At 60.8% G+C, this 56,708-nt stretch carries 53 protein-coding genes and 1 pseudogene (1 of these 54 cut by a window edge); 37 read left to right on the top strand and 17 right to left on the bottom strand.

All coding sequences use genetic code 11. From position 1 onward, the window contains the following. From KJS47_RS18695 to KJS47_RS18650, 10 genes are all read left to right on the top strand, one after another. On the top strand, nucleotides 1–245 hold the 3' end of the coding sequence (locus tag KJS47_RS18695) for an AraC family transcriptional regulator (protein ID WP_213526586.1). Its footprint begins 637 nt before the window's first position; only the last 245 of its 882 coding nucleotides appear in the window; the start codon falls outside the window, past its left edge; its stop codon occupies nucleotides 243–245. Between the two features lie 297 nt (nucleotides 246–542). Continuing rightward, nucleotides 543–2,252: a right-handed parallel beta-helix repeat-containing protein gene (locus tag KJS47_RS18690; RefSeq protein WP_213526585.1), complete on the top strand. Its 1,710-nt coding sequence runs from the start codon at nucleotides 543–545 to the stop codon at nucleotides 2,250–2,252. A 239-nt stretch (nucleotides 2,253–2,491) separates the two neighbouring features. Then, nucleotides 2,492–3,151, top strand: coding sequence for a YdeI/OmpD-associated family protein (locus tag KJS47_RS18685; RefSeq protein ID WP_213526584.1), 660 nt, complete (start codon nucleotides 2,492–2,494; stop codon nucleotides 3,149–3,151). 158 nt (nucleotides 3,152–3,309) lie between these two features. Beyond that, nucleotides 3,310–4,785, top strand: coding sequence for a protein adenylyltransferase SelO (locus tag KJS47_RS18680; RefSeq protein WP_213526583.1), 1,476 nt, complete (start codon nucleotides 3,310–3,312; stop codon nucleotides 4,783–4,785). A gap of 182 nt (nucleotides 4,786–4,967) precedes the next feature. Beyond that, entirely contained in the window at nucleotides 4,968–5,468 is a 501-nt protein-coding gene (locus tag KJS47_RS18675; protein ID WP_213526582.1) for a pyridoxamine 5'-phosphate oxidase family protein, read from the top strand. Nucleotides 5,469–5,735: 267 nt separating this feature from the next. Continuing rightward, the gene (locus tag KJS47_RS18670; RefSeq protein WP_213526581.1) at nucleotides 5,736–6,494 is read left to right on the top strand and encodes a phosphodiester glycosidase family protein; all 759 of its coding nucleotides are present in this window, start codon (nucleotides 5,736–5,738) and stop codon (nucleotides 6,492–6,494) included. Between the two features lie 108 nt (nucleotides 6,495–6,602). Further along, nucleotides 6,603–7,967 (top strand): hypothetical protein, encoded by a 1,365-nt coding sequence (locus tag KJS47_RS18665; RefSeq protein WP_213526580.1) that lies wholly within the window; start codon nucleotides 6,603–6,605, stop codon nucleotides 7,965–7,967. A 182-nt stretch (nucleotides 7,968–8,149) separates the two neighbouring features. After that, nucleotides 8,150–8,779, top strand: a complete 630-nt coding sequence (locus tag KJS47_RS18660) for a sigma-70 RNA polymerase sigma factor region 4 domain-containing protein (protein ID WP_213526579.1) — start codon at nucleotides 8,150–8,152, stop codon at nucleotides 8,777–8,779. Between the two features lies 1 nt (nucleotide 8,780). Further along, the gene (locus KJS47_RS18655) at nucleotides 8,781–8,987 is read left to right on the top strand and encodes a YvrJ family protein (RefSeq protein ID WP_213526578.1); all 207 of its coding nucleotides are present in this window, start codon (nucleotides 8,781–8,783) and stop codon (nucleotides 8,985–8,987) included. Then, nucleotides 8,988–9,245, top strand: coding sequence for a helix-turn-helix domain-containing protein (locus KJS47_RS18650; protein WP_213526577.1), 258 nt, complete (start codon nucleotides 8,988–8,990; stop codon nucleotides 9,243–9,245). Between the two features lie 42 nt (nucleotides 9,246–9,287). On the opposite strand, the gene tlp is transcribed toward KJS47_RS18650, so the two are convergent. Beyond that, nucleotides 9,288–9,512, bottom strand: coding sequence for a small acid-soluble spore protein Tlp (gene tlp, locus KJS47_RS18645; RefSeq protein WP_213526576.1), 225 nt, complete (start codon nucleotides 9,510–9,512; stop codon nucleotides 9,288–9,290). Nucleotides 9,513–9,637: 125 nt separating this feature from the next. Next, nucleotides 9,638–10,045: a VOC family protein gene (locus KJS47_RS18640; RefSeq protein WP_213526575.1), complete on the bottom strand. Its 408-nt coding sequence runs from the start codon at nucleotides 10,043–10,045 to the stop codon at nucleotides 9,638–9,640. A 176-nt stretch (nucleotides 10,046–10,221) separates the two neighbouring features. Between KJS47_RS18640 and KJS47_RS18635 the strand changes: the two genes are divergently transcribed. The 4 genes from KJS47_RS18635 (at nucleotide 10,222) to KJS47_RS18620 (ending at nucleotide 14,424) form a co-directional block, all read left to right on the top strand. After that, a complete protein-coding gene (locus KJS47_RS18635; RefSeq protein WP_213526574.1) occupies nucleotides 10,222–11,184 on the top strand; it encodes a carbohydrate ABC transporter permease in 963 nt (320 codons plus the stop codon). Beyond that, nucleotides 11,181–12,005, top strand: coding sequence for a carbohydrate ABC transporter permease (locus KJS47_RS18630; protein WP_213526573.1), 825 nt, complete (start codon nucleotides 11,181–11,183; stop codon nucleotides 12,003–12,005). The genes KJS47_RS18635 and KJS47_RS18630 overlap by 4 nt, the downstream gene beginning before the upstream one ends. Nucleotides 12,006–12,209: 204 nt before the next feature. Next, nucleotides 12,210–13,577, top strand: a complete 1,368-nt coding sequence (locus KJS47_RS18625; protein WP_213526572.1) for an ABC transporter substrate-binding protein — start codon at nucleotides 12,210–12,212, stop codon at nucleotides 13,575–13,577. 256 nt (nucleotides 13,578–13,833) lie between these two features. Next, a complete protein-coding gene (locus KJS47_RS18620; protein ID WP_213526571.1) occupies nucleotides 13,834–14,424 on the top strand; it encodes a uracil-DNA glycosylase in 591 nt (196 codons plus the stop codon). A 118-nt stretch (nucleotides 14,425–14,542) separates the two neighbouring features. On the opposite strand, the gene KJS47_RS18615 is transcribed toward KJS47_RS18620, so the two are convergent. Further along, nucleotides 14,543–16,201 carry a DUF4179 domain-containing protein gene (locus tag KJS47_RS18615; RefSeq protein ID WP_213526570.1) on the bottom strand — a complete coding sequence of 553 codons (1,659 nt, stop codon included), beginning with the start codon at nucleotides 16,199–16,201 and terminating at the stop codon, nucleotides 14,543–14,545. Beyond that, the gene (locus tag KJS47_RS18610) at nucleotides 16,194–16,718 is read right to left on the bottom strand and encodes an RNA polymerase sigma factor (RefSeq protein ID WP_213526569.1); all 525 of its coding nucleotides are present in this window, start codon (nucleotides 16,716–16,718) and stop codon (nucleotides 16,194–16,196) included. The genes KJS47_RS18615 and KJS47_RS18610 overlap by 8 nt, the downstream gene beginning before the upstream one ends. 291 nt (nucleotides 16,719–17,009) lie before the next feature. Between KJS47_RS18610 and KJS47_RS18605 the strand changes: the two genes are divergently transcribed. Beyond that, the gene (locus KJS47_RS18605; RefSeq protein WP_213526568.1) at nucleotides 17,010–18,212 is read left to right on the top strand and encodes an acyltransferase family protein; all 1,203 of its coding nucleotides are present in this window, start codon (nucleotides 17,010–17,012) and stop codon (nucleotides 18,210–18,212) included. A 507-nt stretch (nucleotides 18,213–18,719) separates the two neighbouring features. After that, nucleotides 18,720–20,432, top strand: a complete 1,713-nt coding sequence (locus KJS47_RS18600) for a methyl-accepting chemotaxis protein (protein ID WP_213526567.1) — start codon at nucleotides 18,720–18,722, stop codon at nucleotides 20,430–20,432. 191 nt (nucleotides 20,433–20,623) lie between these two features. Here the strand turns inward: KJS47_RS18600 and KJS47_RS18595 are convergent, their stop codons facing one another. Continuing rightward, nucleotides 20,624–20,932, bottom strand: a complete 309-nt coding sequence (locus tag KJS47_RS18595; protein WP_213526566.1) for a hypothetical protein — start codon at nucleotides 20,930–20,932, stop codon at nucleotides 20,624–20,626. A gap of 209 nt (nucleotides 20,933–21,141) precedes the next feature. Here KJS47_RS18595 and KJS47_RS18590 point away from each other — a divergent pair, with 209 nt between their 5' ends. The 6 genes and pseudogenes from KJS47_RS18590 to KJS47_RS18565 form a co-directional block, all read left to right on the top strand. Continuing rightward, nucleotides 21,142–21,600, top strand: a complete 459-nt coding sequence (locus KJS47_RS18590) for a hypothetical protein (protein WP_213526565.1) — start codon at nucleotides 21,142–21,144, stop codon at nucleotides 21,598–21,600. Next, complete coding sequence (locus KJS47_RS18585; protein WP_213526564.1) at nucleotides 21,597–22,685, top strand: FAD:protein FMN transferase; 1,089 nt, start codon at nucleotides 21,597–21,599, stop codon at nucleotides 22,683–22,685. Before KJS47_RS18590 ends, KJS47_RS18585 begins: the two co-directional genes overlap by 4 nt. Further along, nucleotides 22,682–23,320, top strand: a complete 639-nt coding sequence (locus tag KJS47_RS18580) for a ferric reductase-like transmembrane domain-containing protein (RefSeq protein WP_213526563.1) — start codon at nucleotides 22,682–22,684, stop codon at nucleotides 23,318–23,320. Before KJS47_RS18585 ends, KJS47_RS18580 begins: the two co-directional genes overlap by 4 nt. Nucleotides 23,321–23,587: 267 nt before the next feature. Then, nucleotides 23,588–24,421: a methyl-accepting chemotaxis protein gene (locus KJS47_RS24285; protein WP_213526562.1), complete on the top strand. Its 834-nt coding sequence runs from the start codon at nucleotides 23,588–23,590 to the stop codon at nucleotides 24,419–24,421. A 267-nt stretch (nucleotides 24,422–24,688) separates the two neighbouring features. Next, on the top strand, nucleotides 24,689–25,741 hold the full coding sequence (locus tag KJS47_RS18570; protein ID WP_213526561.1) for an LLM class flavin-dependent oxidoreductase: 1,053 nt from the start codon (nucleotides 24,689–24,691) through the stop codon (nucleotides 25,739–25,741). Nucleotides 25,742–25,753: 12 nt separating this feature from the next. Continuing rightward, nucleotides 25,754–25,980: pseudogene (locus KJS47_RS18565) on the top strand (SDR family oxidoreductase); the annotation flags it as partial. Nucleotides 25,981–26,086: 106 nt separating this feature from the next. Here KJS47_RS18565 and KJS47_RS18560 read toward each other — a convergent pair. Further along, nucleotides 26,087–28,327: a helix-turn-helix domain-containing protein gene (locus KJS47_RS18560; RefSeq protein ID WP_213526560.1), complete on the bottom strand. Its 2,241-nt coding sequence runs from the start codon at nucleotides 28,325–28,327 to the stop codon at nucleotides 26,087–26,089. A 264-nt stretch (nucleotides 28,328–28,591) separates the two neighbouring features. Between KJS47_RS18560 and KJS47_RS18555 the strand changes: the two genes are divergently transcribed. Continuing rightward, nucleotides 28,592–30,211, top strand: coding sequence for an extracellular solute-binding protein (locus tag KJS47_RS18555; protein WP_213526559.1), 1,620 nt, complete (start codon nucleotides 28,592–28,594; stop codon nucleotides 30,209–30,211). Nucleotides 30,212–30,236: 25 nt separating this feature from the next. Next, nucleotides 30,237–31,100 carry an endonuclease/exonuclease/phosphatase family protein gene (locus tag KJS47_RS18550; RefSeq protein ID WP_213526558.1) on the top strand — a complete coding sequence of 288 codons (864 nt, stop codon included), beginning with the start codon at nucleotides 30,237–30,239 and terminating at the stop codon, nucleotides 31,098–31,100. Nucleotides 31,101–31,173: 73 nt separating this feature from the next. Here KJS47_RS18550 and KJS47_RS18545 read toward each other — a convergent pair whose 3' ends face one another. After that, a complete protein-coding gene (locus tag KJS47_RS18545; RefSeq protein ID WP_213526557.1) occupies nucleotides 31,174–32,667 on the bottom strand; it encodes a peptide MFS transporter in 1,494 nt (497 codons plus the stop codon). A gap of 354 nt (nucleotides 32,668–33,021) precedes the next feature. Here KJS47_RS18545 and KJS47_RS18540 point away from each other — a divergent pair, with 354 nt between their 5' ends. Continuing rightward, nucleotides 33,022–34,953: a heavy metal translocating P-type ATPase gene (locus KJS47_RS18540; protein WP_213526556.1), complete on the top strand. Its 1,932-nt coding sequence runs from the start codon at nucleotides 33,022–33,024 to the stop codon at nucleotides 34,951–34,953. Nucleotides 34,954–35,156: 203 nt separating this feature from the next. Continuing rightward, nucleotides 35,157–36,245 (top strand): dual-specificity RNA methyltransferase RlmN, encoded by a 1,089-nt coding sequence (rlmN, locus tag KJS47_RS18535; RefSeq protein WP_213526729.1) that lies wholly within the window; start codon nucleotides 35,157–35,159, stop codon nucleotides 36,243–36,245. A gap of 115 nt (nucleotides 36,246–36,360) precedes the next feature. Here the strand turns inward: rlmN and rluF are convergent, their stop codons facing one another. Continuing rightward, nucleotides 36,361–37,068: a 23S rRNA pseudouridine(2604) synthase RluF gene (rluF, locus tag KJS47_RS18530; RefSeq protein WP_213526555.1), complete on the bottom strand. Its 708-nt coding sequence runs from the start codon at nucleotides 37,066–37,068 to the stop codon at nucleotides 36,361–36,363. A 422-nt stretch (nucleotides 37,069–37,490) separates the two neighbouring features. On the opposite strand from rluF, the gene greA reads away from it, so the two are divergent. The 5 genes from greA to KJS47_RS18505 all read left to right on the top strand — a co-directional run bounded on the left by greA (nucleotide 37,491) and on the right by KJS47_RS18505 (nucleotide 41,850). Further along, a complete protein-coding gene (gene greA / locus KJS47_RS18525; protein ID WP_213526554.1) occupies nucleotides 37,491–37,967 on the top strand; it encodes a transcription elongation factor GreA in 477 nt (158 codons plus the stop codon). Between the two features lie 266 nt (nucleotides 37,968–38,233). After that, on the top strand, nucleotides 38,234–39,403 hold the full coding sequence (locus tag KJS47_RS18520) for a CdaR family transcriptional regulator (RefSeq protein ID WP_213526553.1): 1,170 nt from the start codon (nucleotides 38,234–38,236) through the stop codon (nucleotides 39,401–39,403). Between the two features lie 236 nt (nucleotides 39,404–39,639). Continuing rightward, nucleotides 39,640–40,773 carry a glycerate kinase gene (locus KJS47_RS18515; protein ID WP_213526552.1) on the top strand — a complete coding sequence of 378 codons (1,134 nt, stop codon included), beginning with the start codon at nucleotides 39,640–39,642 and terminating at the stop codon, nucleotides 40,771–40,773. Between the two features lie 291 nt (nucleotides 40,774–41,064). Continuing rightward, nucleotides 41,065–41,430, top strand: a complete 366-nt coding sequence (locus KJS47_RS18510) for a MazG nucleotide pyrophosphohydrolase domain-containing protein (protein ID WP_213526551.1) — start codon at nucleotides 41,065–41,067, stop codon at nucleotides 41,428–41,430. A gap of 93 nt (nucleotides 41,431–41,523) precedes the next feature. Continuing rightward, nucleotides 41,524–41,850, top strand: coding sequence for an MGMT family protein (locus KJS47_RS18505; RefSeq protein WP_213526550.1), 327 nt, complete (start codon nucleotides 41,524–41,526; stop codon nucleotides 41,848–41,850). Between the two features lie 329 nt (nucleotides 41,851–42,179). Here the strand turns inward: KJS47_RS18505 and KJS47_RS18500 are convergent, their stop codons facing one another. From KJS47_RS18500 to KJS47_RS18465, 8 genes are all read right to left on the bottom strand, one after another. Beyond that, complete coding sequence (locus tag KJS47_RS18500; protein WP_213526549.1) at nucleotides 42,180–43,637, bottom strand: sensor histidine kinase; 1,458 nt, start codon at nucleotides 43,635–43,637, stop codon at nucleotides 42,180–42,182. Continuing rightward, nucleotides 43,616–44,311, bottom strand: coding sequence for a response regulator transcription factor (locus tag KJS47_RS18495; protein WP_213526548.1), 696 nt, complete (start codon nucleotides 44,309–44,311; stop codon nucleotides 43,616–43,618). The genes KJS47_RS18500 and KJS47_RS18495 overlap by 22 nt, the downstream gene beginning before the upstream one ends. 47 nt (nucleotides 44,312–44,358) lie before the next feature. Then, nucleotides 44,359–45,129: an ABC transporter permease subunit gene (locus KJS47_RS18490; RefSeq protein WP_213526547.1), complete on the bottom strand. Its 771-nt coding sequence runs from the start codon at nucleotides 45,127–45,129 to the stop codon at nucleotides 44,359–44,361. A gap of 19 nt (nucleotides 45,130–45,148) precedes the next feature. Next, nucleotides 45,149–45,994, bottom strand: a complete 846-nt coding sequence (locus KJS47_RS18485; RefSeq protein WP_213526546.1) for a hypothetical protein — start codon at nucleotides 45,992–45,994, stop codon at nucleotides 45,149–45,151. Beyond that, nucleotides 45,991–46,731 carry an ABC transporter ATP-binding protein gene (locus tag KJS47_RS18480; RefSeq protein ID WP_213526545.1) on the bottom strand — a complete coding sequence of 247 codons (741 nt, stop codon included), beginning with the start codon at nucleotides 46,729–46,731 and terminating at the stop codon, nucleotides 45,991–45,993. The genes KJS47_RS18485 and KJS47_RS18480 overlap by 4 nt, the downstream gene beginning before the upstream one ends. Before the next feature lie 148 nt (nucleotides 46,732–46,879). Beyond that, complete coding sequence (locus KJS47_RS18475; RefSeq protein ID WP_213526544.1) at nucleotides 46,880–47,332, bottom strand: DoxX family protein; 453 nt, start codon at nucleotides 47,330–47,332, stop codon at nucleotides 46,880–46,882. A gap of 104 nt (nucleotides 47,333–47,436) precedes the next feature. Then, complete coding sequence (locus KJS47_RS18470) at nucleotides 47,437–48,327, bottom strand: Vgb family protein (RefSeq protein ID WP_213526543.1); 891 nt, start codon at nucleotides 48,325–48,327, stop codon at nucleotides 47,437–47,439. 96 nt (nucleotides 48,328–48,423) lie between these two features. After that, complete coding sequence (locus KJS47_RS18465; protein WP_213526542.1) at nucleotides 48,424–48,918, bottom strand: DUF6022 family protein; 495 nt, start codon at nucleotides 48,916–48,918, stop codon at nucleotides 48,424–48,426. 122 nt (nucleotides 48,919–49,040) lie between these two features. On the opposite strand from KJS47_RS18465, the gene KJS47_RS18460 reads away from it, so the two are divergent. Both KJS47_RS18460 and KJS47_RS18455 read left to right on the top strand, forming a co-directional pair. Next, nucleotides 49,041–49,787 (top strand): MerR family DNA-binding transcriptional regulator, encoded by a 747-nt coding sequence (locus KJS47_RS18460; protein ID WP_283772095.1) that lies wholly within the window; start codon nucleotides 49,041–49,043, stop codon nucleotides 49,785–49,787. Nucleotides 49,788–49,961: 174 nt separating this feature from the next. Beyond that, nucleotides 49,962–50,615: a pyridoxine/pyridoxamine 5'-phosphate oxidase gene (locus tag KJS47_RS18455; protein WP_213526541.1), complete on the top strand. Its 654-nt coding sequence runs from the start codon at nucleotides 49,962–49,964 to the stop codon at nucleotides 50,613–50,615. A 110-nt stretch (nucleotides 50,616–50,725) separates the two neighbouring features. Here KJS47_RS18455 and KJS47_RS18450 read toward each other — a convergent pair whose 3' ends face one another. After that, nucleotides 50,726–51,634 (bottom strand): amidoligase family protein, encoded by a 909-nt coding sequence (locus KJS47_RS18450; protein ID WP_213526540.1) that lies wholly within the window; start codon nucleotides 51,632–51,634, stop codon nucleotides 50,726–50,728. A 419-nt stretch (nucleotides 51,635–52,053) separates the two neighbouring features. Between KJS47_RS18450 and KJS47_RS18445 the strand changes: the two genes are divergently transcribed. From KJS47_RS18445 to KJS47_RS18430, 4 genes are all read left to right on the top strand, one after another. Further along, nucleotides 52,054–52,791 (top strand): hypothetical protein, encoded by a 738-nt coding sequence (locus KJS47_RS18445; RefSeq protein ID WP_213526539.1) that lies wholly within the window; start codon nucleotides 52,054–52,056, stop codon nucleotides 52,789–52,791. A 210-nt stretch (nucleotides 52,792–53,001) separates the two neighbouring features. After that, nucleotides 53,002–53,478 (top strand): DinB family protein, encoded by a 477-nt coding sequence (locus tag KJS47_RS18440; protein ID WP_213526538.1) that lies wholly within the window; start codon nucleotides 53,002–53,004, stop codon nucleotides 53,476–53,478. Nucleotides 53,479–53,849: 371 nt separating this feature from the next. Next, nucleotides 53,850–55,979 (top strand): catalase, encoded by a 2,130-nt coding sequence (locus tag KJS47_RS18435; protein ID WP_213526537.1) that lies wholly within the window; start codon nucleotides 53,850–53,852, stop codon nucleotides 55,977–55,979. Between the two features lie 301 nt (nucleotides 55,980–56,280). After that, nucleotides 56,281–56,703, top strand: a complete 423-nt coding sequence (locus KJS47_RS18430) for a VOC family protein (RefSeq protein WP_213526536.1) — start codon at nucleotides 56,281–56,283, stop codon at nucleotides 56,701–56,703. The last annotated feature ends 5 nt before the right edge of the window (nucleotides 56,704–56,708 follow it).

Below are 56,708 nucleotides of genomic sequence, written 5' to 3'. Positions count from 1 at the left end.
AGGCTCCCGCCGGGCTGGCGCAGCTGGAAGTTGCTGCTTCCCAATGGGCGGTCTTCACGGCTGTCGGACCGTTTCCAAGCGCACTACAGGAGGTGTGGGGACGGATCTATTCCGAATGGTTCCCATCCTCGGAGTACGAGCTGAGCCCAGGGCCGGAGCTGCTGTGGAACGAGCATCCGGATGTCACGTCGCCGCAGTATCGAAGCGAGCTGTGGATTCCCGTCACGAAGAGACAACGAAGCTAGCGCGCAGCGGCACGCGGGAACCGAAGCCCATTCCCAGGAGGGAATGGGCTTTTGGGATTGGCTGGCTATCGATACGGATATCCAGATGGAAAAGCGTCGGAATAGGCATTCCGCCATCTTCCCAAGGCCACTGGGTTTATATTATTCTGAGTAGGACAACACGTTGGAGGCTCGCCCAGAAGGGTCCCTTACGTCAACTTAATATATCCGTTAGATTAACTCGTGCCGCAGTATGCTTCAAGCCATATGGCTTTGCTGCATAGATTCACTTATTCCGAAACCATGGAGGGAATGGGCATGAAGGAATGGCTCGAAGCAAGCAAGAACGCTGAGGACAAATCGGGATCCGGGATCGGCCGAAGGCAGCTGCTGAAGACGGTTGGCCTCGCGAGTGTCGCGCTGGCGGCCGGCAGTCTGCTTGAGGGAGGGAAAGCGTCGGCTAGCGTAACCGGTGTGTACCTCGACGTGAAGGATTTTGGGGCGGCCGGCAACGGGGTGGCAGACGATTGGGCCGCGTTCCAGGCGGCGTTCGACGTCGCCAAAAATCCGAACGATGTGCAGAACAGCAACAAGTCGGTCACGATTGTGGTACCGGAGGGCACCTATGTCGTCCGGCAGGAATTGCGCCTGTACCGCAACACGACGCTGCTGATGGCGCCGAAGGCCCGTATCGTTCGGATGCACAACGGCTATATTCTCAAGAACGGCTTCAAAAATTCCTCGGATCCGCAGGGCGCACCGGAAACGTACGGGGGCTACGACGGGCATGGGAACATCAAGATTGTAGGCGGCACGTTCGACATCAATGCGGACGAGTACCCGAGCAAAGCTTCCGGCTTCCATTTCGGCCATGGTGACGGCTTCTTCATCGACGGCATCACGATGCTCGACGCGGCGAACTCGCATGGGATAGAATTCAACGCCTGCCAGAATGTCGTGGTGACCCGCTCCAAGTTCCACGGCTATATCGGAGAGGGCTCTATCAACGAGGCGATCCAACTGGATCTGGCATACCGGGGACTGACGACGATCGGACGGGATGACGGAACGGCGTGCCGCAATGTTCATATTACGCAATGCGAGTTCAAAGGAAGCTCGACGCCGGGAGCCGTGTCTTGGTACCGGGCCGTAGGCTCGCACACCGCTATGGCGGGGAAGTGGCATGAGGATATCTGGGTGACGAACAATACGATCGAGAACAGCGGATCGTTCGCCATTCGCGCCTATTCGTGGAGACGCTTTCATATCGATAACAACCATTTGATCAATTGCGCCGCCGGGATCAACGTCCGGACGAGCATCGTCGGGACGCATACGATAGACGTCAACGGCAACCAGACCAATACGTCCCAGCCGTCCGAGAGCGGAACCGTGAGCGGCAACCTGATCGTCGGCGGGCTGACGAACGGGAGAGCGATCGAGGTGTACGGCGGCGACAACGGAAGGCCGACCGGGATCATGGTGATCGGCAACGATATTACCGCGAACAGCGCCACCAGCATCAACGACGGCATCAACATTCACTATGGCGACAACTGCATCGTCTCGAACAACCGGATCAGCGGCGTCGGCGGCAGCGGCATTGCGGTCAATGCCGACAGCCTGGACACGGTGGTGGACGGCAACTCGATCGAGGATGCCAAGAGGCATGGGATTCTGGTCGACGGCGGGTGCCATTACACCAAGGTTACCGGCAACAACATCAAGCTCGTCGATCAGATCGGCATCTATGTGAACGGGTCGATGGAGAGCATCACGGTCACCGGTAACACGATCGCCGGCGTCAACCGGTCCGGCGCGGACAACGAATTCATCAAGTTCAACGGCAGCGTCAAGCGTGTCGTCCTGTCGGCCAACAGCGTCCGCAACTTCAGCACCAACGCCGTGACGACCAAAGGGCTGACGGTTTCGTCCTCCTCCGATATCTTCGTGAGCGTCGGCAACAATTTCCTCGGATTCACGGTTTCGAACGCCGCCACGAATCAAAAGGTGTTCGATTTGGTCTAGTCCGTCTTAACGGAAGGACAAGCCCGAATGGGTTCTACCTAATACCGATCCAACAAACGCGTGGTCTTGGACCATGCGTTTGTTTGCATTTGCTTCGGTGGAAAACCACTTTGGGGCGGATAGCTCCTGTCCAGCGGCATGTTTGGCGTGCCTGTGCGCTGTGATATACTGGGGGCAACGAAAACGGGGAATGCCGCATGCTCCGGAGCAACAAGACAGCTGAAACGGAGGCCGAAGAGATGCCCAAGACGATTGTCGAAAAATTGAATTTGCAAAAGTATAAAAAGATCCTCGTCCTGAACAAACCGGAGGGAGAAGAGCTGCTGGAAGAGCTGACCGGTTACGATACGGAGTTCAAAGAGAGCCGCTACGATCTCATCTTTGCTTTCGTCCTCGATCTGGCATCGCTGCAAGCACTCGTCGCCCGCGTCATAGAGAACGAGTATTTACACGACGGCGGCTATCTGTACGCTGCGTATCCCAAGAAGGGGAACAAGGTGTACCCCACCTATATTCACCGGGACAGCTTATTGGAAGGGTTAGGCGCCGGCGAAGACGGCTATATTGGGACAAGCACGCTCAAATTCGCGCGGATGGTCGGGCTTAACGAAGTGTTTACTGTAGTCGGCTTCAAGGAAGAGGCCAAGAAGAAGACTTCCTCCAAACCGAGCCAATCTGTGGACGATTACGTCAACTTCATTCCGGAAGTGGAGAAGGACCTTCAGGATTCGCCGGAGGTGCTGGCTTTTTACCAGTCGCTCACCCCGGGCTATCGCAAGGATTGGGCTCGGTATGTGTATAGTGCGGTGCAAGAGGAAACAAGATCCAAACGAAGAGCCGAAATGAAGGATATTCTGGGCGCAGGGTATAAAAGCATCGACATCTACCGCAGAAGATAAGCGGGCGTTCGTTGCCGAGCCATCAGAAGCAGAGCCGGGTTCAGACCCGAATAACCAATCGGCCGGCAGCAGCCAAGTCGCTCCTTTGCGAACCATGGCTATGCATGATGGGTAAAGAGGAAGAGGAAACTAATCCAAAACCATTAAAAGGAGACCCCATGACTGAGAACCTAACGGGAACCAAACCAGGGTGGAACTTCGATAACAGCTATGCCCGGCTTCCGGAAGCTTTCTATTCGCTTGTCGACCCAAGCCCGGTCCGCGCCCCGAAGCTGGCGGTGTTCAATGAGCCGCTGGCCGCCTCGCTGGGACTGGACGCTACGGTGCTGCAGAGCGAGGAAGGCACCGCCGAGCTTGCGGGCAACCGGGTGCCGGAGGGCGCGGAGCCGCTGGCGCAGGCGTATGCCGGGCACCAGTTCGGCTATTTTACGATGCTGGGCGACGGCCGGGCCATTCTGCTCGGCGAGCAGCTGACGCCGCAGGGCGAGCGAATGGACATCCAGCTGAAAGGGGCGGGTATTACTCCGTATTCCCGCCGGGGCGACGGCCGGGCTGCGCTCGGACCGATGCTGCGCGAATACATCATCAGCGAGGCGATGCATGGACTCGGGATCCCGACCACCCGCAGCCTGGCGGTCGTCGATTCCGGCCAGACGATCATCCGCGAGGAGATGCAGCCTGGCGCCGTGCTGACCCGCGTGGCGGCGAGCCATCTGCGTGTGGGGACGTTCCAGTACGCCGCGGCCAGAGGTGAGCAGGACGATCTGCGCGCTCTGGCGGATTACGCGCTGCAGCGGCATTATCCGGAGGCAACGAATACGGAGAACCGTTACCTCGCCCTGCTCCAGGAGGTGATCGGCCGCCAGGCGGCGCTGATCGCCCAGTGGATGCTCGTCGGGTTCATACACGGCGTGATGAACACCGACAATATGGCGCTCAGCGGAGAGACGATCGACTACGGCCCGTGCGCCTTCATGGACAGGTATGACCCGGCGACAGTGTTCAGCTCGATAGATACCGGCGGCCGGTACGCCTACGGCAACCAGCCGTCGATCGCAGCCTGGAACCTCGCCCGGTTCGCGGAGAGCCTGCTGCCGCTGCTGCACGAAGACGAGGAGGAAGCCGTGCGAGTGGCCGAGGAGGCGTTGGCCGGCTTCTCCGAGGCATACGAGCGGCATTGGATCGCCGGCATGCGGGCCAAGCTGGGGCTTTTCGGGGAGGAGGCCGAGGACCCGGCGCTCATCGGCGACCTGCTGAAGCTCATGCATCAGCATCGGGCGGACTATACCAACACATTCCGAGCGCTGACGTTCGAGACTCTGGAGGGCGAGCCGCTGTTCGGCACCCCGGCATTCGCCGAATGGCAGAAACGGTGGCAGGCGAGACGAGGTAGGCAAGCGGAGTCGCCGGATGCCTCGCGCGAGCGGATGAAACGAAGCAACCCGGCTGTTATTCCGCGCAACCATCGGGTGGAGGAAGCGCTCGAGGCGGCGGTACGCGAGGGGGATTACAGCGTCATGCACCGGCTGCTGGCCGTCCTCGCCTGCCCCTACGCGCACACCACCGAGCAGGCGGACTATGCCGCCCTGCCTCCGGAGTCGCCGCGTCCGTACCGTACCTACTGCGGGACATAAGGGTGGGGACAAGGAGCGCGGAAGCAGGCGTCCGGCTGTAAGAAGACAGGCATCCCCGGGTCGCGGATGCCTGTTTGGCGTACCCGCCGAACCCGGACGCTGCCGGGATTGGCCCTCCTGCATGGCGGGTCTTAGAGTAGGGAAACCTGTCCGTACTCATAAACAAACGAGGTGAAACGTCCATGTCGAACACTCATGCTGCCAACCAGGAAGCGGTCGAAACGGTTCGGGATCTCATTAAAGGCATCGACACGGCCATGCTGACTACCATGTCGGACCAAGGACTGGTCTCGCGCCCGATGCAAACCCAGGAAGTCGAATTCGACGGGGACCTGTGGTTCCTGACCAAAAAAGACACGAACAAGTACCGGGAGCTCCAGCGGAATCCCCAGGTAAACGTGGCTTACGCCGACAAATCCTATGTCTCGATACGAGGGGAAGCGGAGCTCGTGGAGGACCGGGCCAAGATCAAGGAATTCTGGAACCCGCTTTACGCGAAGCTGCTGGACACCTCCAGCGACGATCCGAATCTCGTTCTGATCAAGATCCAGGCGGAGACCGCCGAGTATTGGGAAACCGGCAGCAAGACCAAGATGGTCAAGAAGCTTTTCTCGAGACTGACGGGGAAAGGCTCTGGGGAAGACGATCTGAACCAGACCGTCGAATTGGAAGGGGACCGTTAATCGGACGGTCGCCCGCTCGGCGGAAGCCGCTGCTTCCGGTAGAGCATAAGGCCGAGACCTGGGGCCTCCTGAAGACCTCTGCACGCGGCAGAGGTCTTTTTTTGGCATCCTCCGGGACGGTCGGATGAAGAAACCGGGCTGACGCAAATTATCGGCGGAGGATGGTTGTGAAACGGCCGGGTTCTCTCACTTAGGTAGCATAGCCGTTAGCAAACGGATGGGGAAGTTTGATAACGGCGCCCCAAACCTACCTAAGGAGGAACTAATATGACAGCGACTTACGATTACGGCGCGTATACGGTTAACGGAAAGAATCTGCATCTGAAATGGCTTGAGGCGGATATCAATGAGGTCACCATCCGCAACGTTGGCGCTACGACGGTGGGCAACTCCGGTTATTACGGAGTGAACGGAACATTTTTCGACAACTCTTCGTCCAGCAGCACCTACGGATATTTGACCGGCATCGCCATCCAGAACGGCAGTATCGTCCGGCAGGCGGGCGGGACACAGGATTACACGACGTTCAGCAGCGGCGGACGGGGAGCCCTCGTCAAGCTGTCCAACAACTTGGCCGACGGCACTTTTCTCTTCGAGAAGCGATTCTATGAGTTCCCCGTCACGCACAACGGATATACGATCCAGCAATCGAACGTCCAATGGGCGATCGGCGGGATCAGTCTGTATCTCGGCGAAACGCTGACGGAGTCCGCGTTCAACTCCCGGATGGTCAGCGAGAAGGCTCCCTCGTACAGCAGCAATGTGGCCCGTACGGCAATCGGCTACAAGGGCGCCAACAAAGTGATCCTGTGCACGTTCTTCGATGGGAACGATCTATGGAACGGAGGGAAGGGCTGCACGATCTGGGATGTCCGCACGGTCATGAAAGACAAGTTCGGCTGCACGATGGGCGTTAATCTCGACGGAGGCGGCTCTACGCAGATCCGCTTCAAGCAAGGAACGTCCAGCAACTATCATGAGACGGAGGCCCGAAAAATCTTCAGCATGGTGACCGTTCCTATGTAAGCCGAGAAAAATCTCCACAGTGTGTGGAGATTTTTCTCGTTCGCCCTGGAACTCTTGAGGTGCTTACTCGGTCTATAGGAGTGGGGACCAAGAAAGGGGAGAGAATGGATGACAGGAATAGGTAGAGGAATAGCCGGATTCTTGCTGCTGACACTATTGTCCGGCTGCCTGCAGGCGCCGGAGCCGCAGAGGAGCACGCCGTACATCCCGGGCCCAGCGTCGCCGTCTCCTTCCATATCGTCGCCAAGCCCGATCCGCACGAATGGATCTTTGAAGCCGGACGTGGACGAGAAGAGGATCCCCGTCTCCGATAAGGACCCGCTGGTCTATCGCTATCTCTCCGATGTGGAGTTGGATCGCGCGTCTGTCGAGCAAGCGATCCGGGAACAGACATCGAGCAATCTAGCGGAGAGGAACCCGGTTCCCTATCAGCTGAATTGGCAGTCCGACAAGGAATTCACGTTGATATTCACGAATTTGGCGCCACGGGAAACGATCCATGTCAGCGCCCGGCAAGCCAAGACGAAAGCGCCCGGCATGCTGAATGAAGACGCCCCTCATCTCTTTGAGCTGGTGTTTCAGCATAGAGCGGCAAGTGCGTCTCCCTCTGTCGTACTAACCGACTACAATCTCTACCAGCACGTTTATACCGAAACGACTACGGCAGGTCCAATCGAGCTTCTCCGCCAAGCGGGGACCGGGAAGGCGCTGCTCTATTCCCAGGACGAGCGGCAGATCCGGCTTCAGGACTTGCAGTCGGGCTTCGCCCTTACGGTGCCCATCCCCGAACACAAAGAAAGCCGTCTGGAACAGGTTCACGGCTTTAAACACGTTCAAGTGTCGAGCACCGTCCAGGGGGAGTTGCTGGATGTCGTCCTATCTCATGCCCAGGTATTCCGGCTGAATATGCGGACCAAACGAAAGGATTTGGTGTATACGTCTCAGCTGCCTATTCTCGGAGTTTCCACCTCCCCGGACGGGAAGTCGATCGGACTGATGGTGGCCCGGGACGAGTCCTTACGGACAGAAGCGGATCTAGTCGTCATCAGCGACAAAGGCACGGTCAAGCTAACCGTTCCCCGGGCAGCCTTTCTGTCCCACAGTGACGGCTACTTGACCTCCTATCCGCTCGAATGGGGAGATGACCATACGGTAAGAGTCCGAACTGAATTGCCTGGCGAGAGTGGGCTGGGGCATCACGTTATCGATGTCGCGACCAAAACCGGAGAAAAGGTACCCGACGCAGACGTGGAGCTCGTTCGGACAATCCGGCGGGAGGAGAAGGAGATGGTCCCTTACTTGTCACCGGATAAGAGCAAGCTCGTTTATTTGACCCGCTCCAACGCCGACTTTTTCAAGGAGCTGTGGATGACGGACATCAGTGGCGGGCCGCCTCGTTTCGTGGGAATGGGACGTTTTCTTGGTTGGACGTCCCCGGATACGTTCGCATGGGTGGAATACGGCAAGGAATGACAGAGAAGAAAGGGGGGACCCCCCTTTTTTTTATTTGGGAGGGACCAGTAGGAAAAAACAGCTATAAAAAAATGGAAAAAACATGCTACAATGGGAACATTAGTTCCTATTTTTTCGTATTTAGGTTGTTTTTCATTTCGGTTTCCGCACTATAAGACTCAGAAAACCTAGGAGGGAATCGAATGAACGTCCATTTTTTATCTGATGAGCAGAAGGAGTTATTCACCCAATACCAGCAGACGCATTCTCCGTTATTTATAAATTGGATCATTCGGCACTTTTTCGAAACGCCAGAGCATGTTTTGCTCCTCTGTCTGTTCCTGCAGACCAACGATCAGGAGAGCAAGGACTGTCTTGAGGAAGCCTTTCGCCGGTTTTTCTTCGCGATCCGCTTCTCCAAATATGTGCGGAGTACGATCCGATACCAAGCGGTTGTCCAAGACCGCAGAAGGCAGCGGTACCAGGACAAGCATCACATGATTCTGGATAAGGCCATCGGAGAGGACGGAGAGAGTACGCTCGGAGACCATGTTCTTGCGGAAACAAGGGAGGCATACAGCTGGACGGGCAGTCCGGAGCGATTTCGTTCTGCAGTCGATAATGAACTCCTTTTCGAAGCACTAGGGGAATTAACACAGAAGCAGCTGCTGGTCACCACACTTGCTTACAGCCAGCTATATAAGGATACCGAAATAGCGGAAACCCTGCGGATCTCCCAGCAGGCCGTGTACAAAACAAGAAGCGCCGCCCTAAATAAGCTAAGCAAGTTCATGTACAAGCGATCAACGCCAAACGTGAAGGAGGCGACCTGACATGGAGCAGCAGATCATTACCTTATTGACCACGGCAATCGGCAATTTCGGATTTCCTATCGTGATCACATCCTACCTGCTCCTCCGTTTCGAGAAAAAAATCGAGGGGGCCACGCTCATGCAGGTGAGGCTGGAAGAAAAGATCGAAAAGCTGAACAGCACCATCCAAGACCTAGTGCACGTCATGAAGGAAGGAGCGCGGAAGTAAATGGGGGAAGAGGACCTCTACGAACTTGTCATGAAGGCACAAAGGGGGGATAAAAAAGCACTTCGCCAGCTCATTGGCCGCTTCCATCCCTTGATTAAAAAAGTAAGCAAAGAGCGCAAAAGCCAGGAGCGTGAGGATGTGGAGCAGGAAACGGTAGAGCTGGTTATCAAGACGATCCTCGCCTACGATCTATCCCGGACGCCTGACTATTCGAAGTTCTGCAGCCTCGTCTACGCAAGACTCGATGACAAGAGTTGAGGACAGAAAAAACCAGCCCCTCTCGGGGCTGGCACGGATAGTCTACTCCTCGGCGTCGGCCGCTTCGTCCTTGACTTCCTCGCGGAATCCGGCAATGCTCTCTTCGCGGCGCTCATTCTTCGCCTCGATCCGGCTGCGTTCCTCGCTGCTGATCTCCGAGGAGAACTCGTTCAGGTAATCTTCTGCTTCGTGCATGTTCTCCTGCGTGTTCTGAATATTCTCCTGCAGGCGCTCGACGTTATCGGCGCGGTTATCCGGTTTGGCCATCGTGAATCCCTCCTGGTAAGTAAATCGCTCACGGGAGCGCTAACCAGTAGAGTGGACGTTTGCGGCCAAACTTATACATAATTGGACGGTATTGTGTCCTTCCTCGCTTCCCCGCCTCTTATGCCCTAGCCTTGGTGGGTAGGGGCCTCCGTGCTGATCTGCCATTTGACGCCGAACTTGTCCTCGACCCGGCCGAAAAGAGATCCCCAGAACTGCTTCTCCAAGTCCATGAGCACCCGGCCGCCCTCCGCCAGTCCTGCAAAGGCCCGACGGGCTTCATCCTCCGCCCGGAATTCCAGATTCAGATCGTAGCTGTTCTGTCCGGGTGCCTCATGCATGGAGTCCGCGATGAAGAAGGTCACGTCGGCCGCTGTGAACCTCATATGGATGATCTTGTCCTTCATCCCTTCCTCTGTACCGGGCGCCTCGCCATACGTTTTCTGCTCCAGGATCTCGCCTCCCATTGCCTCGATATAGAACTGAGCCTGCGCCCGTGCATCCTCCGAGTAAAAATAAGGGGTCAGCTTGGCCATCCTTCATCCCGTCCTTTCTCGTTATAAGGTCGTTCTGTCTTCACAGGGTAACCATACCTCAATTCCTTTAGCCTCTTCAACCCCCTCACTTCCCTTAACATATCCGTTACATCGCTTTGATAATGCCCGAACAGTAAAGGACTATCATAGCGGTAGACAAAAGAGGAGGGGGTCAAATGGACGCAATGGAAGAGGCGCTGCCTATGCCCAAACGGAGCGCCCCGACAGAGAAAGCAATGCCACACAACCACATAGCGGTCCGCGCGAAGCGGCTGCGGGAAACCGGCCTGGGTCTCCTGTTTCTCGCTCCGTCGCTCGCCGTGTTCGCGGTCTTTTGCTTCTATCCGCTGCTGCGGTCCGTGTACCTCAGCATGCAGGTGACGAACCCGCGCGGGAAGGTGGTGGACTATGTAGGCCTCGCCAACTTCCAGGAGCTGTTCGCCTCGGAGACGTTCTACCGGAATCTCGCCGTGACCGGCCAATTCACGCTCTACACGGTGCCGACCGCGATCGTGCTGGCGCTCATTCTGGCCGCTCTGACAGCGGGTCCGCAGAGAGGCATGAAGCTGTTCCAGGGCGTCTTCTCGATGCCGGTCGCCATCTCGGTCGGAACGGGGGCGGTCATCTGGACGATGCTGTTTCATCCGACCACCGGCATGTTCAACTACTTCCTGACGCTGATGGGGCTGAATCCGGTCGCGTGGCTGTCCGATCCGGCCTGGGCACTTGTCTCGGTTTCGGTCATGACCGTCTGGATGAACCTCGGGTTCGCCTACATCGTGCTGCTGAGCGGCATTCAGGCGATCTCGGCCGATCTGCAGGAGAGCGCCCGCATCGACGGCGCTGGCAGGTTTACCGTGTTCTGCCGGATTACGCTGCCGCTGCTGTCGCCGACACTGTTTTTCCTGCTGATCGTCTCGGTCATCCAGTCGCTGCAGGCGTTCGGCCAATTCCACATCATGACCAAGGGCGGGCCGATGCACGCGACCGACGTGTTCGTGTACGGCGTCTTCCGGGAAGCGTTCGTGAACTACCGCTTCGGGACGGCCAGTGCGGAAGCGCTCGTCTTGTTCGCCATCATTCTCGTCCTGACGCTCGTTCAGTTCGCCGTGCTGGAGAGGAAGGTGCATTACCAATGAAGGCAAGCCGCATGCTCTCCCTGCTGCAGTACGCCGTGCTCGCCGCGCTGGCCGTAACCGTGCTGTATCCGGTCGTATATGCCTTCCTGACAGCGTTCATGACGCAGCAGGAAGCGATGAGCTACCCGCCGGCGCTCGTGCCGAAGGAATGGAGCCTGGGCAACTTCCTGGCCGTGCTGCAGGCGGTGCCGATCGCCCGGTTCATGGGGAACAGTCTGCTCATCTCGGCTGCCATTACGCTCGGCCAGCTGCTGCTCGGCAGCCTATCCGCCTATGCGTTCGCGAATATCCGGATGGCGGGCAAAGCGTTCTGGTTCGCCTTGTTTCTCTCGACCATGATGATCCCGTGGGAAGTCACCATGATTCCGAACTACTTGACCATCCGGTCCTGGGGCTGGCTGGATACGTACCCGGGCATGATCGTGCCGTTCCTCGCCTCGGCGTTCGGCACGTTCCTGCTGCGCCAGTTCTTCCTCCAGCTCCCCGGGGAGCTGTTCGAGGCGGCGCGCATCGACGGCTGCGGCCACTGGCGCTGCTACTTGCTCATCGTCCTGCCTCTCGCCCGGCCCGCGTTAGCGACGCTGGCGGTGTACTCGTTCCTTCATGCCTGGAACCAGTACATGTGGCCGCTGCTCGTCACGAACAGTCCCGAGATGCGCACCGTCCAGATCGGCGTCAGCATGCTGCAGTCGGAGGAATTCACCTCCTGGAACACGGTGCTCGCAGGCGTCGCCCTCATCCTGCTGCCGTCGCTGCTGCTCCTCGTGCTGGGGCTCAAGCAGCTAGTCCGGGGCATGACCGCCGGCGCCGTCAAAGGCTGACCCGGACGCGCCCAGGTTTTTCTGGCTCAGGGCTTCCCATATCGTTTTTGGACGAGGCAAGCCCGCTCGCCGCGCAAGAAGCCGCCGGCTTCCGCGACTGCCACAGCTTCCCGTCCAAGAGAACCGGCACAAGGGCCTGCTTAGCCAAGTACGGCAGTCCTCCCATTCATCCATTCCCCATCGTATAAAGGAGCGAACGAATCTATGAACATGCGCAAATCCGTCCTTCCGGTCACCATGACCGCCATCCTGCTGCTCACGAGTGCGTGCGGCAGCAAACCAAGCAGCGAAGCGGGGGCTTCCTCCGCTCAGGCATCGGGCCAGGCGGCTGCGGCCGGCGACACGCAAAAGGTCATCTGGTGGCACTCGCTTGGAGGCGACAATGGCAAAGCTGTCGACAAGCTCGTCGCCAGCTTCAACGCGTCGCGCAAAGACATTCAGGTCGAAGCCGTCTTCCAGGGGTCCTATGACGAGAGCCTGACCAAGATGAAGGCGTCGATGGATTCCAAGTCTGGGCCGTCTCTCATCCAGGTTTACGAGATCGGCAGCCGCTACATGATCGACTCAAAGGCGATCACGCCGATGCAGACGTTCATCGACAAGGAGAAGTACGACATGTCCCAGCTGGAGCCGTCCATCGCCGGGTACTATACGTTCGACAACAAGCTGTATTCCATGCCGTTCAATACGTCCAACCCGATCCTCTATTACAACAAGGATCTGTTCAAGGCAGCGGGGCTCGATCCGGAGAAGCCGCCGAAGACGTACGAGGAGGTAGCGGAAGCGGCCAAGAAGCTGTCCAAGGACGGCGTATCCGGCGCCTCGTTCGCCATCTACGGGTGGTTCATGGAGCAGTTCTTCGCGAACCAGGGCGCCGAGCTGCTGGACAACGGCAACGGCCGGAGCGCTCTCGCGACCGCATCACTCGTGAACGCCGACGCCGGCGTCAAGACGCTCACCTGGTGGAAGAGCCTCGTGGACAGCAAGGCCGCGATCAACCTCGGCCGCAAAACCGATGATACCAAGAAGGCATTCGCGGCCGGCCAGGTGGCCATGATCCTCGACTCGACCGCGTCGCTGCGCGGCATCGTCAACTCCGTTGGCGGTAAGTTCGAGGTCGGGACGGGCTTCCTGCCGAAGCCGGCTGACGCCAAGGACGGCGGCGTCGTGGTGGGCGGCGCCAGCAACTGGATTCTGAACAACAAGAGCGAGGCGGAGCAAAAGGCGGCCTGGGAATTCATCAAGTACCTGTCCGCTCCCGAGCAGCAGGCGGACTTTCACGTCAATACGGGCTACTTCCCGATCACGAAGAAGGCGTACGAGCAGCAGGTCGTCAAGGATAACCTTGCGAAGTATCCTCAGTTCCAGACGGCGGTCGACCAGCTCCACGCGACCAAGCTGAACAAGGCGACGCAGGGTGCCGTGATGGGCGTCTATCCGGAGGCGCGCCAGATTACCGAGACGGCCATCGAGGAGGCACTCGCGGGCAAAAAGTCGCCCAAGGACGCGCTCGACGCGGCGGCCAAGGAGATCAGCGGCCGGATCGTCGACTACAACAAAACGGTTAAGTAAATGCCCGCGCATACCAAAAGGGATGCCCCATGAAACATGCATGACAAAGGTCGCTTCCAGCCTCGCATAACTAGCGGGTTTGGAAGCGTCTTTGCCTATCATTTGGGGCTTCCAAGCCTCCTACTCGGAGCGTTCTCCCGCCGGAGCTGATAAGAACCGGCAAGCCTGCAGAGGCTAGGGGGAGCCGGGAGCAAAGGCAGGAAGCAAGGAGACTTCCGGCACCAAGTCGAGACAGCGGAAAGAAGGTTCGTGACGGATGCCCCGTTTAACGGAAGATCCATTCGTTATTCTGCCCGAGGAGGAAGTGCCGCTGTGTGCCCAGGACTGCGCCCGATGCGAGCTGGCCCGGCAGCGCGCGAGGATGATCTGGGGAGAAGGCAACCCGCATGCCCGCATCCTTCTCCTCCTGGACAATCCCGGGGCCCGGGAGGACCGGGAGGGGCAGGCGTTTCTATGCGGCACGCGGGAGACGCTTCAGAGAGGCTTACGGGAGGCCGGACTCGCACTGGAAGCCGTCTATGTGACGTATCTGCTCAAATGCCGGCCGATCCGTGCCTACGATAAGCCGGCGGCAAGAGCGGCATGCGCGCCGCATCTGCAGCTGCAGATCGGCGAGAAGGGGCCGCAGCTCTTGTTCGGATTCGGCAATGTCGTGGCGGAATCGCTGTTCCCGGAACGGGAGGACGCGACGGTCAAGGCGCTGAGAGGCCGCTGGCTGGAAGCCCAGGGGATTCCGACGGGTCTCACCTACCATCCGCTCGCGGTCCGGAGAAGGCCGAATTTAATGAGCCCGTTCGTCGAGGATCTCACGATGCTGGCGGATCGCTGGAGAGAGCTGGATAGCTGACCGCGGGCAGCCGATGCCTTCTTCAGGCAGAGTCCAAGCAAAGAAGCCGCTCCCGGCGTCAGGAGGCTGACGCGGAAGCGGCTTTCTTTTGCAGCTATCCCCAAGGGACGAGGGACGGTTAGCGGAGGTTGAGCTCTACCTTGGCGTCGGGATCGAACCAGACGAACAGGAACGGATTCAGCTTCAAATCGCCCGAGGGAACGTTGATGTAGCGCTCGGTTTTGCGATTGGTTCCGTTGCCTCCCGGAGGCGTCGGATTAAGCTCGGCATACATTCGTTCGCCGCCGATATTGAGGTAGCTCTGGGTAATCCCGCCGAACGAAGGATCGCTCGAGGAGGATTCGACCAGAAGATCGCTGCCTTCCTTGTAGTAAGTGAATGTGACCGGGAAGCCGTGGAGTTCCGTCGTAACCGTCTGCTTGTCGGCGGAAGGCCGGGCAAGGGTCAGGAGGTGGTCCTCGGGGGCGCGCTCCTGCACTTTTTTGCCGGAGAGAATAGCCTTCATGGGGAGCTGGCCCCAGTCCTTCTGCTCATACCACTCCGGCAGCTCGAACCGGCGGTAACGGCCGCCGTCTTCGGTCATCCAAAACCCAGAGCCGCTGTCCAGCTCCCGGCCGTCCACGAGAAGCTTAACCGATGTGTAGTCCACCAGAGCAGTGCCTTCCTTCGGGAACGAATTCCGAACTTCGTCGTACATGAGCCGGATCTCGAGCGGGGTCACCACCAGGTTGGTGAACGCCATGATGGAATCGTTGGCGACGGCGGCCGGATCAAGCTTCCCGACATACATGGCCTGCGCCGCCTTCTTCCCGTCCGCATCAAAGGCGAAGTGCCAGGCGCCTTCTTTTCTCCCCGTCTCCACTAGTGCGGAGAGCTCAAAGCGGGCTTGCTGCAGCTCAGCGTCCGAGAGCTCGAAGTTGCTCTGTCGCAGGATGACGTTCGGGTCCTCGGACGGCAGTACGGCCGCATACGTCTCCCGGATCGTCTGCCCGCCGGAGACGAGCGTGAGATGCGGATTCGCCTTCCAGGCATCGTCGTCCTTCACGTGGAGCTTGTAGCGGACGCTGTAGACGTTCCCCTCCCGGACGGCCGACGTGACCTCAATCGAAGCCGCCGGTCCTCCGGCGAGCGCCGTCCGTTTGCCCAGGGCTTTCAGTGGACTTAGGTCTACCGGAGTGCCGCGGTACTGGTAGAAGACCAGATTTTCCAGATCCAACCGGAAGCTTTGCTTTGCCTTGCCGAGCTTGTTCTGCACGGATGCCAGCCCAAACATCCGCCCCTGGGCCGGATCGTTCCTCAGCTGCATCTGAACCGTCTCCGCTTTGTTCTTGGCGTCGGTCAGCACCCGCTTCTCGAACTCGATCGCGTCGTAAGCGGGGAGCGTCCCGGCGTCGACGGTGAGGAGTAGGTTCATCTGCCGATCGTCGGTCGCGACACCGTTCAAGGTGATCGGGATCTGGCCGCTCGTAACGGTCTGATTGAGACGCTCGCCGAACCCTTGCTCGATCGCGTGAACCGAGCTTCGGCCGTTCCACAGCGTCTCCCAGCCTCCGTTCACGGCCGCGAGCACCGGGATTGCCGCCAGGAGGGAGACGGAAGCCGCGAGCACCAGTGCTTTTTTCCGGTGCCGGGCGAAGCGCCGCACGGGTGCCTTCTGCGTCTCCTGCGCTTTCGCGCGCCGCTCCTCGATCCGGCTCCACATCGCTTCATAATCCGGCTCCCCGTCCAGAGGAGCGTGTTCGAGCTGTTCCAATTTCCAATTCAGGGAATCACTCATAGCATTTTTCTCCCTTCCGTGTATAGCTGGGCTGGGCTTCCATTTGGATTCTGAGCTGCGCCAGCCCTTTGTGGATGCGCGATTTGACAGTGCCGAGCGGAATCTCGAGAACCGCCGCCACCTCCTCCAGCCGGAGGCCGTTCCCGTACCGAAGCGTAATGGCGGCGCGAAGCTTCTCCGGCAGCTTTTCGAGGCGCCGGGCGAATTCGTCGGACAACTCCCGCCTCTCGACCCGGTCCTCCGGCCGTTCCGGCGGCGCAGGCCTCATGAGGAGAAAGGAGCGGATTTCTTTTTGGATGCCGTTCTTCTTCCGCCTGTAATGATTGCGGCATAGATTGGCCGCGATGCGCAGCAGCCACGCCTTCTCCTCTACAACCCGGCTCCGGTCCTGGCCTAGCGCTTTGACGAACGCCTCCTGGCACAGGTCCTCGGCGTCGGCCCGGTTGCTCGTCATATACCAGCAGAGCTTGTAGACGTCCTGCTTATACGCCTCGAACAGCTCCCTGTCTGTCTTCATCCGTGAACCACCTCCCTTATGTTCCTGTCTTCCCGCGGGATAACGGCTGAAGCACAGGCTGGCCGTCTGCATATACGAACAATTACCGGATGCAAAAGGTTCGTTATTTTCTCAAGCTTGTCCGGACGGCCCCCAATTCCCTCTGTCTCCGGCGGCTGGTTCAGGTTATAATGGACGCCGTGTTCCGGAAGGAGCGGGGATACGCCCAGACGGGACGTGCCACAGCCTTACCCTCCGGCGGCGATGATCACCATGTATCTCTATAGAATAGAAAGGCGGTAAAGATATCCTTTGCAAGCCCAACGCACGGGCCATAGGCTCGCTTATCTCGATCATTTGAAAGTGGCGCTCACCTGTCTAGTGGTAGCGCATCATGCGGGCCAGCCGTACGGCGGCTCGAACGGCTTCTGGTATGTCCACAGTGGACAGGAGGCGATTCCTCTCGGGGCGTTTTTCTCGGTCAACGCCGGATTCTTCATGAGCCTGTTTTTCTTCATCTCGGCGTACTTCCTCCCGGCTTCGTTCGACCGCAAGGGGCCCGAATCCTTCCTGAAGGATCGGTTCAAGCGGCTCGGCCTTCCGCTTCTCTTCGGGTTTTTCGTGCTCGTACCTGCTCTTATGTATGCTTATTACTTGAATTTCCGGGGATACGGCCCGCTCGGGCTTGCCGAGTATTACCTGCAGGTTTACCTGGGGTTGGGCGGGCGACCCGACGGGTGGACGGGCCCGTCGTGGCCCGATCTGCAGTTCGCCCATCTCTGGTTCCTGGAGCATCTGCTCGTGTATGCGGTGCTCTATACGGTTCTGCGCCTGGTGTGGAAAAGGAGTTCGGACGGGACGGCGCCGGCCGGCAGTCCCGGCACGGGAGCCATCGTCCTGTTCGGGACCGCTGTGGCGCTAACGACGTTCCTCGTGAGAACCCGGTACCCGATCGACCATTGGGTCGGCTTCCTCGGAATCGTCCAGACCGAATTCGCGCATGTTCCGCAATACGCCGCGTGGTTCGCCGCGGGCGCGATCGCGTACCGTAGGCAGTGGCTGCAGACGCTTCGCCCGGCGGCGGGGCGGGCCTGGCTGGCGGTCGGGCTCGGCCTCGCGCTCGTCCGGTATACGGGCTGGCTGCCGCTGTACTCGCAGGGCGGGTGGAACGGGGCCTCGATCGGGTACTCCTTCTACGAGACCTTCCTCTGCCTCGGCCTGTCCATTGGACTGCTCTACCTGTTCCGGGGGTTGGGGAACCGAGGCGGCCGGTTGATGCAGCGGCTCGCCGCCCTAGCGTTCACCGTATACGTGGTGCATGTTCCGTTCGTCGTGTGCCTCCAGTATCTGCTGGAAGGAAGAGGGCTTGCGACCTGGACTGTGTTCGCGGCCACCACGGCCGGCGGCATTCTCCTGAGCTTCGCGGTCAGCTTCCTCTGGAATGCGCTGCTGGCACGTATTCGCGCTAGGAAGACAGGGTCGGGCCTCCCGGTGCAGCCGGCTCCGTCGCGCTAGGTGCTATTCATACCATAACAAGAAAAGGAAGACGGCTCTGTGCCCGTCTTCCTTTTTTGTTGCCCAGGAAGCCGTGCGTGAAGCCGGTTACTCATGGACCGTGCCGAAGAAGGAGGCGAACAGCTCCGTCCGCTCGTGGGGCCCGGAGCGTCGGCGGGCCGCAGGCCGCAGGCGTAGGCAAGCGTCACCGTGCGGCCGAACGGGACCTTACGGGAGCTGATGGCCCCGCAGCCCGCACAGCGGTCCCGCACCCGTCGCTGACGGCCCCGCAGCCCGCACAGCGGTCCCGCACCCGTCGCTGACGGTTCGCCACTTGCCCGCGAACGAGGCTTGGACTCCCAAACGAATCCGTCTGTGAATGGAAAAGCCGGTTTTTCGTAAGGTTAACGCTTTGTCAAAACGCAAACTTTACAATGCGCTAACAGAAGGAAGGCGCTGCGCAAATAGTGCTCGGATAAACTTACCACTAGTAAAACGCGTCATCTTACTAGAGTCGGAGGGATGGGCATGTGGCCTACACAATGGAGTATTCGCGTCAAATGGACTGCCGGCCTGGCGGCGGTCGTCCTGCTTTTTCTGGGGGCGGCGGTGCTGAACCGGCTTCTGCTGGCCGCCGTCGTCAACCAGTTGGAGGAGCAAAACCGCAAGGCGGAGCTAGAGAGGACTGCCATGGCAAGCAAGCAGGCGGTGCTTGAACTGAAGGATTTGGCGTTTGGGCTCATGATTTCGAAGGACACCGGATACATAACGACCTATACGCAAACGAAACATCAATTCGACCGGCTGATCGGCACGCTCGCCGATTCGGCGCAAAGCGACGAAGAGTTCCAGCGGCGCAGCCGGCTCCTCGTCCAGAAGAGCGCCTATACGGAACTGTTCGACCGGGCCATCTCCCTGCTGCAGAGCGGAGACTGGAAGCCCGCCGACGTCGAGCGGAACACTCTTCAGTTATATAAGGAAGCCGAGGAGTACAAAGCTTCTCTGTTCGAGCTGGTCGAGGAGTTCTACCGGACATACCGCCAGGACGCCGAGGCTGCGGTTGCCGCCTCCCGCCAGCAATTGACGTTCAGCATGACGGCCATGAGCGCCGCGGCCGTCTTCGTCCTAATCGTAACGGCAGTCCTGGCTTACGTGCTGATCCGCCGGCTTACGCTTTCGTTCCGTACGATGCAGGAGGCGGTTGGCCGCATCGCCCAAGGCGACCTACGCGCATCCGTACCGGCCGAAGCCGCGGACGAATTCGCGAAGCTCGGCAGAAGCTTCAATGGAATGATCGACCAGGTCAAACGGATTCTGACCGATACTCGGCTGATTGCCGGCTCCCTAAGCGGACATGCGGAAGAGGCACGGACTGCGGCGGGGGCAACGGCGGAAGCGAACCGGGGCATCGTGCTTTCGATGCAGACGATCGCGGAAGGAGCGGCCGGGCAGGCGGCACACGCGGAGGAAAGCTCGCGGGTGATCGGTGCGATCCACGGAGAGCTTGGCGAGCTTACGCGTCTGGCCGACCGGATGCTCGAGACGGGTCAGGACGCCGAGCGCCACCGTGAAGCGGGGACGAGCGCCATCAAGCCGATGCTGGAAGGGGCGCAGCTGATCGGGGAATCCGTAAGGAGCAGCCGGCTCGCCCTGGAAGCGTTCCGTGCCGATTCTGAACGCATCGCCGCTACGCTGGGGCTCATTCGCCAAGTGTCGACGGAAACGGAGGTGCTTGCACTTAACGCTTCGATCGAAGCCGCCCGCGCAGGGGAGGCCGGACGGGGATTCGCCGTCATCGCGGAGCGCATCCGGACGATGTCCGGCCAGACGAAGGAAGCCGTGCATGCGGTAGAGGCACTGATCCAGGCAAACCGAACGAATCTCTCGCAGGTTGAGCACCGGCTCCTGCCCGCGGAGAAGTCCGTGCTGGAGAACGAAGGACGGATGCGGGACGCGCTCACGGAGTTTGGGGCGATTGAGGAAAATGTCGTGAAGATCGCGGAACACATCCGCTCCGTCCATGCCCGCATCGGCCGTACGGAAGAACGGCACGGTATGCTGGCGGAAGCGGTCCATCAGATGGCTGCAGCCGCCGAGGAAGCCGCAGCTTATATCCAGGAAGCGGCGGCGGCGGCCGTCGAACAGGACGCCGCCGTCCGGCAGACAGCCGAGCAGGCGGAGAATATGGAGCAGCTGGCGACTCGTCTTTTCCAGCAGATCGACCGGTTCCGGCTCACTTAATGCAGCGTTAAGAAAACGGTGAAGCGATTAACGAAGCCGGCCCTCGAGAGGCAGCCGAACGGACTCTGCCCGAAGGCACGGTCCCCTCGCCCCTTTCGTCCATTCCTCTGGAGTGCGCTGCTGGCCCGTATGCGCGCAAGGAAGACAGGGCCTGGCCACCCGATCCAGCCGGCTCCGTCGCGCGCAGCCGGTTACTCATGGACCGTGCCGAGAAAAGAGACGAATAACTCCGTTCGTTCGCGGGGCGCGGGATCGTCGGCGGGCCGCAGGCCGCAGGCGTAGGCCAGCGTCACCGTGCGGCCGAACGGGACCTTGCGGGAGCTGACGGCCCCGCAGCCCGTACAGTCGGTCCCGCACCCGTCGCTGACGGCTCGCCACTTGCCCGCGAACGAGGCTTGCGCTCGCGAGCTTGCGAATTCGTCCGTGATCCACGGGGAGAGAGCGGTGAGAAGCAGCAGACAGGCAGTACCAAGGTAGCTGGCGGCTAGGTTCTTTTTCATCCGGCACCTCCGGCAGGTTGGGTGCGGCGCCGCATGCCGGCGTTGGCACTCCTTCGTTTGGTTTATCATAGCCAATCGCCGTATAGGCCGGCAATGAGAGATTTGGGGAAGTATTAAGCTCACATTCAGGCAAGGTTCAGCTTGCGGCTCTATACTTGAGGCAATCGGAGCTAACACGATGGAATTTCTTGAGATAGAGGTGTCGCCTTATGAAGAAGGGAACCAAGGCCAAGTTGAAAAAATGGGGCATCGGGGTCGGCTGCACGCTGACCGCCGGGCTCCTCCTGCAGGGATGGAAAAGCACCGATGCGTTCGCGGCTGCGCATCAGAAGGCGCTGGCCGCCGTTCCGCCGCAAGGCGTCTCCGCCCAGTCGGGCGACCGGGTCATCGACGAATGGCAGGCCGGCCGGAGCGGGCAAGCGGGCGGCGAGAACGTCCAAGGCCAAGCCGGGACCCAGCCGCAGGGCCGGCACGGCGAGCGGGGGCGTGCCTTCGCAGACCGCGGGATGGCGCCGGACAGCGGCGGCTCGGCCGGAGGGAGCGCGGCCGACGGCGGCTCGTCGGGCAGCTTCGGCAGCTCCAGCGGCACGGGCGGCACCGGTACCGGGACGGCTCCCGGGATGTCGCAGCAGCGGACGCAGCCGCGGTCCTCGACGAGGGCGTCGTGACCGCCGGTCTGTATCGGACGGCCCGCTTCCGGGCGATGAACACGGACGTGGAGGCCGTCTGGCTGGAGGAGGGGCCCGCCGCCGGAAAGAACGGCGAAGCGGCCGCTCCCGGTCCGGGCGATACGGACGACGGCGGCTCCTGCGGGCTGCGCGCAGCCGGTCAGGCCGACGCCCCGGAACCCGAGCGGCTCGCGGCGGACATCGCGGACTGGTTCGCGTATGTGGAGCAGACGTGCAGCCGCTTCCTCCCGGACAGCGGGCTCGCCCGGCTGAACCGCTCCGGTCCCGGTCCGGCGCTCGTCTCGCCGGCGCTGCTCGAGGTGCTGACGCTGGCCGACCGGGCGAGGAGATGGACGAACGGCTGCTTCGAGCCGTTCATCCTCCCCGCGCTGGAGACGGCCGGCTACGACGTCAGCTTCGAGCGCCTCGCGGAGCGGGAGGAGGCTGCGCCCGCGGAGCAGGTGGCCCGCCCGGCCCCATCGGCCGCCGCTTGCCCCCTGCTGCGGCTCGATCCCGCTGTGGGCGCCGCGGCCAAGGCGCCGGAGGCCCGGCTCGATCTCGGCGGCCTCGCCAAAGGCTGGGCCGTCGACCGGCTGGCCGTGTGGCTCAAGGGCCGGGGCGTCCGCCGGGGGCTGATTAATGCCGGCGGCGACCTGGCTGTATGGGGTGCGGCCGAGGAGGAGCCCTGGCTCCTTGACGTGGCGGCTCCGGCCGGACCGGAGGAGCGGATCGCGGTGATCCGGCTGACGGAGGGCGCCGCCGCCACCTCCAGCATCAGGCGACGGAGCTGGCGGAAGGGCGGGGAGGCGATGCATCACCTGATCGATCCCCGGACCGGGCGTTCGGCAGCGAGCGATGTGGTGCAGTGTACCGTCATCGGCTCAAGGGCCGCGGACTGCGAGGTTTGGGCCAAGACGATGTGCATTGCCGGCCGTGAAGAGGGCACCGTGCTCCTGGAGGGGAAGGCGCCGGAGCTGCTCGCTCTATTGGCGCTGGCGGACGGCCGCCTCGTGCTGGCCGGGTCCGGGAGCAGGCGAAGCGCCGTTCATTTTTTGAGGCAACAAGAAAGAAGGGAAGATCTATGACAACATGGCTAACCGCGCTGCCCACCTGGGGACTGATCCGCTTCTCGGGCATCGCTTCCTATTTGCTCCTGTTCGCCGGCGTTGTCACCGGCATTCTCGGAAGTCTGCCGCAGGCCAAGGGCCCGCTCAAAGCCCGGCTGTACCGGCTTCACTCGAACACGCTTGGAATCGGCTTTCTCCTGGGTCTAGCGCACGGCATGCTGCTGGCCGTAGACGCGTATATGCCTTACTCCTGGCGGGAGGTGATCGTACCGTTCGCCGCGGCCCAGGACCCGCTCTGGGCCGGCCTCGGCAGCCTAGCCTTCTACGGCTCGCTGCTCATTCTGCTGACGACGGATTTCAAGGCGCTCATCGGCGGCAAAGCGTGGCGGATGATCCATCTGCTCGCGTATCCGGTATTCGCGATGACGCTGCTCCACGGGCTTGGCTCGGGGACGGATTCGTCCTCTGTCTGGATGAAGGGCTGCTATGCCGTCACCGGTCTCGCCGTCGTCAGCCTAACCGCCGTTCGGGCGGCAATCGGCAAAGGCTCGGCCGACGGGCGTCCCGCCGCAGGCGGTCCCCGGAACAGCTCTTCCCGCACCGCCCAGAAGCCGGCGGTCATCGAGGTGGAAGGCTTCGCCGTCGACCGGTGAGGAGCCCGAGGAGAGGGTCTTCATGTTGTGGACTGTATAGGGGCCGAATCCGCGTGCAGGAAACCGCCATATGTCCCTCACCGGCATTTTTTGGCAAGCGGCTTGCGCCTCGCGCGTGCCGCTTGTTTTGATTTGGCCGGACGCGGTCCTGGCTGGGCGGCCTAAAAGTCCCGTTCGTCCCTCCTTCATGTTAGATCGATTCGTGTCGATAAAAGGAGAGTAGCACCAACTTGGTACGAATCTAGAACACAGTGGAGGGAACGACGGATGAATGCTCTCGAGGCATTGGTTCAAGCGGCACCGTATTTCAAACAGATTTTTCCGCAGGATGTGATGATCGGCATTACGGACCAGGAGGTGTTCGTGTATTACGAGCCGAGTGCCAAGGTCAATTTTGGCGATATGGTAGGCAAGCCGGTCCCGAAGGAGGACCCGACAATTAATGGGGCGCTGAGCGGCCAGGTTTGTATGGAGCGGGTCTCGGCCGAGCTGTACGGCCATAGCTTCGTCTCCAAGGCGATTCCGGTTCTCGGGCCGGAAGGAGAGGTGCTCGGCGCTTTTGCCGTCGCCTATACGCTGGAGACCGAAGAGCAGATGGAGAAGCTGACGGGCGAGGTCGAATCGATCAGCGGGCACCTGGTCGACATGGTCCAGAGCGTCGCGGCGCAGTCGGAGGAGCTATCAGCCACGACGGCGCAAATTCTGGAGAATACGAGACGGGCGGTCAGCCAGTCGGAGCAGGTGAACGAGGTGACCGGATTCATCCGTGAAATCTCGGAAACGACCAATCTGCTCGGCCTGAACGCGGCGATTGAAGCCGCGCGTGTAGGAGAGCTGGGCGCCGGATTCGGCGTCGTGGCGTCGGAGGTGCGCAAGCTGTCCGTCCATACCAAGGAGGCGACTGAGAAGATAGAAGCGGCTCTGCGGGATGTGCAGCGGTCGATCAAGCAGATGGAACAGGAGATCGCCTCCATTGCCGCTTCCTCGAACGCCCAAGCGGAGCTCGTGACCGAATTCAGCGGGGCGATCGACGATCTGAACCGCGCGAGCGGCCAGATGCAGACCTTCATGCACTCTTTGCTGCTCGGCACCTCCCGCTGACGCCAGCCGTATCGGACTCACATGAAGAAGGGCCGCTTCCGGACGAGGAGGCGGCACTTCTTGTGCGGCGAGTACGCACAGCTCGGATCAACTCACCTCCGCTCGACCGGACGTCTTTTGCTCAACCAACTAGACAGGCTCTTGCCGTTTCCTGAGGGGCAACTTGAAAAAGGAGGCGCAAAAGACCAAACTAGAGAGGGAGAAGCGGAAAGGCCGCTCGCTTGCGGGCGTGCCGCCGACGGTATAGAGGATCAGGAGGAGCAAACCATGGAAATAGGTGTGAGCACGTTTGTGGAAACGTCGCCGGACGTTCGGACCGGCGAGGTGATGAGTCATGCGCAGCGGCTGCGGGAGGTGGTCGAGGAGATTGTGCTCGCCGACCGGGTCGGACTCGATGTTTACGGAGTGGGGGAGCATCATCGGAAAGATTACGCGGCTTCCTCTCCTGCCGTGGTGCTGGCGGCGGCTGCATCGCAGACCAAACGGATTCGGCTGACCAGTGCGGTCACGGTGTTGTCGTCGGCCGATCCCGTGCGGGTATTCCAGGATTTCGCTACCCTGGACGGCATCTCGAACGGACGGGCGGAGATCATGGCGGGGCGCGGCTCCTTCATCGAATCGTTCCCCCTGTTCGGCTACGATCTGAACGATTATGACGAGCTGTTCGAAGAAAAGCTGAAGCTGCTGCTCGAATTGCGGGAGGCGGAACATGTCACCTGGAGCGGCAAACACCGGCCGGCGATCAACCGGCTCGGCGTCTATCCGCGGCCGGTTCAGGACCCCCTGCCGGTTTGGATCGGCAGCGGGGGGAATCAGGAGTCGGTCATCCGGGCCGGGCTCCTCGGCCTCCCGCTCGTGCTTGCCATCATTGGAGGCAGCCCCCGGCAGTTCGCACCTCTCGTGAGGCTGTACAAAAGAGCGGCCGAGCACGCGGGACACGATGTCTCCAAGCTGCCGGTGGCGTCGCACTCGCACGGCTTCGTAGCGGAGGAGACGGACCTTGCGGCGGACAAGTTCTTCCCCTCCACCCAGGCCAGCATGAATGTGATCGGCCGGGAGCGGGGCTGGCCGCCCTACGACCGGGCCGCCTTCGACGCCGCCCGCAGCCTCGAGGGAGCGCTGTATGTCGGCGATCCGGAGTACGTGGCCACCAAGATCGTTCATCTGCGCAAGCAGGTGGGCATTACCCGCTTCCTGCTCCACGTCCCGCTTGGCACGATGCCGCATGAGGAGGTCATGAGAGCCATCGAGCTGCTCGGGACCGAGGTCGCGCCGAGGGTCCGGGAGGAAGTCGCCGCTTGGGAAGCGGAGCAGGCGTAAGAGAGAAGAGCCGGCCTCATCCTGACGCCTGCGGCAAGATCAACATACCGCCGGCCGTGCTCGACATCTTCGCCAAGTTCAATGCGCTTCCGTACCACGGAGAGGCCGACGACATCGGCTATACAGTCGTTTTCCTCGCCTTGGACGAGTCGAAGTTCATCACCGACCAGACGATCCAGGTGGAGGGCGGCCACTACATGGCGAACCCCAGCATCTCCGATTTCGAGCAGTACATGGCGGAGCCCCGTTCGAAAGAAACAGAAACAGCAAACAGCCCATCCCGGTTTTGCGGGATGGGCTCTTGGCGTTCCGAGGGGACGGGGCGGATTCTCCGGCTATCGCTAGTTATTCGGCCGCCAGCTCTTTACGGTATTCGGTGGGCGTCATGCCGATCCATTTTTTGAACATGCGGTTGAAGGAGGCGATATTCCGGTACCCGATCCTAAGGCTGATCTCCTGGATCCGGAGATTGGTATCGGACAGTAGCTCCCGAGCCTTGGCGACGCGGATGCCGTGCAGATGGTCGATGAAGTTCGCGCCGGTCTTCTCCTTGATATAGACGGAGAGATAGGCGCTCGACATGCCCAGCTTGTCGGCGAGCGCATCCAGGGAGAGGTCTTCGTCGTACTTGGTGTTCAGCATATCCATCACATACTGCACCACCGGATCCCGGTCCGCCTTCTTCTCCAGCAGGAGGGCGGCCGCGGTCGACACCGCGGCGCGGAGCGTGTCCTTGTATTCCTCTAGTGTGCAGCAATCCTTAAGCGGCGCCGCGGCAAGCTTCAGCGCCCAGGAGGAGCCGAGATCGATCTTATGCAGGTCCATCATGAGCCACAGCTTGGCTTCGAGCGAGTCGGCGAACTGCCGGAATTGGCAGAGGGCGGCCTCCTTCTGCTGCAGCTCATCCAGGCAGCGGAGGATAAGGCCGAGCGCGACGTCTCCGTCCCCGGCCTGAAGCGCGGCGTTCAGCTCCTGCTCCTGGCTCGGGCTGAGGCCCGCGGCGGCCGGCAGACGGCGGCTCTCGAATAGAATCTGCATCTCCTCGGCAAGCCGCGCCTGCTGGATGAGGCTCTGAACCTGCAGATACGCCGTGTGGAGCTGCACCGCATGGCTGAATCTCGAGCTGACTGCCGCCGTCACGAGATACGTCTGCCGGTCCCGGTCGATCCTTTCCTTGAGTCCGTCGAGCACTTCGGCCAGCGCCTCGGTTGGTTCCGGCCGCCCGCTGACAACGGTTAGAATCTGATCGGTTTCCATCTGGAACGTATGGGAGCCGGGAAGCGTTTCTCGAAAGGCCGCCTCGATCCTCTCGCGGACGGCTGCTGCTGCTGCTGCGCACTCCTCTCCGTTACGGCCGAGGCGGAAGCGGAGACTGTACAGCACGACGGTGAAGCTGCCTCCGGCCTCCAGGAAGTCCTGCCATTCGCTGATGTCGGCGCGGATCCGCTTCATGTGGTTGATGAAATGATAGTGCGTAAGGCTCGATTCCTTGCTCGACAGCTCTTGCTCCACTTGTTCCTTCTTGTCCAGGAGCGAATCGATCGTTTGCTGAATAAAGGCGAATTCGCTGATCGGGGGCGGGGAGAGTGCCGGTCTGCGGACGCCGATCGTCGAGAGCATCTCCTTGACGGGCCGGTGAATCCGCCTGCTGTACAGGTAGGAGAAGGCGAGGCCGACGGCGAGAGAGCCCAGGAAGATCGTGAGCAATGTGGAGCTGAGCCGGTTCAGCTGGGCGGCCATGACGGAGTTGGAGACGATCGTCACATAGGTCAGGCCGTCCTTGCTCTTCTCGGCAAAATAGTAATGGCCGTTTTTAAGCGCGTAACCGGAGCTGCCCTCAAGCGCAGGTAGGGAAGCGGGAGAAAAGCCGTCCGGACCGTGCAGCAGCTCTCCCCGCTCATCCAAAATCACAAAGCTCCTGTCCCCATTCGGCTCTCCCCAGAACATGCGTCCGGCCTTCTCGAGATCGACGAAGGCGGCCGTCAAATAGCTGCTGCCGGGAGGCTGGAAGGCGACGGGCAGCAGCGTCTTCCCCTGCTTCTGGCTCGATTCGGTGCGGAAGGAAGAGGCGGGCAGAATGCGAAAGCTGAAACCGTTTTCGTTTCTGCTTTCCCAAAAAGGCAGTGGGTAATCGCCGCTAGCATATAGCATTTTAAAAAAGAGGGAGGCGCTGCTGCTGCCGTCCTTGTCCAGAACGAGCGAGCCGGGGCCGTAGTAGACAAGCAGATTGTCGAGGAGGGCATTCGGATCGTAGGCTTTGGCACCGAGGAGGGAGACGACCTGCTTGGCCTGCAGGAAGTCGGCCCCTTCTCCGTCGCCCGCCGCCAGCTGCCGGCCGAAGCCAGTGACCCGCTCATGGTAGTACAGATTGAATAGAGCGGCCTTGGTATCCGTCAGCAGCCGGTTATAGCGGACCGACGCATTGGTGAGCATCAGCCGGTTATACCGGATGATCTCCTCCTGGTATTTGGTTTTGAAATAGGAGAAGGCCATGCTGTTAAAGCATGCCGACACGACCAGGATGACCAAGAACCCGATCAGCATCGTCGTGAGCAGCGAGGCCGGCTTCCGGGGATTTCGCTTCATACGGACAAGTCCTCCGCTTCGGGATTGATGGAGCAGGATCGCTCCCAATCATTGTAAGGGAAGCGCGGAGAGGGGCATAGTAAAAGTTTTATGGATTCTGGTCGCTTTTTTCGAAACTAAGCTCGCGCCGGGGATCTAAAAAAGTGAACGTAGACGAAGGGGGGAGGCTGGGATAGCATCAAGGCAGACGGGCGATCGACCGTCTCCCCGCACCGGAGAAGTTTCGAGGGCGGGAACGATTCGAAGGAGGAAGACGACAACGCGATGAGAACGAAGAAACGACTCTCTCTTTTAATTGCTGCTTCTATGCTGGGCGGGACTCTGGCGGGATGCGGAGGCGAGCCGGCCGGAGGGGCCGATCCGCAGAAGGCGGGGGCGGAATCGGCCAATTTAAACCCGACCGGCATGCCGATTGTGAAGGAACCGATCTCCCTGACCTTCTTCACAGGCAAATCGTCGGTCAACGGCAATAATTTTGAGGAGACGATGCTGTGGAAGGAATACGGGAAGCTAACGAACATGAACGTCAAGTTCGAGCTGGTTCCTTTCGAGACGCTGACCGAGAAGCGTAACTTAACGCTGGCGAGCGGCGATTACCCGGACGCGTTCTACACCGCCCGGCTGGGAGCGAACGATCTGGCAAAGTACGGGAGCCAGGGCGTCTTCATCCCGCTGAATACGCTGATCGACCAGTATGCGCCGAATTTGAAGAAGCTGATGGAGCAGTACCCGGAGATCCGCAAGGGACTTACGATGCCGGACGGCAACATCTATTCCTTCCCCACCTTTTATGATCCGAGCTTCCTATCCCTTCTGATCGGCACGCCGCTGTGGATCAACAAGGAGTGGCTCGGCAAGCTCCAGATGGCGGAGCCGCAGACGACCGAGGAGTTTTACGAATACCTGAAGGCCGTGAAAGCCACCGACTTGAACGGCAACGGGCAGCAGGACGAGATCCCCTTCAGCGGAGAGAGCCTCGCCAGCCTGTTCAACCAGCTGAAGGGAGCGTGGGGACTCGGCAACCGCGGACTCGGACATACATATGTGGATGTGGAGCCGGGGACGGAGAAGCTGCGCTTCTTCAAGACGGATCCCAAGTACAAAGAGCTGCTCCAGTACGTCCACAAGCTGTATAAGGAAGGACTCGTGGACAAGGAGATTTTCACCATAAAGAGCAACGCTCTCTACGCCAAAGGTCAAATGGGCACCCTCGGATCGACCATCGTGGCGAACCCGGCGACACTGATGAATCAAAAGACGTATATCGGCCTGGGTGCTCTGAAGGGACCGCACGGAGATCAGCTCTATTCTCAAATGAAGGTCCCGCTCGTCAACGTCGGTTCCTTTGCCATTACGGACAAGAACAAGTATCCTGCCGAGACCGTGCGCTGGATGGACTACTTCTACAGCGAGGAGGGCATGAAGCTGTTCTTCATGGGCAAGGAGGGAGTGACTTACACGGAAACGGGCGGCAAATTCGAGTATGTCAAGGACATTACGAGCAACCCGCAGGGATTGAGCCAGGATCAGGCGCTGGCCAAATATTTGACCTATCTGGGCGGGAGCTACCCAGGCTTCGTTACCGAGAAGTTCTTCAAAGGCTCGGAAGCGCTGCCGGAGTCGATCGAGGCCGGCAAGAAGGCCGCGCCGCACGCGGTTAAGGAAATCTGGGGCAAGTTCAACTTCACGGAATCGGAGATGGAGGTGATGTCCACCGTCGGCAAAGATATCGAAACCTACATCACGGAGATGGAAGCGAAGCTGGTCAACGGGTCTGCGTCGTTCGACGACTGGGACAAGTATGTGGCGACCGTGAAAAAGATGGGATTAGACCGTTACATGCAGACGTATCAGTCGGCGTACGACCGGTACAGCAAGAACTAATCTATCCAATCGGGAGGAATGAAGCATGAAAAAACCGTTCGGCTTGTCAGTACTGGTTCTGGCGCTGTCTCTGTTCACGGGCGGCACGCTCACCGCCAAGGAGGCCCCGCCGGCCTTTCCCAAAGGAGAGGAAGTCAAGGTCAAGGCAATGTCCTACAACATCCACCATGGTGCGGGCGACGACAATGTCCTCGATCTGAAGCGCGTCGGCGATGTTCTAGCCGCAAGCGGCGCCGACATCATCGGACTGCAGGAGGTCGACAACCACTGGTCGTCCCGCAGTGATTTCGAGGACGAGGCCCGGTGGCTGGCCGATTATCTGGGCATGCAGTACGCCTTTGGGGCCAATCTCGACCGCGATCCGCTGGAGGAGGACGGAAACCGCCGCCAGTACGGCAACGCAGTACTGAGCAGGTATCCGATCATCGCACAGGAGAATCATCTGCTCACGAGCGATCCGCTTGAGCCGCGAGCGGAGCAGCGCGGCATGCTGGAGGCGGTCGTCAACGTGAAGGGGAACCACGTCCATTTCTACAGCACTCATCTCGGTTTGAGCGTAGCCGAACGAACGGTTCAAACCGGCGAGGTCGCCCGCATCGTAAGCGAGCGGGGAGGGACTGCTATCGTGACCGGCGATTTCAATGCCGCGCCGGATACAGTGGAGATGGAGAACATGGCCGTGTTCGAGGACGCCTTCGCAAGCAGCGGGGATGCCTATACGTTCCCGGTTGAGAATCCCCGCATCCGGGCCGATTACATCTTCTTCACAGGGGACATGGATTGGGTGTCGGCAGAGGTCATTCGCACCAATGCATCCGATCATTTGCCGGTCACGGCGGAATTCCTCCTTAAGCGGACGACTCCGGGGGCGAGCGCGGATTCCCGCTAATAACCGAAACAGGCAGTCTATACTCAGCGAAAAGCCGGGTTCCCGATCGGGAACCCGGCTTTTGACAACTCCCCTACTTGACGCCTTTCATGAATCCCTGGATTTTGGAGGAAAGCAGATACAGCACGAGACTGAGCACGAGCGCCGCCCCGCCGATGACACCGAAGTACTGCATCTCGGTCTCCGGCGTGTAGAACTTGACGATCTGGGCGTTGATCGCCTGCGCTGCGGCGTTGGAGAGAAACCACAGGCTCATCGTCTGCGCGGTGAAGGCTGCGGGCGCCAGCTTGGTGGTCGCCGACAGGCCGACCGGCGAGAGGCACAGCTCCCCGATGACGACGATCAGGTAGCTCAGCACGAGCCAGATCGGATGGACGAGCGAGTTCTCGCCGCCGAGCAGAGCGGGGACGAGAATGACCAGAAAGGACAGGCCGGCGAACAGGAGGCCGAGCGAGAACTTCTGCGGAATCGTCGGCTGGCGGTCGCCCAGCTTGACCCAGAGCCACGCGAAGACCGGCGCCAGGACAATGATGAAGAGCGGATTCAGCGACTGGAACCAGGCCGGATACAGATGCAGGCTTCCGATGACCAAGAGCGTGCGCTTGTCCGCAAAATTGGCGAGAATCGTCGCCCCCTGCTCCTGGATCGCCCAGAACATGACGGAGGCCAGGAAGAGCGGAATATAGGCGATGACGCGGGAACGCTCCACCGCGGTCGTCTTGGGGCTGCGGTACATGATGATGAAGTAGACGGTCGGAATAAGGAAGCCCAGGATGCCGACCAGCGTAATGAACGTTTGGAAGGTGAGCAGTCCTGTGGGAATGGCGGCCGCAACCAGGATGCCCAGGACGACGACGGCCGCGACCAGCCAGACGGCCAGCTTCTTTTTCTCGTCCGCGGCAAGCGGATTGGGCACGACGGTGCCGGCCAGTCCCAGGTAGGACTTGCGGGTGACGAGAAAGACAACCAGGCCGATGAACATACCGACGGCGGCCAGGCCGAAGCCGAGGTGGAAGCTGCTCCTGCTGCCGACTGTGCCCACCGTGAGAGGGGCCAGGAAGCCGCCGAGGTTAATCCCCATGTAAAAGATGCTGAAGCCCGCGTCCCGCCGTGCGTCCTTCTCGCTGTAGATCTCCCCGACGATGCTGGACACGTTCGGCTTGAGCAGGCCGGTGCCGAGCACGATGAGCACCATGGACACGAAAAACATGGCCGCATTGCCGGGCACGGCCAGCGCCAGGTGTCCGAACATGATGAAGACGCCGCCGATGAAGACGGCCCGCGACATGCCGAAGACCCGGTCGGCGAGCCAGCCGCCGATAATACCCGACATGTAGACAAGCGAGCCGTAGATCGACATGATCGCGAGCGCCGTCGTCTCCGTGAAGCCGAGGCCGCCTCGAGATACTTCGTAGTACATGTAGTAGACGAGAATGGCGCGCATCCCGTAATAGGAGAAGCGTTCCCAGAATTCAGTGAAGAACAGGGTGAAGAGTCCTTTCGGATGACCGAAGAAGCCCTGCTGCGGAACGCTGTCCACAATCGATTGACGGTCTGTTGCTGACATAGATTCAGTCTCCTCTGGCTGGATAATAGGGTCAGGAAGCCGATGCGTATCCGATTCCCTGTTATCTTACCCAAGTTGGCTGGAAGACAATCTCTTGAATGGACCGGCGCCCCATTTGGCGGCGAATCTGCCGGGCGGTAAGAGTGGAAATAGGCGGCAGAGGGGTTTACTTTTTCCTTGCCCTTAATTATAATGATTATAAATAAGGAGTTTGCCGTACGCAAAATTTGTGCAGTAAACCAAAAATGATAATCATTCTCAACGCATGCTGTCCCTGGCTTCAGGGGCAGCATGACCCATTTTAAGGGCAGTAATAACGATATTCATTCTCAAATGGAAAAGGAGCTGTTACCGATGACCCCAACCGTTGAAGCTGTATCTCCCGCCGAACGCCGCCCGATCCCGGATCCAGATCCGCGCAAACGAAACGAATGGCTGGAACGCCACGGCGAAATGGCCGCGGCCATCGCGAGCGGCTGCCTTATGGCAATCGCCTGGCTGGCGGGCCATTGGGCCCCGGCGGCCTCTGTCGCTCTCTATTTGCTGGCTTATGTTATCGGCGGTTACGTAAAAGCCAAGGAGGGCGTGCTGACGCTCGTCCGGGAGAAGGAGCTCGACGTCAACCTGCTCATGATCCTCGCCGCGCTGGGCGCCGCCTGTATCGGCTACTGGGCCGAGGGGGCGATGCTGATCTTCATCTTCTCGCTGAGCGGAGCGCTGGAGACGATGACGATGGCCAGAAGCTCCAAGGACATCTCCGCTCTCATGGATTTGAAGCCGGAAACCGCCGTCCTCGTGCAGAATGGCAAGGAACGGGTAGTGCCCATCGAGATGCTGCGCGTCGGCGACCTCGTCGTAGTCAAGACAGGAGAGAACATTCCGGCGGACGGCATCGTTCGGGAAGGGCGCTCCTCCGTCAACCAGGCTTCCATTACGGGCGAGAGCATCCCCGTCGACAAGCAGGAGGGTGATGAGGTTTTCGCCGGTACGCTGAACGGCGAAGGTGCGCTGTTCATCGAGGTGACGACGTCCAGCGAGTCGACGCTCGTCTCGCGGATCATCCGCCTTGTGCAGGAGGCACGCAATGAGATGCCCCGTTCCCAGCGGTTCATCGAGCGGTTCGAGCGTATCTACGCCCGTGTCATCCTGCTGGCGACCGCGGTGCTCATGACGGCGCCGCACTGGCTGTTCGGCTGGGACTGGAACGTGACGTTCTACCGCGCGATGGTGTTCCTCGTCGTCGCCTCCCCGTGCGCGCTCGTCGCCTCGATCATGCCGGCGATGCTGTCGGCAATCTCCAACAGCGCGAGGAAGGGCGTCCTGTTCAAGGGAGGCGTCCATCTCGAGAACCTGGCGCAGGTAAAGGTCATCGCGTTCGATAAGACGGGCACGCTGACGTCCGGCACGCCGCAGGTGACCGATATCGTGCCGCTGCAGGGCCTGGACGAAGCGGGTCTGCTCCAGGCGGCGGCTTCGGTCGAGGCGCTGTCGAACCACCCGCTATCCAAGGCGATCGTCCAGAAAGCGTTCGGGGAAGGGCTGCCGCTCATCCGTACGACCGATTACCAGGCATTGATCGGCTGGGGCGTGCAGGCCGCAATAGATGGCGAGCAGTGGACGATCGGCAAGCCCGGCCTCTTCCCGGAGGCGGAGACCGAGCCGTCCCTGCAGGCTGAGGTGAAGCGGCTCGAGGAGCAGGGCAAGACGGTCGTGCTGGTGAAGAATGGGGCGGGGATTGCCGGCATTCTGGCGATGCAGGATCGCATCCGGCCGCAGATGAAGACCGTAATCGCCAAGCTGAAGCGGCAGGGCGTGCAGGTCGCGATGCTGACGGGCGACCAGCGGCTGACGGCCGAGGCCATTGCCCGCGAGGCGGGTATCGACCTCGTCTTTGCGGAGCTGCTGCCTGAGGATAAGCTGACGCAGATCAAGGCATTGCGCGAGCGGTACGGCCAGGTGGCGATGGTCGGGGACGGCGTGAACGACGCCCCGGCTCTCGCCGCGGCCTCGGTGGGCATCGCGATGGGGGGAACCGGCAGCGACGCGGCGCTGGAGACGGCGGACCTCGTGCTGATGAACGACGATCTAGACAAAATCAACGAGGCCATCGTGCTCGGCCGCCGCATGCGGACGGTGGTGAAGCAGAACATGGTCTTCGCCATTGCCGTCATCGTCTCGCTCATCCTCTCCAACTTCCTGACCGGCATTCCGCTGCCGCTTGGAGTCGTCGGGCACGAGGGCAGCACGATTCTCGTCATCCTGAACGGTCTGCGCCTGCTGCGTTAATGCCGTGTATGGGCGGGCTTTGTTTAAGTGGCCCGCCCGCACGGAAGCGGTGAGCGCCTGCTGGAGCGATTTGCATCCGGCCGGGCGCGCTCTTCCCCTTGTGTTCCCGGGCAAAGTTTGGGACAATACGAGAAGATGGCCGCGTTCGCGGCAATCGACGGCTGCGATCAGCAGCCAGCTTTTTTTGAAATGAGGGCAAGCCTATTATGAAAGAATCCATTTATGGACGGACCGCCGAGCAGCTCGCCGCCTGGCTGGAGGAGCGCGGATACAAACGATCCCGCGCCGCTCTGGTGTGGGACTGGCTGTACCGGAAGCGGGTCACGTCCTTTTCCGATATGACGGACGTCAAGGAAGATTTGCGGCAGCTGCTGGAGGAGAGCTTCTCCATCCGAACGCTGACCGAGCATACGAGGCAGGAAGCCGCCGACGGGACGGTAAAATTCCTGTTCCGGCTCGCCGACGGCAACCTGATCGAGACGGTGCTGATGCGGCAGAAGTACGGCCTGTCAGTTTGCGTGACGACCCAGGTCGGCTGCAACATCGGCTGCAGCTTCTGCGCAAGCGGGCTGCTCGCCAAGACGCGGGATCTGTCGAGCGGGGAGATTGTCGAGCAGATCATGCAGGTCCAGCTGTATCTTGACCGGGCGGGCAACGGAGAGCGGGTCAGCCATGTCGTTGTCATGGGTATTGGGGAACCGTTCGACAATTTCGCCAATCTGGTCGATTTCCTCCAGGTGATCAAGGACGCCAAGGGTCTCGCGATCGGACCGAGACGAATCACCGTCTCGACGAGCGGCTTGGCCGACAAGCTCTTCGCCTTCACCGATGCGGATCTCAAGGTCAACCTCGCGATCTCGCTGCATGCGCCGAACAACGAGCTGCGCACGCGGATCATGAAGATCAACCGGGGCATTCCGATCGAGCGGCTGATGGAGGCCGTCGACTATTATCTGGAGAAGACGAAGCGCAGAGTGACGCTTGAGTATATTCTGCTGAAGGATGTCAACGACGGGGAGGAACAGGCACGGGAGCTCGCAGCGCTCATCCGCAATCGGAGCCGGTACTTCAACGTCAACCTCATTCCGTACAATCCGGTTGACGAACACAGCCAGTACCAGCGCAGCGAGAAAGACTCCGTCCTGAAGTTCTACGACACGCTGAAGAAAGAAGGCATCAGCTGCAGCGTGCGGATGGAGCACGGCACCGATATCGACGCAGCCTGCGGACAGCTTCGCAGCAAGCAGATCAAGCGGGCGGGAGAGAACGGCCGGGCGAAAGCGGCGCAATAGCGGGCAGCCGGCCTGCTTACATCGTCCTGCCGAGCCTCACATGCACGCAAACAAGGGTATCCGGTGTCCGGATACCCTTGTTTGGCAGTCGGCGGCCGATGGCCGCTCGGAACCGTCAGTGCTGTTTCGGCCGGTAATTCAGATCGCGAAACAGCTGGTTCTTTTCCTGCTCGGTCAGGTCGCGCCAGCGGCCGACCGGCAGCCCTTTCAAGTGAATGTTCATGATCCGGATGCGCTGCAGCCGGCGCACCTCGTAGCCGAGCGCCGAGCACATCCGGCGGATTTGGCGGTTCAATCCCTGGGTGAGGATAATCCGGAACACGTGCTTGTCCATTTGAGTCACCTTGCATGGCAGCGTAACGGTGTCCAGAATCTCTACCCCTTCTGCCATCCGGCTCAGAAACCAGGGCGTGATGGGCTTGTCCACCGTGACGATGTATTCCTTCTCGTGCTTGTTCTCGGCACGGAGGATCTCATTGACGATATCGCCGTCGTTGGTGAGCAGGATGAGCCCCTCGGAATCTTTGTCCAGCCGGCCGACGTGGAATATCCGCAGCGGATGGTTCACGAAATCGACGATATTGCCCTTTACCCGGCGTTCCGTCGTACTCGTAATGCCGACGGGCTTGTTAAGCGCGAGGTAGACGAGCTCCTCCTCCTGCTTGATCCGGCGGCCATCCACGCGCACGTCGTCCCCCGGCTCGACCTGGCTTCCGAGCTCCGCTACCTTGCCGTTAATGGTGACCCGGCCGCTCGTGATCCATTTGTCGGCCTCCCGCCGGGACGTCATGCCCGATTCGCTGATGTATTTGTTAATCCGCAATGTCATCACACCTATATTGTAGTAGAATGCCTGTCTGGGTTCCCGTTTAGTGTATAAGTTTAGCGGAAAGAACGCAACGAAGCAGCGGAGACGGACATGTGGGAAGGGCGGGGGCGGGTATAGGCAGGAAGCGGAAGTGGGAAGGCTAGCAGGGAATGCCATCACGGGCGGCGAAATAAAACAAGTGAGCAGCCATACGGAGTCGAGCCAAACAAATCATGCAGAACCCGACATAACAAGCGAAGCAGGACTAAAGCAAGCAGAATCAGACAAAACAAGCAGAACCCAACGAATCAAAGCAAGCAGAACCCAACGAATCAAAGCAAGCAGAACCAAACAAGTCAAATCAAGCAGATCCACAAGCCGTGCCCTACCATCCAGGGCAAAGCTTGAATTTATATGGATACAGGAGAGAGTGCCTTATGACGAACGAAAATGCAGTCATTTTAACCCGGGAAGGCTACGCCAAGCTGGAGGCGGAGCTCGAGGAGCTCAAGACGGTCAAGCGCAAGGAGCTGGCCAGCCGGATCAAGACGGCGATCAGCTACGGCGATCTGAAGGAAAACAGCGAGTACCACTCGGCGAAGGACGAGCAGGGGTTCATGGAAGGCCGCATCGCGACGCTGGAAAAGATGCTCCGGACCGCCCGCATCGCAGACACTGCTGACGCCTCTACCGTTCAGGTAGGCGCCACCGTCGTGCTGAACGACCTGGAAGTCGCGGAGAAGATCCAGTACAAGATCGTCGGGCCGGCGGAGGCCGACGTGATGGAGGACAAAATCTCGTACGAGAGCCCGCTCGGCAAAGCGCTGCTCGGCAAGGCTGTCGGCGACACAGTCGAGGTAGATGCGCCGATGGGCGTCATTAAGTACGAGCTGCTCGACATCAAGATCGGCTAGGGCGAGCAAGGGCCGGCAAGGCCCGCAAGGATCGCGGGGAGCCTTTAGGAAGTGCTCCCGGATGGGCCGACGCCTCCAGCAGCGGATACGCAGCCGTTAGCAAGGACCCGATTGGGAGGGGAAAGCCCGGCGTAAAAACCAACGCAGGTTGGTTTTTTTGTTCCATGGGAGGAGAGATGGCTGGCGAGGCGCCTCTCGGGGTGACCGGCCGGCGTGCATACTATGCCGCATACACATAGACTGGCAGCGGGTGCGGAGGCGGGGACATGCAGGTAACGAGAAAAATCGCCGACACGATTGTCCGGAAAACGAAGGAACTGACCCAGCTGAATATGAACGTGATCGGGAAGGACGGCATCATCATCAGCTCCAGCGACCCGGACCGGATCGGGACGCTCCATGAAGGGGCGCTCGAGGTGATCCGGCGCGGGGAGGAGCTCACCTTCTCGGAGGAGACAGCCGAACATTGGGCGGGCACGAGGCCGGGCATCAACATGCCTATTCTGTTCCACTCCGAGATCGTCGGCGTCATCGGCATCTCGGGGCGGGAGGCCGAGGTGGTGCCGTTCGGGCGGGCAGTCAAGATGATGACCGAGCTGCTGCTGCAGCAGTCCTACCTGTCGGAGCAGGTTGAGCTCAAAGAGAGGTCCCGGACCTATCTCGTGCAAGAGCTGCTGACTCCTTCGGAGCTGCTGACCCCTTCCGAGCAGACGGCCCGCGAGAGCCTCTATGCCCGCGGCGAGCTTCTGGACATCGACCTGACGCTGCCCCGGGCGCTTCTGCTGCTGCAGATCGAAGCAGGGGAGGATGCGCGCGACTATTCGTTTCGCTTCAAGACGATCGCCTCGCTGTTCCGGCAGCCGGATGAGACGCTGATCGCCCAGCTCGGGCGCGGCCGGTGGATCGTCATGCCCGACGCGTCGGTGTTCAAGACCGACCGGCAGGCGCACGAGGAACTGCTCGCGGCAGGCAGGCGGATCCGGGAGCTGCTCCAGGAATGGTTCGGCACCAAGGCATCCGTCTCGATCGGGAGGAGCTGCGAGGAGATCTGTGAGCTGCCGAGCGCCTACCGCGAGGCGCTCCAGGTGCTGGACATTGCCCGGAGGCAGGTGGAGGACGGTTCAGTGCTTCATGTGGAGGACGCGTCGGTCGAGCTGATTCTCTCGGAGGTGGCGGAGCCGTCCGCCCGGCGGCTCATCACCCGGGTGCTTGGGGAGCTGGTGGACCATCCCCAGCTGCTCGACTCGCTGCAGGCATTCTATAACAGCAACATGAACGTCAGCCTGGCGGCCCGGATGATGGGGGTCCACCGGAATACCCTGCTCTACCGGCTGGATCGGGTGGAGAGCCTGATCGGCGGAGACCCCAAGGAATTTCAGCAGGCGGTCCGCATCCAGCTCGGCCTGCTGCTTCACCGGATTCACGACCATTCATGAAAATTCTGTCAATGTAGACAGACTGTCGAAACTGCACAAGAAAGCGCTTTAAATCGGCCACTTTCTTGTGCAGTTTTTCTATTGTTCTATAACAATCGACTTTCCTATAATGGGGGGGAAGCAAGGTTATCCGCCTGATAACCCTAACGAGACCATCTAGATGAGAGAGGGTATGTGATGCTCAGGGGATGCGAACGGGAGGACTCCCGGCGGCAGGCGAAGAGGAGGAAGTGCGAGTGAACATTGTCATAGCACCGGATTCGTTCAAAGGAAGCTTGTCCGCCCTGGGGGTGGGACGGGCGTTGGAGAAGGGAATCAAGCGCGCCATACCTGAAAGCGTTACCAAGATTATCCCTATGGCCGACGGCGGCGAAGGCACGATGGACTGCCTGATCGAAGCGACGGGCGGCCGATTCGTGGGCGCCCAGGTGCAGGGCCCGCTCGGACGGCCAATCGAATCGGGCTTCGGCCTGCTCGGCGACGGCGAGACGTGCGTCATCGAGATGGCGATGTCGTCGGGCCTCTACCTGATCGGCCGGCACGAGCGCAATCCGCTCCGGACAACGACCTACGGCTTCGGCCAGCTCATCCGGACCGCGCTCGACGAGGGCTGCCGCAACTTCATTCTCGCTCTGGGCGGCAGCGCCACCAACGACGGAGGCGCCGGCATGCTGCAGGCGCTCGGCGTGGAGCTCCTGGACGAAGCCGGCCAGCCGCTCGGCTACGGCGGCGGCGAGCTCGCGAGACTCGCCGCTATCCGGAAGGACGGCCTCGATCCGCGCCTCGCGGAGAGCCGGTTCACGGTCGCCTGCGACGTCGACAACCCGCTCGTCGGGCCGCACGGCGCTTCAGCTGTGTTCGGGCCCCAGAAGGGAGCGACGCCCGAGATGGTTGCCGAGCTCGACCGCTGCCTCCGGCGTTTCGCCGACCTGACGGAGCGGGAGACCGGCGTCGCCATTCACGACCTGCCCGGAGCGGGGGCGGCCGGCGGCCTGTCCGGAGGCATCGTCGCCTACCTGAACGGCGAGCTCGAATCCGGCGTCGCCATAGTCGGCCGGACGGCCGGGCTCGAGGAGGCGGTCCGGACGGCCGACCTCGTCATCACCGGCGAGGGACAGGTCGACTTCCAGACGGCGCGGGGCAAGACGCCGTGGGGGGTTACCCGGACCGCCCAGGCGCACGGCGTTCCCGTCATCGTCGTCGCCGGCTCCGTCGGGACAGGCATCGAGGCGCTGTACGAGCACGGCGTCACGGCGGTGTTCAGCATCGTGAACCGTCCGATGACGCTAGAGGAAGCCATGGAGAAGACGGAGCCTCTCCTCGAGGCAGCAGCCGAGCAGCTGATCCGCATCGTTCAACTAAGAGCTTAGGAGGATGGTTGTGAATTGACCCTATGGTCAATAGCTGGATAGCGCCCATGCCGGCGGCAGGTCTGGCGGCCCGGACCGGGCGAACCAGCAGGAAGCCGAAGGCGTGAGGCGCCTTCGGCTTTTTCGCGTTTTGGCCCGACAATGAAGGAAGTTCCCCGCCCCACTCTGGTTCCTCTATTGTCAAAAACCTGTGACAAGCGGCCGCGTTAGGCAGTAAACTGAGAGCAGTGGCAAGGCATCGCGAAACACGTGCGCCAAGCAAATGCGCGGAGCAGAAGAAGGAGGACGCAGATGAAGGCGGTTCAGGAGAAATACGAGAGGTTCCAGACGGACATGGGCTGGAACAAGGTGGACAAGCATGATTTTCGGGAGAGCAAGGAATTTCTCCTGTACATTCACATGCTGCTGACGACCGAGGTTGCGGAAGTCGCGGAGGAATTCCGGACGATGCTGGACCGGACCAAGGAGCTGGTGAGAGAAGGTCTGGACGAGAAGGAGGCCTATGCCCTGGCGAAGCAGGAGATTCGCGAGAATTTGGGCAAGGAGCTGGCGGACTGTCTCGCCTATCTGTGCAAGCTGGCGAATTTCTTCGAGTACGATCTGGAGGAGGAGCTTACGGCCAAGATGGCGGAGATTCGGACGCGCTACAGCCGCTAGCCCCGGCTCCGGGCCGGATCCGGGACGGACGACAGACGCAGCTGTAGGAGCCCCCTTTTCGGCTTTACATACTAGTAGAAGGAGGAGACGAGCATGCAGCCCTTCACCGAGCGGGTCGTGGGACTCATCGGAGCAATTCCCGCGGGCCATGTCATGACCTACGGCCAGATCGCGGCGCTGGCCGGCAGTCCCCGCGGGGCCCGGCAGGTGGTGCGCATCCTGCATTCGCTAAGCGCCAAGCACGGGCTGCCGTGGCACCGCGTCGTAAACGGCAAGGGCGAGGTGGCGATCCGGGAAGATGAGAGTCGGTTCGTGCAGATGATGCTGCTGAGCGACGAAGGCGTGGAGACGGATGACCGGGGACGGCTCGACCTCGGGCGCTATCAATATCATCCCGGGCAGGACGCCCCGCTGGAATAGGGCCACTCGCAACGCTGATCGGTCAATCGAATAAGGCAGAAAGAACAAGGGGCCGCAGCAGTGGACGCTGCAAACGGTCCGCGTCACCGCAACGATCTAGCAGCCCATGGCGGCGGTTCTCGCAGAGCCTAGGCCGTTCGCGCCGGCGAGAGTGTCGCCGATAGCGCAAGAAGCCTGCCCTTAGGGCAGGCTTCTTTGGCGTAGAGACAGCCCTGGCCCGGAAGAGGGGAGGCCTCTCTGCTTGGAGATGCACTTAGCGGCGGAACCGCGTGCGTGGGTGTATGGAACGAGCGCGGGACGGCCGCGCGGCTCCCGAAGGCCCGCTGGTCTCAGAGGGTGGTCTGCACCTCAAAGCAAACCCGGGCGCCGCCCTCCGGGCGGTTGCTGGCCCTAATCGTGCCGCCGTGCTTACCGACGATGAGTCTCGCCGTATACAGGCCGAGGCCCGACTGGCCGCCTTGTCCGCTGTAGAACCGGTCGAACACATGCGGCAGGTCCCGCTCGGCGAATCCGGGACCCGAGTCGGCTACGTCGAAGCCCATCCGCCCGTCCGTAAACAGCAGACGCACCTCCACCTTGCCGCCCCACGGAACAAACCGGAGGCTGTTCGTCACGAGGTTGTCGAGCACCTGCCCGATCCGCTGGACGTCGAGACGGACGGGGACGTCCGGCCGTTCGCGCCGGTCCTCCAGCGTAAAGGAGCAGACGGCCTCCCGGGCTGCGCAGAGAGCACTGATCTCCTGCTCCCTCGCGGCGGCGAATGCGTAGGGGTCGACCTCCTCGGTCTGCAGCGGGAACGAGTCGAACTGCTTCTCGGCCGCGATCTGGAAGTCCTCGATCAGCCGCCGTACCCGCTTCACGTTCTGGTCGATCACCTTGAGATGCTGACGCAGCTCCCCGGCATCGGGGGCCTCCTCCTCGGCGAGCAGCTCGACATGCCCCTGGATAACGGTAACCGGCGTCCTCAGGTCGTGGGTGACGGCGTCCAGCAGGTCCCGCCGTTCCTGCTCGAGCTTCCATTCGCGCAGCAGCGAGCGCTTCAGCTCCGAGCGCATCTCCTCGAACGATTCGGTCAGCATGCCGATCTCATTGCTTGCCCGGTAAGCGATCCGGAAATCGAGGTCCTGCCGCTTGATCCGCGCCGCCGCCTCCATAAGCTCGCCGACCGGCTTATTGATCCGCCTGCCGAGTCTCGCCGCGAACAGATAGGTGAAGAGGGCGATGTAGAGGAAGGGCGAGGCGAACAGCAGCAGCTCCAGGGCAATCGTGAGAGCAGGGGCCGCCCGCCCGGTGCTGGTCACCTCCATCTTGTATTGGAGCACCAGAGTGCCTGCCCAGTCCCCCGAGGGAGACAGCACGGGCAGTACCCGGGTGATCGTCCCGCCAAAGCGGAGCGGCCCGGCATCCGTAATGGCGACCCGGTTCAGCTGGGCCGCCAGCTCCTGCTTGCTGCCGAACACCGGCCCCTGCAGCGTGCCGTACAGCACCCGGCCTTCTCGGTCCAGTACCTGGTATGGCATCCCGTCCGCCGGGAGGACCGTCTCCAGTGCGGTACGGCCTTCCGGCGAGAGCAAAGCATCTCCCTGCTGCCGGACGGTCTCCTCGATCGCCGGGATTTGGCGGTCGTAATGGTCCGCCGGGTTGACCCATTGCTTGTGGAACAGCCACCACGCCCCGAGCGCCAGCGTCACGACCGTCATGACGATGCTGAGTGCCATGATGAGGAGGAAGGTAACGATGAGCTGCTTTTTGAGCGAGAGCCGCTCTAGGAAGGATGGCGTTCCCATTTGTAGCCGACCCCCCATACCGTCGCGATGTAGGATGTGTCCGGATCGGCTGCCGCCAGCTTCGCCCGGATGTTCTTGATATGCTCGGTCACGGTCGCCGCGTCGCCCGCCGCTTCGAGTCCCCATACGCGGTCATACAGCTGCTCCTTGGAAAACACCTGGCCTGGGTGAAGAGCCAGTGCCGCCAGCAGGTCGAATTCCCGCGACGTCAGCGCGACCGGCGACCGGCGGATCTGTACCTCTCGGCCCTTCAGGTCGAGCTGCAGGAAGCCGTAGCGCAGCACCGTGCGCTGCTCCGTCTGCGCGGCTGTACGCTGGTCCCGCCGCAGATGGGCGGCTACGCGGGCTTTCAGCTCGAGGAGGCTGAACGGCTTGGTGATGTAATCGTCGCCACCGATGGAGAGGCCCCGAATCCGGTCGGCCTCCGTCTGGCGGGCGCTGACGAACAGAATCGGGCAGCTCGCCTCCTCCCGGATCATCTGGCACAGCTCGAGTCCGCTGACGCCCGGCAGCATGACATCGAGCAGGATGAGATCGGGCCGGTGGACGAGCTGCGCCATCGCCTGCTCGCCGTTCTCGGCGGTGTATACGTCGTATCCCTCCTTGCGGAGCGCCTGCTCCAGCAGGGAGAGGATGTCGGCTTCGTCGTCGACGATCAATAGTTTGTAAGGCATGGCCGTTGTCCCCTTCGTGTATGTCGTGTGATTGTGTTAGGAGGTGATCAGCGGGTCCAGCTTCGCCGATGCCACAGCCACATCGTACTAAGAAACCCTCCCAGAAGACAAGTGAAGAGCGGCGCATAAAAGCTCGGGGCGTAGCTTCCGGCCATAAGCTGGAACAAAGAGGAGACGCCGAGCAGCAGGAAGCTGAGGCTGTCCGAGACGTACAGTGCCCCGACGAGACAGCCGATCCATACGAGGTACGAGAGGAGCGCGTTGGGCAGCAGCGAGCACAGCAGACTGCACACGCTCACTTGGGCAAGCAGGATCAGCAGGAACAGACCGTACGTGGATAGCGCATAGAGCAGTGCGCCACCGGCGTCGTAGGCGGCCGCCGGGTTCAGATAAGTGACGGTCTCCGCGCTCGGCAGGAAGAGCCGGCCGAACGTCTCCCCGATCAGGAAGGCCAGCGCCGTGTACAGCAGCATTTGAAGCGCCAACGCGAGCCATTTGGCCGCATACAGCCCCGCGAACGACAGCGGGCGGAGCAGCACGAGCCGGAGCCGGCCCGCCGTGTATTCTCCGTTCATGCTGTCGATGGTTTGGATCGGCGCGAGAATAAGGATGAGGAAGAAGGAAACCTCCTTCAGCAGGAACACCGAGAAGTTCTGGGCGCTGAGCGGCGTGGACTGCCGGGCGTCGAACGCCCCGATCATTTGCGTCTTTAGAAACAAGCAGTCGAGCAGGACGACGGCGAGGAAGAGCAGGAAGCCGATCCACGTTTTTTTGCGTTTCCACATCCGTTCCCACTCACTGGCGAAGATAGCGGTCATGATAAAATCCCTCCGGTTGTCAGATCCAGCGATCCGGTTTGGTGAACGCCAGCCAGGCAGTCAAGCCGCCGGCCAGCAGATAAGCTCCCGCAATCGGGAGAAGAACAAGCGCGAGCTGTCCGCTCGAGAAGGCAGCTGTCTCACCCAGCAGCATGGCGATGCCCTGGTACTGGATCTGCGTCAGCGAGAGGAACTGCCAGACGCCGTCCGCCTGCAGCACTCCGGTGCGGCGGAGCAGATCGAAGACGGTCGGATAGCCGAGCGAGAGCAGCAGGTAGCCGAGGCCCGCGCCGATTGATGCAGTCGTGGAACGGCTGAGGACCGCGATGGCGAGGAAGACGCTGCCTGTCGTCAGCACGCTCAATGCAGCGAGCCCATAGTAGCCGAGCGTATACAGCACCATGCCGCCCGCCGAGGCCATAGGGGCATCGCGGTAGAACAGCGAGACCGCCTCGCCCGTCTCGAAGAACACGGGGCCCACCGCGGCCGCGAGGATCAGGTAGCAGGCGAAGTACAGCCCCATAACGGCGAGGTAGGCAAGCGCCTTGGCCCGGAACAGCTCGCCGAACGAATAGGCGCGGAGCAGGACGAGCCGCAGTTGGCCGCTCCGGTACTCCTCGGTGAACGACAGCGTGAGCAGGACGAGCGAGACGAGATTGAACACGACGAGCAGCTGCTCGATCAGCGCCATGACGGCGAAGTTGCTCGCGTAAGTATATTCCGGGCTGGACGGGGCGACCTGCGCATTAAGGCCTGCATAGTATTTGGCGGTCGCCAGCAGGATGACGGGGATGGCGAGAAAGCAGAGCCACGTCAGCTTTCGCTTCCACAGCCGTTCCCATTCGCTCAGGAAGAGAGCCATCATGACGTCATCAGCTCCACAAAATACTCTTCCAACCCCCGCGAGCCGGCATTGTCCTTCCATTCCTCGCTCGTTCCCTGCCAGAGCAGCCGGCCTTCCTTAATCATGACGAACCGGTCGCCGATCCGCTGCAGCTCATCGAGCAGATGGCTCGAGACGAAGAACGAAATGCCCCGCTCGTCGCGCAGCTTCAGGATGAGGCTGCGCAGCTCCCGGATGCCCATCGGATCGAGGCCGTTGGCGGGTTCGTCGAGCAGAATGAGCTTCGGGTCTCCGAGCAGCGCCTGTGCGATGCCTAGCCGCTGGTTCATGCCGAGCGAATACGTGCGGACCTTGTCCCCGCCCCGGCCCTCCAGGCCGACGGTCTGCAGCGCTTCCTCGACGCGGGCTTTGCGCTCCGCCGCCGATTTCAGGTTCGGATGCAGCCGGGCCAGGTTCATCAGATTGTCACGCCCCGACAGATAGGGGAAGAAGATCGGCGCTTCCACGATGGCGCCTACTTGGGAGAGTGCCCGCTTCCGATCTTCCTGCACGGACACGCCGCCGATGGTTACCTGCCCCCGGGTCGGCTTGATCAACCCGGTCATGATGCGCATCAGCGTCGTTTTGCCGGCGCCGTTCGGGCCGACGAAGCCGCAGACTTCTCCTTGCCGGACGGAGAACGAGACGTCCTGCAGGAGCGTCCGTCCTCCCGCTTTCTTGGTTATGCTGGATACGTCCAGCAGCTGGGTATGAGTCATGAGAAGGTCCTCCTTGTTGCTTGCTGATTCAAGGATAAGGGACAATTCTCAAGACTTTCTAAGGAAACGCAGATAGGTTTTGGAGGTGCCAAGATTTTTTTCTGTGGAGAAGTTCTCTAGGAGGAAAAGGAATGGGGAACCGAATAGTTCAAAGAGGGGAATCTGCAAAACCGGCCAACAGAACCGCCGTCAGAAACACAAGCTGAAGCACGGTGCGGAGAAACAGCTTGGGGACGGGGCGCCCTCCGATGGTCAGGCTTTCCTTGGCCGCTCGTACATTGGCGGGAAACATGGCTATAAGCAGCACCGCCAGGCCCAAAGACGCTGCTTGGGAAGTAGCAGGAAACAGGATGCCGACAGCCCCTGCAAGCTCCAGCCAGCCGGTAACACTCACGATCCACCCCGGTTTGGGAAAAACCGGGGGAACCATTCGGATCAAATCAGGCCGCCTCTTCCCCCAGTGAGCGGAAGCGGTTAATAACAGCATGACGGCCACCGCTCCCTGAAGGCATGTCTGCCAGTCTTCAAAATAGGGCAGGCCAAGTAGACCCATAACCAGAAAGAGCAAAAACGAAGCGATTAGCACATAAAAAGGAAGCATCCTTCCATTCCCCTCCGTTATAATAATCTCCGTCCAATTGAGTCGAGCAGTTACGCTGCAGACCGATCCTCTACCGCTAAGCGCGATAGCAGAAGATTCCCCGACTAGGGGAGGAGGATCAGGCGCCCGATCCGATTGCACTCCTCGGCAAACCAAATATCGCCGTCTGCACAGATCGCAATCCCATGCGGCTCGGCATTCTCGGTAGGAATCGGATATTCCGTTATTCGTCCATCGACGGTTATGCGGCCGATCTTGTTGCCGCCCCATTCCGTGAACCAGAGATCCTCATCCGTTCCGGAGACGATAGCATGGGGCCGAGCGTCCGGTGTGGGAATCCCGTATTCCGTTATTTCACCGGAAGTCGTCACTCTGCCGATCGTATTGCCGAGAATTTGCACAAACCATAAGGCTCCGTCCGGTCCGCTCGCAATGCCAACCGGCCCGGAATTCGGTGTAGGGATTAGATATTCCGTTATTCCTCCATCGGTGGTTATTCTTCCGATCGTATTGGCTTGATTCTGTGTAAACCATAACGCGCCGTCAGGACCAGCCGTGATAAAAGAGGGGAACGTACCGGCGGCAGGCAGCTCAAACTCCGTAATCTCCCCTTCCGCGGTAATCCTTCCGATCTTCCCGCTGTTCATCTCGGTAAACCAGATCCCACCGTCAGGGCCTTCCGTCATCCCGAACGGCCCAGAGCCCGCAGACGGCAGTTCATATTCGGTGAATAGACCGTTTATCGACATGCGGCCGATCTTGTTTGCGTAATGTTCCACGAACCATAGGTCCCCCTTCTGGTCCGAGAGAATGGACATCGCTCCGGCGTTTGCGGTCGGAATGGGGAAGGAAGCCATTGCGCCTCCGGCATCTATTCTCCCAATCCGATTTCCCCTTTGTTCCGTAAACCAAATCGCTCCGTCTTTCCCGGCCGCGATTCCATACGGTCCTGACTCTTGTCTGGCAACAGCATATTCCTTGATCATATGTCTCATGCGTTTCCCTCCAAAGTATGAACTGGTAAATCCTCTTCAGGCGAATAACGTTTCCTGACCATCTCGGCAGATTCCCTGCGGCCATAGAAGCGTCCTTTATTGGGATTCCTTGATTTGTCGGATCCCTTGCGCGATCGGCTCCCTCTCCCACTCTTGCAGTGAATAGAGGACAGGTGCCGCAGGAATCTCAAACTTCAGATGAGAATGAAGGAGTTCCGTCAATAACGTGCCGACAGGCTGTTGATTCGTTTTCCTGCGGATAACGTTCCAAAAAATCCGGGATCGGTTGTCCTCGGTTCCCCATTTTTCAACCGAGTTGCGAAACAGCAGACATTGCCCGATTACGAAATCATTCTCCCGAGTGGGTTCCATCGCTTCGAACCCGGCGTTCTCAAGGCCATCGAACAGGGCGGGCATCAACCGGTCCAAGTACAGTCCGTAAGCGGCATCCTCGATTTCGTGAAAAGCGGCCGTTAACTGATCATGCATCGAATCGTACAAGGGCTTCCATGCCGATTCGATATACCGATTGCCCGCCTCGCCAATCTCCTCGATTGTCATATCGGCACGGAATACTGGGTTTCCTGTCATGCGTACCTCCTCCTTGATAATTGGGATACCCCCATTCTATAACATGGAAGCAAATTGGAAGGTTTTGAAATAAAGTGGAAGGAAATAAAGGAGTAGACCAGAATAACCTTACAAAAGGTTTCATGTCCTATATTTGCAAAGGGGGGGATAGCGTGGGAGTCCGACCCAAAAAACTGGCAGACAAGTATAACATGAGCGCCAACACATTGCGGAACTACGAAGCAAAAGGGCTGCTCCCGCCTGCGGAACGATCCGCAAACGGATACCGCCTGTACACGGAACGGCATGAAGCCTATCTGGCATGCCTGCAAGCCATGGCCCCCGCGTTCGGAATGGAAGCGACGACCGAGGTGCTGCTTTGTCTTCACAGAAAGGAGCTCGACGACGCCCTGTGGATCGTCAGGGAAAGGGAGGTCCTGCTGCACCGGGAAAAGGAAAGGTTAGCTCAACTGATCAGGGAATGGAAAGCGTATGCGGAAGGCAGTCAACCATACGACGGCAACCAACGCTTTCGCATCCACGAGGTCTCCAGACAGACGGGGGTTCCCAAATCAGCTATCCGTCACTGGGAGAAAAGCGGCCTGTTCTCTACGGAGCGGGACCCAGATAACGGATACCGTCTATATAAGGAACCCCATCTTTTTAAGATCCGGATGCTGCAGGTGCTGCAGGGCGCTGTTTATTCCGAGGAGACCGTGACCCTCAAGCAATCGATTGCACAAGTAAACATACAGAACTTCGAGCAAGCGATGAACGTTGCCGAAAGGATCCAGGAGTATCTGCATACAAGGATTGGCCTGCAGATGCGAGGCATCTACTTTCTCTATCGGTTGCTTCAAGATTTGGGCTTGTCTGAAGCCTCCGAGTAACTGGCCGGTTAAGGCGGGACGAAACGCTTCGGCTATCTAGTCCCGCAGAACGCCCGCCCACGCTTCCATCAACAGCCGAATGCCGGAGTCAAGCTGGAGGGGAGGCAGGTGGAAAAAGCCGGGGCTTCTTCGTAAAATGGATGAAACGTTGGGAGAGGGAGGGGAGAGAGGTTTATGGAACGAACGAGGGAAGCGATTAGACGAAGCAAGACGCTGGCCGGACCCTTTCCGTCCTTTGTGCCGACGCATGCCAAGGAAAGTCCGTACGCTCTCTTTTTGGACTGGTTCCAAGCCGCACTCGATCATGGCGTAACGGAGCCACATGCGATGACTCTTTCGACGGCGGATCGGGACGGGTACCCGGATGCTCGCGTTCTCATCTTGAAGGACGTGGACGAGCAGGGCTGGTATTTTGCCTCCAGCTCCGCGAGCCGGAAGGGAGAACAGCTGCAGGACAATCCGTACGCCGCCTTAACCTTTTACTGGCCCCCCTTGGGACGGCAGATAAGAATACGCGGAACGGTCGGGAGGATGGGGAAGGAGCTTAGCGCCCAAGATTTTTTGAATCGGGGCGAAACAGCGAGGGCCATTGCTTTGCTGGACAGGCAAAGCACCATCCTGAGCGAGCAGGGGGAGCTCGATCGGGCGTTAGCGGACCAGTTAGCCATGGTGCGCCAAACCCCCGGCCTGGTTGCGCCAACCTGGACCTTGTACAGACTGACCGCGGAAGAAGCCGAGTTTTGGCAAGGTGATGAGGAGCGCAGGCATATCCGGCTGCGGTATACCCGAGTGGGAGAAGGGTGGACGCAGACCTGGCTGTGGCCGTGAGGTAGAATAGGGAACGAGAATATGGTAGGCCGCAAGGAAGCCGTACCGCTCCCATTTAACAAAAGAAAAAACGGGGCCGGGCGTCCTAGGACACCCGGCCTCGTCTATCGTTACGGCTGCAAGACGCGGTCCAGCCTCCAGCCACCGGGCCCCGGCTTCACCACCGCCCGGTCGAGCTTGTCGTCCTGCGTCTCCACGGCGAGAAGCAGCCCGTCCTCTACCGGCAGGATATGATGAATCTCGCCGGCAGGAGCAAGCTGCAGCGCCAGCGGGGCGAGGATCGGCCGCAGCATCTCCTCGAGCCACATCCGCTCCTGGAACCACCGCGGAGCCGGGGCGGGCGGCGGATATCCCTCCGCCGGGACGCCCAGCCGCTCCGCCAGCGCGGGGGGCTCGGTGGGCAGCGTCCAGCCCGCGCCAAGCGCAGCGACGTACCGAAGGCACAGCTCGATCGTTCGCAGCACCTCATCCTCGTCGAGGGAGCCGTTGGCATAGCGGATCTCGACGGTGCCGATGTCGTACCACGCAGCGAAGTTAAGGCCGCAGCGGTGGGATTGCGGGCGTCCCGTCCGACGCAGCGCCTCGGAGCACGGGGCTTCGCGGAAGCGGGACACCATCTCGGGCAGGACAGGCGGGCAGAACAACAGCCGATGCCCACTCGTCCTCAGCAGCCCCTCCAGCGCCTGCTGGCTGGCGAGCGCGGCCTCCAGCATCGGCAGGAGAGCGTCTTCTCCCCATGGTTCCAGCCCGACATGCACATGCAGCCCGCAGCTCCAATTGGCGAGCGCTCCCTGCTCTCTGAGCCGGCGCAGCATGGTCCGGATCTGCTCACGGTCTGCCCAGCGAATCGGCGGCGGCTTCAGCTCGCTGCCCGACTCCTCACCCGTCTCGTCTATCTGCCGCTCGTCGAGCGCCATCTCCCAGTCCGGGAGCAGCTCCAGCTCCGTCGGGGCGCCCCCGACGAATTCGATCTCCACGCCAAAGGTCAGCTCAGTCCATTCGATCGTTCTTGGCCACATTTTTGTCGTCCTCCTCTATTGGTCTTGTCCGGCTATGGCTTCGCAAGGCCAATAGGGGGTCCACGGGGTTACCGGGGGATTTTGTCGCGCATCATCGGATGGTCCTCCTTCTCGCAGAATGAGCGGTCTCGCTCGCGCCGGAGCCGATGGCTCTCCTTGGCGATTTTCATGGTGACGCAGCTGGCGGACTGGTCGGAATAGGCTCAGTAAACCGATAGATAAGGTTCGTCCAGGATCAGCTCCCGAATCTGGTAGCCAGGGATCGTAATCATGGGGATCCTCGTAGGAAAGTGATCTCCCATTATTATACAATAAGATGAGAAAAGCGTTGCGGCAAAATACCGCCGCGCCCCAAGAACTCCGTCTGAGGCTTCATGCGCCCTTGCGAAGCCCGGCAGGAACGGAAAGGAGAGAACCATGTGCTGCTCACATCGTGGCTTGAGCGGTTCGCCCCCGGGATCCGGAAGCTGCCTCCCGGAAAGCTGTCGAAGGAGGAACTGCTGGACGGGCGGTTCCTGCTCCGAGAGGAGGGGGCACTCCAAATGCATTATGCCCCGCATAACGACTGGCTGCCGGATAGTGCCAAACTCATGCTGGTCGGCATTACGCCGGGCTGGACGCAGACGGAGACCGCCTACCGGATCGCCCGGGACGAGCTGCAGCGAGGCCGTTCGCTGGAGGAGGCCGCCCGCGCCGCGAAGGAGGGAGCCCGGTACGCCGGCCCGATGAGGCGTCACCTCGTAGCCATGCTCGATGAGCTGGAGCTCGACCGGGCGCTAGGGCTATCTACCTGCGAGGAGGCGTTTGCCGGCTGCGGCGGGCCGCTCCACACGACGTCCCTCCTTCGGCACCCGGTCTTCGTCGAGGGGAGCAACTACAATGGGCACCGGCCCTCGCTCCTCGGCACGGACTGGCTGCGGGAGACGGCTGTCCGCTCCTTCGAGGAAGAGTGGCGGCGGCTGGACGGCCCGTATCTGATCCCGCTCGGCCAGGCCGTCGAGCAGGTGCTCAGCCTGCTGGCCGCCGAGGGAAGACTCGACGGGAGCCGCTGCCTGTGGGGCTTCCCGCATCCGTCGGGGAGCAACGGCCACCGGCACCGGCAATTCCGGGAAAGGCGCGACGAGCTGCGAGCGGCCGTCCGTCGGGCTTTTCGTTGAAGGAGGAGACGCGGCAAGGGCGGGGAACCGGCGGACGCGGGAGAGGGGCCGGTTCGGGGATGCCGGACCATGGTGATTCCAAAAGATCGTTCCGTCAGACGATTGCCGCGCGCCCCGCAACCGACTATACTTTTGCTAGCGGCGCGGATGCCGCCGGACCGCAGGCTGCGCTCCAGCCGCAGGTTCAATTCTACATAGGGGGTATGATCCATGTCCCAAGCCATGGTCAACACCGCAAAGACGGTCCGCCGGATGGCGATTGGCCGCCTGCAGGGAGTTCCGGAGGAGCTGTTCGATGTCCAGCCGGCCCCGTTCAACAACACGATTCGCTGGAATATCGGGCATATGGCCGTGACGCTCGACCAGTTCCTCTCCAGGTTTTTGCCGTTCGACTCCAAGCTTCCGGAGAGCTACGCAGCATTGTTCTCTTCCGGCACTCGTCCGGCCGATTGGACGATCGAGCCTCCCTCCAAGGAAGAGCTGTTGGGGTACCTGTCGGAGCAGCTGGAGAATCTCGGCACGATCCCGGCCGAGGCGCTCGACAAGGCGCTGCCCGAGCCGTTCCTGCTCGGCACCATGCGCTTCGACACGGTAGGCGAAATCTTCTCGTTCGCCTTCATTCACGAGGCGATGCACCTGACGACGGCGGCCAACCTGGCGAAGCTCGCCTCCCAGCCGCAGGCGTAACGGCCGCCCGACGGCACGGCCTTCCGCTCAGGCAGAATTCAAAATGCCGGCTGCCCTGCGCGCAGCCGGCTTTTTTGTCGTGCGTGGAGGAGGGAGCCGGTAGAACGTCACGGAGGCGGAGGAGAAAGAGTCGGCCTTTTGTCACAACTGTCAGACTATTCGAACGAATTTGGGTTCGTCCGGTTTTAGGTCGTCCGGCATTGGGTAAATAGGAACCGGGCCTGCGGAGGCCTGCGCGGTACCCTGTCTGCCCTGCATACATAACGCAAGACCCGGCCGCCGCACTCCGCTTTCCGGCCTGCACCGCCATAAACGGAAGAGACGTTCCAGCGGAACGGCTCTGCCGATCATGCGAAGGAGGAAGCGAACCTATGACCCGACAACCGAACGACGAACGCGACCCTAAGCAGTCCACCGCCAAGGACCGGCAGCTGAACGACTTTACCGTGGACGACCGTGGCCAGAAGCTGACGACGAACCACGGCCTCCGCCTGACCGATACGGAGCATTCCCTCAAGGCCGGCGACCGCGGGCCTACCCTCATGGAGGACTTTCACTTCCGGGAAAAGATGACCCACTTCGATCACGAGCGTATTCCGGAGCGCGTCGTGCATGCGCGGGGCTTCGGGGCGCACGGCTATTTTCAGGTGTACGAGCCGATGACCAAGTATACGAAAGCGAAGTTTCTGCAGGACCCGTCGGTCCGCACGCCGGTATTCGTCCGCTTCTCGACGGTGGCGGGCTCGCGGGGCTCGGCCGACACAGTGCGCGACGTCCGCGGCTTCGCGACCAAGTTCTATACGGAAGAAGGCAATTACGACCTGGTCGGCAATAACATGCCGGTCTTCTTCATTCAGGACGCCATCAAATTCCCGGATTTCGTCCACGCCGTCAAGCCGGAGCCGCATAACGAGATGCCGCAGGCATCGACGGCGCACGATACGCTCTGGGATTTCGTCGGGCAGAACACGGAGAGCGCCCATATGATCATGTGGGCGATGTCGGACCGCTCGTTCCCTCGCAGCTACCGAATGATGGAGGGCTTCGGCGTTCATACGTTCCGCTTCGTCAACGAGCAGGGCGAGGCGCACTTCGTCAAGTTCCACTGGAAGCCTGTGCTCGGCGTCCATTCGCTCGTCTGGGACGAGACCCAGAAGGTGGCGGGCAAGGACCCCGATTTCAACCGGCGCGACCTGTGGGAAGCGATCGAATCGGGCAACTACCCGGAATTTGAATTCGGCGTCCAGCTGATCAAGGAAGAGGATGAATTCAACTTCGACTTCGATATTCTGGATCCGACGAAGATTTGGCCAGAGGAGCTCGTGCCCGTGAAGCTCATCGGGAAGATGACGCTGAACCGGAACACGGACAATTTCTTCGCCGAGACGGAGCAGATCGCGTTCCATCCCGGGCACGTCGTGCCGGGCATCGACTTCACGAACGATCCGCTGCTGCAAGGCCGGCTGTTCTCCTATACGGATACTCAGCTGACCCGGCTCGGCGGTCCGAACTTCCATGAGATCCCGATCAACCGCTCCGTGGCGCCGGTGCATAACAACCAGCGGGACGGCATGCACCGGATGACGATCAACCGGGGCCAGACAAGCTATCACAAAAACTCGCTCTCCGGGAACACGCCGGAGCCCGCTTCCACGGCCGAGGGCGGCTACGAGCATTATACCGAGAAGGTAGAGGGGCGCAAGGTCCGGCAGCGCAGCGACAGCTTCAAGGACCATTACAGCCAGGCGACGCTGTTCTGGAACAGCATGTCCGACGTCGAAAAGGACCATATCGTCAGCGCGTTCCACTTCGAGCTCGGCAAGGTGCAGAGCAAGGAGATCCGGCAGCGGGTCGTCGACGTGTTCAGCAACGTCGATGAAGTGCTCGCGGCCCGGATCGCCGAGGGCATCGGCGCGGTGCCTCCGGCGGATCCGAAGCCGTCGCCCGTCACGCTCGTATCTCCCGCGCTCAGCATGATGAACAGTGCCAAGTCGCCGCTGACGCGCAAGGTGGCGGTGCTGGCCGCGGACGGCTTCCAGGAGGCGGAGCTGAGCGAAGTGACCAAGGCGTTCAAGGACGCCGGCATCGTCGCGGATCTGATCAGCATCCGGCAAGGGCCGATCAAGGGACAGGACGGACGCGAGGTCGAGGCGAACCAGTCGCTGCTGACGGCCGACTCGGTGCTGTACGACGCCGTCTACGTGGCCGGGGGCCGGAAGAGCGTGGATGCGCTGCTCGCGCATCCGAAGCCGGCGGTCTTCGTCAAGGAGGCGTTCCAGCACTTCAAGCCGATTGCCGCGGTAGGCGAAGGAGCCGATCTGCTGCTCGCCGCAGGCGTCGGAGCCAAAGCCGTCGCTCCGGCGGATGCCGTGGACCCGGCCGCCGCGCTCGCAGCGGTGCCCGGCGTCGTGGTTGCGCAGGATGCGAGCGCGCTCGGCAGCTTCAGCGAGGCGTTCATCGCCGCGATTGCCGAGCATCGCCACTGGGCGCGGGTGCTGTAGGCCGTCCGCTGTAGGCGGTCGCTGGGCAACGGTCGTCGGGAGAAGCGGGCCGAATACGGGAAGATCATCAGGCAGGTCGCTCCCTTAAGCTCATCCGGCAAGGTTTAGTTTTGGCCGTTCGCTCCTTCGGGAGCGGGCGGCTTTTTTGCTGCACGCAGGCTGAGATTCCATTTCGCGGATGGCGGAGAGCTTCCGGTTCATGGAAAAAGTCTTGAGCCTCACGTAACGGTAGCCCTTATCCTCGTTGTTGAGGCAAGCCGGCGGGAACGGCCGGACGCCTCGGTAAAGGAGGAGAAGAGAAATGGAAAAGGAAATACCGGACTTTTATCCAATGCCTATGTTCGTCAAGCTGGAGGTGGCCGATCTCGCCCGTGCGACGGCCTGGTATGAGGAAGCGCTGGGCTTCCGCTCTGTCTACGCGATGGAAGGAATGGCGCACGTGCGCGGCGCGCGGTACCAGGATCTGATGCTGCTTGCGGGCGGAGCGCCGGACGGACCGAGAGGGAGGGGGATGACGATCAACTTCGCGGCGGAGCCGGAGGCGCTGGATGCTCTTGCCCGGCGGGCGTCTCTTGCCGGAGAGGATGTTGAAGGCCCCATTCTCCGGCCATGGAACGCCAGGGAGCTCGTCGTTCGGGACCTGGACGGGTACGTGCTGACGTTCTCCGCTCCGGTCGATACGAACCGGTCGTTCGACGATGTGATGAAGGACGTCCAGGCATAGGATGC

Origin of the sequence: Paenibacillus sp. J31TS4, assembly GCF_018403265.1 — a bacterium.
Taxonomy (GTDB): domain Bacteria; phylum Bacillota; class Bacilli; order Paenibacillales; family NBRC-103111; genus J31TS4.
This window is presented reverse-complemented; position numbering and strand designations above follow the sequence as displayed.

Coding starts and splice junctions, on each gene's coding strand:
- KJS47_RS18620 (WP_213526571.1), top strand. CDS start 13,834: ATGCCCCGTTTAACGGAAGATCCATTCGTTATTCTGCCCGAGGAGGAA.
- KJS47_RS18545 (WP_213526557.1), bottom strand. CDS start 32,667: ATGTCAGCAACAGACCGTCAATCGATTGTGGACAGCGTTCCGCAGCAG.
- KJS47_RS18460 (WP_283772095.1), top strand. CDS start 49,041: ATGTCCTATATTTGCAAAGGGGGGGATAGCGTGGGAGTCCGACCCAAA.
- KJS47_RS18500 (WP_213526549.1), bottom strand. CDS start 43,637: ATGGGAACGCCATCCTTCCTAGAGCGGCTCTCGCTCAAAAAGCAGCTC.
- KJS47_RS18670 (WP_213526581.1), top strand. CDS start 5,736: ATGACAGCGACTTACGATTACGGCGCGTATACGGTTAACGGAAAGAAT.
- KJS47_RS18675 (WP_213526582.1), top strand. CDS start 4,968: ATGTCGAACACTCATGCTGCCAACCAGGAAGCGGTCGAAACGGTTCGG.
- KJS47_RS18610 (WP_213526569.1), bottom strand. CDS start 16,718: ATGAAGACAGACAGGGAGCTGTTCGAGGCGTATAAGCAGGACGTCTAC.
- KJS47_RS18655 (WP_213526578.1), top strand. CDS start 8,781: ATGGAGCAGCAGATCATTACCTTATTGACCACGGCAATCGGCAATTTC.
- KJS47_RS18435 (WP_213526537.1), top strand. CDS start 53,850: ATGACCCGACAACCGAACGACGAACGCGACCCTAAGCAGTCCACCGCC.
- KJS47_RS18505 (WP_213526550.1), top strand. CDS start 41,524: ATGCAGCCCTTCACCGAGCGGGTCGTGGGACTCATCGGAGCAATTCCC.
- KJS47_RS18680 (WP_213526583.1), top strand. CDS start 3,310: ATGACTGAGAACCTAACGGGAACCAAACCAGGGTGGAACTTCGATAAC.
- KJS47_RS18540 (WP_213526556.1), top strand. CDS start 33,022: ATGACCCCAACCGTTGAAGCTGTATCTCCCGCCGAACGCCGCCCGATC.
- KJS47_RS18640 (WP_213526575.1), bottom strand. CDS start 10,045: ATGGCCAAGCTGACCCCTTATTTTTACTCGGAGGATGCACGGGCGCAG.
- KJS47_RS18480 (WP_213526545.1), bottom strand. CDS start 46,731: ATGACTCATACCCAGCTGCTGGACGTATCCAGCATAACCAAGAAAGCG.
- KJS47_RS18580 (WP_213526563.1), top strand. CDS start 22,682: ATGACAACATGGCTAACCGCGCTGCCCACCTGGGGACTGATCCGCTTC.
- KJS47_RS18635 (WP_213526574.1), top strand. CDS start 10,222: ATGGACGCAATGGAAGAGGCGCTGCCTATGCCCAAACGGAGCGCCCCG.
- KJS47_RS18490 (WP_213526547.1), bottom strand. CDS start 45,129: ATGACCGCTATCTTCGCCAGTGAGTGGGAACGGATGTGGAAACGCAAA.
- KJS47_RS18590 (WP_213526565.1), top strand. CDS start 21,142: ATGAAGAAGGGAACCAAGGCCAAGTTGAAAAAATGGGGCATCGGGGTC.
- KJS47_RS18600 (WP_213526567.1), top strand. CDS start 18,720: ATGTGGCCTACACAATGGAGTATTCGCGTCAAATGGACTGCCGGCCTG.
- KJS47_RS18450 (WP_213526540.1), bottom strand. CDS start 51,634: ATGTGGCCAAGAACGATCGAATGGACTGAGCTGACCTTTGGCGTGGAG.
- KJS47_RS18550 (WP_213526558.1), top strand. CDS start 30,237: ATGAAAAAACCGTTCGGCTTGTCAGTACTGGTTCTGGCGCTGTCTCTG.
- KJS47_RS18595 (WP_213526566.1), bottom strand. CDS start 20,932: ATGAAAAAGAACCTAGCCGCCAGCTACCTTGGTACTGCCTGTCTGCTG.
- KJS47_RS18560 (WP_213526560.1), bottom strand. CDS start 28,327: ATGAAGCGAAATCCCCGGAAGCCGGCCTCGCTGCTCACGACGATGCTG.
- greA (WP_213526554.1), top strand. CDS start 37,491: ATGACGAACGAAAATGCAGTCATTTTAACCCGGGAAGGCTACGCCAAG.
- KJS47_RS18555 (WP_213526559.1), top strand. CDS start 28,592: ATGAGAACGAAGAAACGACTCTCTCTTTTAATTGCTGCTTCTATGCTG.
- KJS47_RS18440 (WP_213526538.1), top strand. CDS start 53,002: ATGTCCCAAGCCATGGTCAACACCGCAAAGACGGTCCGCCGGATGGCG.
- KJS47_RS18455 (WP_213526541.1), top strand. CDS start 49,962: ATGGAACGAACGAGGGAAGCGATTAGACGAAGCAAGACGCTGGCCGGA.
- tlp (WP_213526576.1), bottom strand. CDS start 9,512: ATGGCCAAACCGGATAACCGCGCCGATAACGTCGAGCGCCTGCAGGAG.
- KJS47_RS24285 (WP_213526562.1), top strand. CDS start 23,588: ATGAATGCTCTCGAGGCATTGGTTCAAGCGGCACCGTATTTCAAACAG.
- KJS47_RS18665 (WP_213526580.1), top strand. CDS start 6,603: ATGACAGGAATAGGTAGAGGAATAGCCGGATTCTTGCTGCTGACACTA.
- KJS47_RS18615 (WP_213526570.1), bottom strand. CDS start 16,201: ATGAGTGATTCCCTGAATTGGAAATTGGAACAGCTCGAACACGCTCCT.
- KJS47_RS18570 (WP_213526561.1), top strand. CDS start 24,689: ATGGAAATAGGTGTGAGCACGTTTGTGGAAACGTCGCCGGACGTTCGG.
- KJS47_RS18520 (WP_213526553.1), top strand. CDS start 38,234: ATGCAGGTAACGAGAAAAATCGCCGACACGATTGTCCGGAAAACGAAG.
- KJS47_RS18625 (WP_213526572.1), top strand. CDS start 12,210: ATGAACATGCGCAAATCCGTCCTTCCGGTCACCATGACCGCCATCCTG.
- KJS47_RS18475 (WP_213526544.1), bottom strand. CDS start 47,332: ATGCTTCCTTTTTATGTGCTAATCGCTTCGTTTTTGCTCTTTCTGGTT.
- KJS47_RS18430 (WP_213526536.1), top strand. CDS start 56,281: ATGGAAAAGGAAATACCGGACTTTTATCCAATGCCTATGTTCGTCAAG.
- KJS47_RS18465 (WP_213526542.1), bottom strand. CDS start 48,918: ATGACAGGAAACCCAGTATTCCGTGCCGATATGACAATCGAGGAGATT.
- KJS47_RS18485 (WP_213526546.1), bottom strand. CDS start 45,994: ATGATGGCTCTCTTCCTGAGCGAATGGGAACGGCTGTGGAAGCGAAAG.
- KJS47_RS18495 (WP_213526548.1), bottom strand. CDS start 44,311: ATGCCTTACAAACTATTGATCGTCGACGACGAAGCCGACATCCTCTCC.
- KJS47_RS18660 (WP_213526579.1), top strand. CDS start 8,150: ATGAACGTCCATTTTTTATCTGATGAGCAGAAGGAGTTATTCACCCAA.
- KJS47_RS18650 (WP_213526577.1), top strand. CDS start 8,988: ATGGGGGAAGAGGACCTCTACGAACTTGTCATGAAGGCACAAAGGGGG.
- KJS47_RS18470 (WP_213526543.1), bottom strand. CDS start 48,327: ATGAGACATATGATCAAGGAATATGCTGTTGCCAGACAAGAGTCAGGA.
- KJS47_RS18510 (WP_213526551.1), top strand. CDS start 41,065: ATGAAGGCGGTTCAGGAGAAATACGAGAGGTTCCAGACGGACATGGGC.
- KJS47_RS18690 (WP_213526585.1), top strand. CDS start 543: ATGAAGGAATGGCTCGAAGCAAGCAAGAACGCTGAGGACAAATCGGGA.
- KJS47_RS18630 (WP_213526573.1), top strand. CDS start 11,181: ATGAAGGCAAGCCGCATGCTCTCCCTGCTGCAGTACGCCGTGCTCGCC.
- KJS47_RS18685 (WP_213526584.1), top strand. CDS start 2,492: ATGCCCAAGACGATTGTCGAAAAATTGAATTTGCAAAAGTATAAAAAG.